The organism is Peribacillus sp. Aquil_B1 (assembly GCF_022603275.1).
GTDB lineage: Bacteria > Bacillota > Bacilli > Bacillales > DSM-1321 > Peribacillus.
Window position 1 is genome coordinate 346,028 of sequence record NZ_JAKXEE010000002.1, and the last position, 57,671, is coordinate 403,698.

The 57,671-nt window shown below is 40.0% G+C and carries 57 protein-coding genes, 3 pseudogenes and 2 riboswitches (2 of these 62 running past the window's edge); of the genes and pseudogenes, 20 read left to right on the top strand and 40 right to left on the bottom strand.

Going from position 1 to position 57,671, the window contains the following annotated elements:
* Positions 1-688: the 5' portion of an aldehyde dehydrogenase family protein gene (locus tag MPH60_RS15380; RefSeq protein WP_241590488.1), read on the bottom strand. Its footprint begins 872 nt before the window's first position; the window shows 688 of its 1,560 coding nt (coding positions 1-688); its start codon is at positions 686-688; its stop codon lies off the left edge, out of view.
* Between the two features lie 616 nt (positions 689-1,304).
* Between MPH60_RS15380 and MPH60_RS15385 the strand changes: the two genes are divergently transcribed.
* Entirely contained in the window at positions 1,305-2,498 is a 1,194-nt protein-coding gene (locus MPH60_RS15385; protein ID WP_241590489.1) for an FtsW/RodA/SpoVE family cell cycle protein, read from the top strand.
* A gap of 111 nt (positions 2,499-2,609) precedes the next feature.
* Here MPH60_RS15385 and nhaC read toward each other — a convergent pair whose 3' ends face one another.
* Together nhaC and MPH60_RS15395 are read right to left on the bottom strand one after the other, a co-directional pair.
* Positions 2,610-3,989, bottom strand: coding sequence for a Na+/H+ antiporter NhaC (nhaC, locus tag MPH60_RS15390; protein ID WP_241590490.1), 1,380 nt, complete (start codon positions 3,987-3,989; stop codon positions 2,610-2,612).
* Positions 3,990-5,546: 1,557 nt separating this feature from the next.
* Positions 5,547-7,121 (bottom strand): peptide chain release factor 3, encoded by a 1,575-nt coding sequence (locus MPH60_RS15395; protein WP_241590491.1) that lies wholly within the window; start codon positions 7,119-7,121, stop codon positions 5,547-5,549.
* Between the two features lie 888 nt (positions 7,122-8,009).
* Here MPH60_RS15395 and MPH60_RS15400 point away from each other — a divergent pair.
* On the top strand, positions 8,010-8,213 hold the full coding sequence (locus MPH60_RS15400; protein WP_061462203.1) for a cold-shock protein: 204 nt from the start codon (positions 8,010-8,012) through the stop codon (positions 8,211-8,213).
* 99 nt (positions 8,214-8,312) lie between these two features.
* Here MPH60_RS15400 and MPH60_RS15405 read toward each other — a convergent pair whose 3' ends face one another.
* Genes MPH60_RS15405 through MPH60_RS15415 form a run of 3 tightly spaced genes read right to left on the bottom strand, consistent with a single transcriptional unit; the run spans position 8,313 to position 11,534 of the window.
* Positions 8,313-10,280 (bottom strand): DUF6449 domain-containing protein, encoded by a 1,968-nt coding sequence (locus tag MPH60_RS15405; RefSeq protein WP_241590492.1) that lies wholly within the window; start codon positions 10,278-10,280, stop codon positions 8,313-8,315.
* Complete coding sequence (locus MPH60_RS15410; protein ID WP_137018926.1) at positions 10,255-11,154, bottom strand: ABC transporter ATP-binding protein; 900 nt, start codon at positions 11,152-11,154, stop codon at positions 10,255-10,257. The genes MPH60_RS15405 and MPH60_RS15410 overlap by 26 nt, the downstream gene beginning before the upstream one ends.
* Positions 11,151-11,534 (bottom strand): GntR family transcriptional regulator, encoded by a 384-nt coding sequence (locus tag MPH60_RS15415; protein ID WP_241590493.1) that lies wholly within the window; start codon positions 11,532-11,534, stop codon positions 11,151-11,153. The genes MPH60_RS15410 and MPH60_RS15415 overlap by 4 nt, the downstream gene beginning before the upstream one ends.
* A 191-nt stretch (positions 11,535-11,725) precedes the next feature.
* On the opposite strand from MPH60_RS15415, the gene MPH60_RS15420 reads away from it, so the two are divergent.
* Positions 11,726-12,142 carry an organic hydroperoxide resistance protein gene (locus tag MPH60_RS15420; RefSeq protein ID WP_272492812.1) on the top strand — a complete coding sequence of 139 codons (417 nt, stop codon included), beginning with the start codon at positions 11,726-11,728 and terminating at the stop codon, positions 12,140-12,142.
* Positions 12,143-12,195: 53 nt separating this feature from the next.
* On the opposite strand, the gene MPH60_RS15425 is transcribed toward MPH60_RS15420, so the two are convergent.
* Positions 12,196-13,512, bottom strand: coding sequence for an MFS transporter (locus MPH60_RS15425; RefSeq protein WP_241590495.1), 1,317 nt, complete (start codon positions 13,510-13,512; stop codon positions 12,196-12,198).
* Between the two features lie 207 nt (positions 13,513-13,719).
* On the opposite strand from MPH60_RS15425, the gene MPH60_RS15430 reads away from it, so the two are divergent.
* Positions 13,720-14,544, top strand: coding sequence for a glycerophosphodiester phosphodiesterase (locus MPH60_RS15430; RefSeq protein WP_241615847.1), 825 nt, complete (start codon positions 13,720-13,722; stop codon positions 14,542-14,544).
* Positions 14,545-15,263: 719 nt separating this feature from the next.
* Here the strand turns inward: MPH60_RS15430 and MPH60_RS15435 are convergent.
* The gene (locus tag MPH60_RS15435; protein WP_241590497.1) at positions 15,264-15,728 is read right to left on the bottom strand and encodes a hypothetical protein; all 465 of its coding nucleotides are present in this window, start codon (positions 15,726-15,728) and stop codon (positions 15,264-15,266) included.
* 298 nt (positions 15,729-16,026) lie between these two features.
* On the opposite strand from MPH60_RS15435, the gene MPH60_RS15440 reads away from it, so the two are divergent.
* Positions 16,027-16,314, top strand: a complete 288-nt coding sequence (locus tag MPH60_RS15440; RefSeq protein ID WP_241590498.1) for a hypothetical protein — start codon at positions 16,027-16,029, stop codon at positions 16,312-16,314.
* Positions 16,315-16,342: 28 nt separating this feature from the next.
* The gene (yidC, locus tag MPH60_RS15445) at positions 16,343-17,128 is read left to right on the top strand and encodes a membrane protein insertase YidC (protein ID WP_241590499.1); all 786 of its coding nucleotides are present in this window, start codon (positions 16,343-16,345) and stop codon (positions 17,126-17,128) included.
* A 96-nt stretch (positions 17,129-17,224) separates the two neighbouring features.
* On the opposite strand, the gene cphA is transcribed toward yidC, so the two are convergent.
* The gene (gene cphA, locus MPH60_RS15450; protein WP_241590500.1) at positions 17,225-19,846 is read right to left on the bottom strand and encodes a cyanophycin synthetase; all 2,622 of its coding nucleotides are present in this window, start codon (positions 19,844-19,846) and stop codon (positions 17,225-17,227) included.
* Positions 19,843-20,658 (bottom strand): cyanophycinase, encoded by an 816-nt coding sequence (locus MPH60_RS15455; RefSeq protein WP_241590501.1) that lies wholly within the window; start codon positions 20,656-20,658, stop codon positions 19,843-19,845. The genes cphA and MPH60_RS15455 overlap by 4 nt, the downstream gene beginning before the upstream one ends.
* Before the next feature lie 185 nt (positions 20,659-20,843).
* On the opposite strand from MPH60_RS15455, the gene MPH60_RS15460 reads away from it, so the two are divergent.
* Positions 20,844-21,266, top strand: coding sequence for a pyridoxamine 5'-phosphate oxidase family protein (locus tag MPH60_RS15460; RefSeq protein WP_241590502.1), 423 nt, complete (start codon positions 20,844-20,846; stop codon positions 21,264-21,266).
* 141 nt (positions 21,267-21,407) lie between these two features.
* Here MPH60_RS15460 and MPH60_RS15465 read toward each other — a convergent pair whose 3' ends face one another.
* The 8 genes from MPH60_RS15465 to MPH60_RS15500 form a co-directional block, all read right to left on the bottom strand.
* Positions 21,408-22,445: a M42 family metallopeptidase gene (locus tag MPH60_RS15465; protein ID WP_241590576.1), complete on the bottom strand. Its 1,038-nt coding sequence runs from the start codon at positions 22,443-22,445 to the stop codon at positions 21,408-21,410.
* A gap of 101 nt (positions 22,446-22,546) precedes the next feature.
* Positions 22,547-22,684, bottom strand: a complete 138-nt coding sequence (locus MPH60_RS15470; protein WP_241590503.1) for a hypothetical protein — start codon at positions 22,682-22,684, stop codon at positions 22,547-22,549.
* A 31-nt stretch (positions 22,685-22,715) separates the two neighbouring features.
* Positions 22,716-22,904, bottom strand: coding sequence for a hypothetical protein (locus MPH60_RS15475; RefSeq protein ID WP_241590504.1), 189 nt, complete (start codon positions 22,902-22,904; stop codon positions 22,716-22,718).
* Between the two features lie 109 nt (positions 22,905-23,013).
* Positions 23,014-24,690 (bottom strand): oligopeptide ABC transporter substrate-binding protein, encoded by a 1,677-nt coding sequence (gene opp4A, locus MPH60_RS15480; RefSeq protein WP_241615848.1) that lies wholly within the window; start codon positions 24,688-24,690, stop codon positions 23,014-23,016.
* 18 nt (positions 24,691-24,708) lie between these two features.
* Positions 24,709-25,608, bottom strand: a complete 900-nt coding sequence (locus tag MPH60_RS15485) for an ABC transporter permease (protein WP_387549368.1) — start codon at positions 25,606-25,608, stop codon at positions 24,709-24,711.
* Between the two features lie 22 nt (positions 25,609-25,630).
* Positions 25,631-26,596, bottom strand: a complete 966-nt coding sequence (opp4B, locus tag MPH60_RS15490; protein WP_214743605.1) for an oligopeptide ABC transporter permease — start codon at positions 26,594-26,596, stop codon at positions 25,631-25,633.
* Positions 26,597-26,611: 15 nt separating this feature from the next.
* Entirely contained in the window at positions 26,612-27,538 is a 927-nt protein-coding gene (locus tag MPH60_RS15495; RefSeq protein WP_101224464.1) for an ABC transporter ATP-binding protein, read from the bottom strand.
* Positions 27,516-28,541 carry an ABC transporter ATP-binding protein gene (locus MPH60_RS15500; RefSeq protein ID WP_241590507.1) on the bottom strand — a complete coding sequence of 342 codons (1,026 nt, stop codon included), beginning with the start codon at positions 28,539-28,541 and terminating at the stop codon, positions 27,516-27,518. The genes MPH60_RS15495 and MPH60_RS15500 overlap by 23 nt, the downstream gene beginning before the upstream one ends.
* Before the next feature lie 494 nt (positions 28,542-29,035).
* Between MPH60_RS15500 and MPH60_RS15505 the strand changes: the two genes are divergently transcribed.
* Positions 29,036-29,671, top strand: coding sequence for a Bax inhibitor-1/YccA family protein (locus MPH60_RS15505; protein WP_214743607.1), 636 nt, complete (start codon positions 29,036-29,038; stop codon positions 29,669-29,671).
* Between the two features lie 204 nt (positions 29,672-29,875).
* On the opposite strand, the gene MPH60_RS15510 is transcribed toward MPH60_RS15505, so the two are convergent.
* From MPH60_RS15510 to MPH60_RS15520, 3 genes are all read right to left on the bottom strand, one after another.
* Complete coding sequence (locus MPH60_RS15510; RefSeq protein WP_034314279.1) at positions 29,876-30,418, bottom strand: acyl-CoA thioesterase; 543 nt, start codon at positions 30,416-30,418, stop codon at positions 29,876-29,878.
* 131 nt (positions 30,419-30,549) lie between these two features.
* Positions 30,550-31,089 carry a M15 family metallopeptidase gene (locus MPH60_RS15515; protein ID WP_405390059.1) on the bottom strand — a complete coding sequence of 180 codons (540 nt, stop codon included), beginning with the start codon at positions 31,087-31,089 and terminating at the stop codon, positions 30,550-30,552.
* A 72-nt stretch (positions 31,090-31,161) separates the two neighbouring features.
* Positions 31,162-31,644: a DinB family protein gene (locus MPH60_RS15520; protein ID WP_241590508.1), complete on the bottom strand. Its 483-nt coding sequence runs from the start codon at positions 31,642-31,644 to the stop codon at positions 31,162-31,164.
* 206 nt (positions 31,645-31,850) lie between these two features.
* Here MPH60_RS15520 and MPH60_RS15525 point away from each other — a divergent pair, with 206 nt between their 5' ends.
* Positions 31,851-33,668 (top strand): ABC transporter ATP-binding protein, encoded by a 1,818-nt coding sequence (locus MPH60_RS15525; protein WP_241590509.1) that lies wholly within the window; start codon positions 31,851-31,853, stop codon positions 33,666-33,668.
* Between the two features lie 42 nt (positions 33,669-33,710).
* On the opposite strand, the gene MPH60_RS15530 is transcribed toward MPH60_RS15525, so the two are convergent.
* Positions 33,711-34,412 carry a GDSL-type esterase/lipase family protein gene (locus tag MPH60_RS15530; protein WP_241590510.1) on the bottom strand — a complete coding sequence of 234 codons (702 nt, stop codon included), beginning with the start codon at positions 34,410-34,412 and terminating at the stop codon, positions 33,711-33,713.
* A 217-nt stretch (positions 34,413-34,629) separates the two neighbouring features.
* On the opposite strand from MPH60_RS15530, the gene MPH60_RS15535 reads away from it, so the two are divergent.
* Positions 34,630-35,136 carry a GNAT family N-acetyltransferase gene (locus tag MPH60_RS15535; protein ID WP_241590511.1) on the top strand — a complete coding sequence of 169 codons (507 nt, stop codon included), beginning with the start codon at positions 34,630-34,632 and terminating at the stop codon, positions 35,134-35,136.
* Positions 35,137-35,204: 68 nt separating this feature from the next.
* On the opposite strand, the gene MPH60_RS15540 is transcribed toward MPH60_RS15535, so the two are convergent.
* Both MPH60_RS15540 and MPH60_RS15545 read right to left on the bottom strand, forming a co-directional pair.
* Entirely contained in the window at positions 35,205-35,399 is a 195-nt protein-coding gene (locus tag MPH60_RS15540) for an aspartyl-phosphate phosphatase Spo0E family protein (protein WP_241590512.1), read from the bottom strand.
* Positions 35,400-35,652: 253 nt separating this feature from the next.
* Entirely contained in the window at positions 35,653-35,841 is a 189-nt protein-coding gene (locus MPH60_RS15545) for a Fur-regulated basic protein FbpA (RefSeq protein WP_034314291.1), read from the bottom strand.
* A gap of 175 nt (positions 35,842-36,016) precedes the next feature.
* A riboswitch (SAM riboswitch) is annotated at positions 36,017-36,121 on the bottom strand.
* Positions 36,122-36,278: 157 nt separating this feature from the next.
* Positions 36,279-36,384: riboswitch (TPP riboswitch) on the top strand.
* Positions 36,385-36,473: 89 nt separating this feature from the next.
* Between MPH60_RS15545 and tenA the strand changes: the two genes are divergently transcribed.
* Genes tenA through thiE form a run of 5 tightly spaced genes read left to right on the top strand, consistent with a single transcriptional unit; the run spans position 36,474 to position 39,897 of the window.
* Positions 36,474-37,163 carry a thiaminase II gene (tenA, locus tag MPH60_RS15550; RefSeq protein WP_241590513.1) on the top strand — a complete coding sequence of 230 codons (690 nt, stop codon included), beginning with the start codon at positions 36,474-36,476 and terminating at the stop codon, positions 37,161-37,163.
* Between the two features lie 12 nt (positions 37,164-37,175).
* On the top strand, positions 37,176-37,697 hold the full coding sequence (gene thiW / locus MPH60_RS15555) for an energy coupling factor transporter S component ThiW (RefSeq protein WP_241590578.1): 522 nt from the start codon (positions 37,176-37,178) through the stop codon (positions 37,695-37,697).
* The gene (thiD, locus tag MPH60_RS15560; protein WP_241590514.1) at positions 37,666-38,472 is read left to right on the top strand and encodes a bifunctional hydroxymethylpyrimidine kinase/phosphomethylpyrimidine kinase; all 807 of its coding nucleotides are present in this window, start codon (positions 37,666-37,668) and stop codon (positions 38,470-38,472) included. Before thiW ends, thiD begins: the two co-directional genes overlap by 32 nt.
* Positions 38,469-39,284, top strand: coding sequence for a hydroxyethylthiazole kinase (thiM, locus tag MPH60_RS15565; protein ID WP_241590515.1), 816 nt, complete (start codon positions 38,469-38,471; stop codon positions 39,282-39,284). Before thiD ends, thiM begins: the two co-directional genes overlap by 4 nt.
* Positions 39,265-39,897: a thiamine phosphate synthase gene (gene thiE, locus MPH60_RS15570; RefSeq protein ID WP_241590516.1), complete on the top strand. Its 633-nt coding sequence runs from the start codon at positions 39,265-39,267 to the stop codon at positions 39,895-39,897. The genes thiM and thiE overlap by 20 nt, the downstream gene beginning before the upstream one ends.
* Positions 39,898-39,936: 39 nt before the next feature.
* Here the strand turns inward: thiE and MPH60_RS15575 are convergent, their stop codons facing one another.
* Positions 39,937-41,142, bottom strand: coding sequence for an MFS transporter (locus tag MPH60_RS15575; RefSeq protein ID WP_241590517.1), 1,206 nt, complete (start codon positions 41,140-41,142; stop codon positions 39,937-39,939).
* 260 nt (positions 41,143-41,402) lie between these two features.
* On the opposite strand from MPH60_RS15575, the gene MPH60_RS15580 reads away from it, so the two are divergent.
* Positions 41,403-42,890 carry an aldehyde dehydrogenase family protein gene (locus MPH60_RS15580; protein WP_241590518.1) on the top strand — a complete coding sequence of 496 codons (1,488 nt, stop codon included), beginning with the start codon at positions 41,403-41,405 and terminating at the stop codon, positions 42,888-42,890.
* A gap of 293 nt (positions 42,891-43,183) precedes the next feature.
* Positions 43,184-44,416, top strand: coding sequence for an aminopeptidase (locus MPH60_RS15585; protein WP_241590519.1), 1,233 nt, complete (start codon positions 43,184-43,186; stop codon positions 44,414-44,416).
* Between the two features lie 471 nt (positions 44,417-44,887).
* Here the strand turns inward: MPH60_RS15585 and MPH60_RS15590 are convergent, their stop codons facing one another.
* From MPH60_RS15590 to MPH60_RS15630, 9 genes and pseudogenes are all read right to left on the bottom strand, one after another.
* Positions 44,888-45,139 carry a hypothetical protein gene (locus MPH60_RS15590; protein WP_241590520.1) on the bottom strand — a complete coding sequence of 84 codons (252 nt, stop codon included), beginning with the start codon at positions 45,137-45,139 and terminating at the stop codon, positions 44,888-44,890.
* Between the two features lie 1,207 nt (positions 45,140-46,346).
* Positions 46,347-46,589: pseudogene (locus MPH60_RS15595) on the bottom strand (tyrosine-type recombinase/integrase); the annotation flags it as partial.
* A gap of 334 nt (positions 46,590-46,923) precedes the next feature.
* The gene (locus MPH60_RS15600) at positions 46,924-47,493 is read right to left on the bottom strand and encodes a hypothetical protein (protein WP_241590521.1); all 570 of its coding nucleotides are present in this window, start codon (positions 47,491-47,493) and stop codon (positions 46,924-46,926) included.
* 22 nt (positions 47,494-47,515) lie between these two features.
* A complete protein-coding gene (locus tag MPH60_RS15605) occupies positions 47,516-47,857 on the bottom strand; it encodes a hypothetical protein (protein WP_148357100.1) in 342 nt (113 codons plus the stop codon).
* The gene (locus MPH60_RS15610; protein WP_241590522.1) at positions 47,841-48,164 is read right to left on the bottom strand and encodes a DUF4176 domain-containing protein; all 324 of its coding nucleotides are present in this window, start codon (positions 48,162-48,164) and stop codon (positions 47,841-47,843) included. The genes MPH60_RS15605 and MPH60_RS15610 overlap by 17 nt, the downstream gene beginning before the upstream one ends.
* A 31-nt stretch (positions 48,165-48,195) precedes the next feature.
* Positions 48,196-49,641, bottom strand: a complete 1,446-nt coding sequence (locus MPH60_RS15615) for an LXG domain-containing protein (RefSeq protein WP_241590523.1) — start codon at positions 49,639-49,641, stop codon at positions 48,196-48,198.
* Positions 49,638-49,934 carry a DUF5344 family protein gene (locus MPH60_RS15620; protein WP_241590524.1) on the bottom strand — a complete coding sequence of 99 codons (297 nt, stop codon included), beginning with the start codon at positions 49,932-49,934 and terminating at the stop codon, positions 49,638-49,640. Before MPH60_RS15620 ends, MPH60_RS15615 begins: the two co-directional genes overlap by 4 nt.
* A 196-nt stretch (positions 49,935-50,130) precedes the next feature.
* The gene (locus MPH60_RS15625; RefSeq protein ID WP_241590525.1) at positions 50,131-50,493 is read right to left on the bottom strand and encodes a YwqH-like family protein; all 363 of its coding nucleotides are present in this window, start codon (positions 50,491-50,493) and stop codon (positions 50,131-50,133) included.
* Positions 50,494-51,007: 514 nt separating this feature from the next.
* A complete protein-coding gene (locus MPH60_RS15630) occupies positions 51,008-51,319 on the bottom strand; it encodes a hypothetical protein (protein WP_241590526.1) in 312 nt (103 codons plus the stop codon).
* Between the two features lie 171 nt (positions 51,320-51,490).
* Here MPH60_RS15630 and MPH60_RS15635 point away from each other — a divergent pair, with 171 nt between their 5' ends.
* Positions 51,491-51,658, top strand: a complete 168-nt coding sequence (locus tag MPH60_RS15635; protein ID WP_164855016.1) for a hypothetical protein — start codon at positions 51,491-51,493, stop codon at positions 51,656-51,658.
* Between the two features lie 125 nt (positions 51,659-51,783).
* Here the strand turns inward: MPH60_RS15635 and cspC are convergent, their stop codons facing one another.
* Positions 51,784-51,984, bottom strand: coding sequence for a cold shock protein CspC (cspC, locus tag MPH60_RS15640; protein WP_034314312.1), 201 nt, complete (start codon positions 51,982-51,984; stop codon positions 51,784-51,786).
* A 289-nt stretch (positions 51,985-52,273) separates the two neighbouring features.
* On the opposite strand from cspC, the gene MPH60_RS15645 reads away from it, so the two are divergent.
* The gene (locus tag MPH60_RS15645; protein WP_241590527.1) at positions 52,274-52,534 is read left to right on the top strand and encodes a hypothetical protein; all 261 of its coding nucleotides are present in this window, start codon (positions 52,274-52,276) and stop codon (positions 52,532-52,534) included.
* Between the two features lie 25 nt (positions 52,535-52,559).
* Here the strand turns inward: MPH60_RS15645 and MPH60_RS15650 are convergent.
* The 4 genes and pseudogenes from MPH60_RS15650 to MPH60_RS15665 form a co-directional block, all read right to left on the bottom strand.
* Positions 52,560-53,018 (bottom strand): annotated as a pseudogene (locus tag MPH60_RS15650) (YdcF family protein).
* A gap of 188 nt (positions 53,019-53,206) precedes the next feature.
* Positions 53,207-53,992 (bottom strand): serine hydrolase, encoded by a 786-nt coding sequence (locus MPH60_RS15655; RefSeq protein ID WP_241590528.1) that lies wholly within the window; start codon positions 53,990-53,992, stop codon positions 53,207-53,209.
* A gap of 103 nt (positions 53,993-54,095) precedes the next feature.
* A pseudogene (locus MPH60_RS15660) lies at positions 54,096-55,023 on the bottom strand (transposase); the annotation flags it as partial.
* A 264-nt stretch (positions 55,024-55,287) separates the two neighbouring features.
* On the bottom strand, positions 55,288-55,455 hold the full coding sequence (locus MPH60_RS15665) for a YezD family protein (protein WP_241590529.1): 168 nt from the start codon (positions 55,453-55,455) through the stop codon (positions 55,288-55,290).
* A gap of 517 nt (positions 55,456-55,972) precedes the next feature.
* On the opposite strand from MPH60_RS15665, the gene MPH60_RS15670 reads away from it, so the two are divergent.
* On the top strand, positions 55,973-57,361 hold the full coding sequence (locus MPH60_RS15670; RefSeq protein WP_241590530.1) for an amino acid permease: 1,389 nt from the start codon (positions 55,973-55,975) through the stop codon (positions 57,359-57,361).
* A gap of 40 nt (positions 57,362-57,401) precedes the next feature.
* Here the strand turns inward: MPH60_RS15670 and MPH60_RS15675 are convergent, their stop codons facing one another.
* Positions 57,402-57,671, bottom strand: partial view of an aldose 1-epimerase gene (locus MPH60_RS15675; RefSeq protein WP_241590531.1) — the 3' end only. Its footprint extends 705 nt past the window's final position; the window shows 270 of its 975 coding nt (coding positions 706-975); its start codon lies off the right edge, out of view; its stop codon occupies positions 57,402-57,404.

Genomic DNA, 57,671 nt, shown 5'->3' on the forward strand with positions numbered 1-57,671 from the left:
GTCTAGCTGCGACCTCACCAATCATTTTCCCGGTCCTTACAGATCCAGTAAAAAATATATAATCTGGCTTTTGCTCAGTTAATGCCGCTCCCAATTCTTTTCCTCCATGGGCAAACTGTATAGCTCCGTCCGGGAAACCAGCTTCAAGAAACAGCTTTTCGATGCACACCCCAACTAAAGGAGTTACCTCTGAGGGCTTGGCGATGACTGTATTTCCCGCTGCTAGAGCATTAAGAATGGGTACCATGGAAAGCTGCAGCGGATAATTCCATGGTGAAATGACGAGAATCGTTCCACGGGGCATAAACTGGATATAAGATTTTTTTCCAATTAACATGAGCGGAGTGGTGACCTTTTGTCCGGAAAGAGTTTTCACTGCATGTTTCTCGATATGCTTGATTGCATCAATGGTTGGCATGATATCGGCAACCAGTGCTTCAATTTTCACTTTTCCTGTATCTTTTGAAATGACTTCCGCTATTTCATCCATTTTATCAACCATCAATAAACGAAGCCGTTTTAAATAGTGCAGCCGTTCTTTGATGGGAGTATTCGACCATGCTTGGAACGCATGTCTTGATTTCTTATATATATGAGGAATCGACTTCAATGGCGTTGGGACAATTTCCGCAATCTTCTCACCTGTTGCCGGAGAAAACACTTCCAGCTTATCATGTATTTCTTCCATAATTACTCCCCTAGCTTTACCTTATTTTTATTGGTACTTCCTATCATTTGTATGCTTTTAATAAATGCCTTTCCAAATTCACTAAACGTACGAGGTTTTTCGCGTCAACCCTCTTTATATAATGCCAGAGACGCAACAGCCTGTATAATATAATCGATTGGAACCAAGTTCACAACCGGATTCCACTCTTCATAAAATCCCTGCCCGATTCTGTGCCACATAACCGGTGCTAAAATAAGTATACCTCTTAAGATGAGTTACTCTAACAAATTCGTTTACAGTATCCACTGCATCACATCAAGTTTTGCCACACATAACCTTAAATAGTAATCTTCCAGACATAACAGTACCACCAAATGGAATATATAGTAAATTTTTTTCCGTTATTAAAAGGAGTATTCACGTTTGCTATCGAAGGTAATGTATAGGAATTCGAATTCGGCTATAAGCAAAACGGAAATCCGGCCGACAAGTTTCTCGGATTTAGTGTTTAATATTGGTTTATGGAGGATAAATTCATATTATCGAATAAAAATTATTATCTATATAACCGATTTTCCGTTACTATATAAGAAGGCGATTTTTTCGCGCATACATATTTGAGGTGAGCGCACAAGTGAAAAGAATAATTAAAGCATACGACTTCCCTATTTTCATCGCTGTCGTATTACTCTGTTTGTTTGGTTTAGTCATGATTTACAGTTCGAGCATGATTACTGCTGTCGCTCGATACGGCTGGCCTATGGATTTCTTCTTTGAGAAACAAAAAACGGCCTTTCTCATTTCATTCGTGGCAATGATCGTCACGATGATTCTTCCTTATAAGATGTACAAAAACAAAATGTTCTTGATGTCTATGATGTTTGGAATGGCCGGTATCCTTTTGTTGCTATTCATCTTTGGCCATACAGCAGGAAATGCCACAAGCTGGTTCAAATTAGGGACAAAATCAATCCAACCCGCTGAATTTTCCAAGTTAGCCATGATCATTTATCTGGCAGCCATTTACGGAAAAAGGCAGGATCGAATCAATAGTATTGATAAAGCCGTCATCCCGCCGATTTTCTTTCTCGTATTCATCTGCTTTTTAATTGGAATACAGCCTGACTATGGAACGGCAGCGGTCATTTTCCTGATTTCAAGTACCATGATCATTTCATCCGGGATGTCTTTTAAGAGTATATTCAAACTCTCTTTGATTACTGCGATTTTCGTTGCCATATTTGCACTAGGAGTAATCGTGACAGGAAATTTCTCATCCGTTCTTTCTGAAAATAAGATGTCTCGTTTTACTGGGTTCGCAGACCCCTTCGGTACGGCAGGAGAAAGCGGATATCAACTCGTAAATTCATTATTCGCGATAGGATCCGGCGGCCTTACTGGAGTGGGTCTTGGTGACAGTGTACAAAAATACGGGTACCTGCCTGAATCACATACTGATTTCATCATGTCTGTCATTGCAGAAGAGCTCGGGATATTCGGAGTGGGGTTCGTTCTATTGACACTAGGTTTTATCGTTTTGAGGGGATATGTACTTTCAGCAAAATGCAAGGATCCGTTTGGAAGCCTTTTATTGATCGGCATCTCATCCATGATCGGCATTCAAGTCTGCATCAACGTTGGCGGAGTGACTGGACTTATCCCTATTACAGGAATCACCCTTCCATTCATCAGTTATGGAGGATCTTCCTTACTGCTGCTCATGCTTTCAATGGGCATATACCAAAATGTCGTTATGCGTATGAACTTGCTTGAACAGAAAGAAAAGGTCGTGTCGATCCCAAAAGATGAGATTGCGTCTTCAAAATAATCAAGCAATGCCCAGTGACATTTCTGTTCATGTCACTGGATTCCCTTCTCTGTAAGGTTATAGAAGTTCCCATAAAAAAACAGGCAGTCGAGACCCGACCGCCTGTTTTTTTCATTTATAATGGATACCGATTTTCGTAAAGCCAGAAATCAGACTAAGCAAAGGACAAAGCAGGCAAAAGAATGCAAATGGGGCATATTCAAGGGTTGATACACCCAAAACCTGTGTCAGGAATACACCGCAGACACCCCAAGGAACCAAAGGATTCACAACTGTTCCCGCATCTTCCAGTACCCTCGCAAGCGTTTTGGGCTGCAAGCCTAAATCTTCATATTTCTGCTGAAAGGCTTTCCCAGGCAGTATAACTGACAAATACTGTTCACCCACCAGGAAATTCACGCTGATTCCTGCAAATACAGTAGCGGAAATCACTTTTGCTACACTCGTCAATGAATCCTGGACCGCTTTTAAAATAGAAGGGATGACTCCCAATTCGAACAATAGTCCGCCCATGGCCAATGCCAACAACACCATCGAAACGGAGAACATCATACTTTCAATGCCGCCCCGTGATAAGATTGAGTCAAGTTGATCCATTCCGCTCTTAAGTACAAATCCGCCGTATAAAATATCTGCCAGTTTTGCAACCGTCAAATTAGGCGTTTGAATGAAAGCGATGATGGCTGCCGAAATGATTCCTGCCGACAATGTCGGTATGGCTGACACCTTTTTCAAAGCCATGATTAGAACGATGACAAACGGAATCAAACTCCATATGCTTATATTCGTTTCCATTTCCAGGGCTTTGGTCATCGCTTCGATTTCCTCAACACGAGCCACTTTGACATTCGGTGAAAGGAAGTAAAAGAGGATAAGTGATATTAAAAAACCTGGAATCGTAGTCCAAAGCATATTATTTATATGTTCAAATAATGGTGCTCCAACCGTTCCCGATGCAAGGTTGGTCGAGTCGGATAATGGAGACATTTTATCCCCAAGAAATGCACCGGAAATGATTGCACCGGCTGTAATTGCCAACGATAAATCCATCGCCGCCGCCATACCTATTAAAGCAACGCCTATTGTGGCTGATGTTGTAAGTGAACTCCCGATACAGAGCCCAATTAGCGAACACACCAGAAATGTGATCGCATAGAAATATTCACCAGAAATCCAATCAAACCCATAGTACATGATGGTAGGGATCGTCCCGCTTGCCATCCAGATGGAAATCAGCATTCCTATGAAAAAGAAAATATAAATGGCTCCCATACCAGTACCTGCACCTTTGACTATAGCCGCCTCCATAATTGAAAATGGCAGCTTCTTGATCTTCCCATAAACAAATAAGAAAAGGATTGCCGCTATTATTGGAATATGGGGGGCAAGTCCATAATGTATGATACCAGTTGCAATGATTAAGAATAGAATGGCCAAAACCCCAATTGCTTCAAGTAAGGAGAGTTTTAGCTTTGCATCTTCAAGACGCATGATGTTTTTCCCCGCTTTCAATGTTGTATATTCTCTGAGGTAAGGCTAGGACCTTTCACCCCTCACAATTACTGAAACGCTTTTAAGCACTAAAGTACTAGCTAAATATATAGGAGTTTCAGGAGATTGTCAAAGGAATATTTTAGTATACTACGATTTTATCAGTGATACTTCTCTCCACTGATACAACGCAAACCTTTACCTGGCTCCTTCCGATAGATATATGTTCAATTCATTCCATCAAAATGACGTTTATGTGATTCGATAATTATTGAGCTAATTGCAATGCCTTGGTTGTCTCATTGATCTTTACCAAATAATGAAACAGTTTTTCTCATAAGAATCGATCAGGACTATGTAGCCAGTTTTTCGGAAAAAGGGCAGAGCTTTTTCTATGACTGAAGAAATTACCTCCCATTCCCTGTATGTATGGACACCCGAAAGGTAAGCGATAGTTATAGCCCTATTAAATTATGGTTAAAAAAATTCTCCAGACAAAAAAAGCCCGTGTTTTATACACCGGCTTCATTTTTTAGACAAACTAAAATTTAAAACTAAGCTGATTGGAACGGAAGGTGCGAGGCTCCTGCGAGAAAAACGCGTCCAAGGGAGACCCCACAGACGCAATAGCGTCGAGGAGGCTCCCGGACCGCCCGCGGAAAGCGAGTGCCTGTAGTGGAAATCAATGTTCGAGTTTTTGCACACCAAAAAAAACTGTAGACAAAAGGGGTTCTTTCTAAATTTAAGACTAAGCTGATTGGAACGGAAGGTGCGAGACTCCTGCGGGGAAAACGCGTCCAAGGGAGACCCTACAGATGCAAAAGCGTCGAGGAGGCTCCCGGACCGCCCGCGGAAAGCGAGTGCCTGTAGTGGAAATCAATGTTCGAGTTTTTGCACACCAAAAAACTGTAGACAAAAAGGGTTCTTTCTAAATTTAAGACTAAGCTGATTGGAACGGAAGGTGCGAGACTCCTGCGGGGAAAACGCGTCCAAGGGAGACCCAACAGACGCAAAGCGTCGAGGAGGCTCCCGGACCGCCCGCGGAAAGCGAGTGCCTGTAGTAGATATCAATGTTCGAGTTTTTGCACACCAAAAAAAACTGTAGACAAAAGGGGTTCTTTCTAAAATTTAAGACTAAGCTGATTGGAACGGAAGGTGCGAGACTCCTGCGGGAAAAACGCGTCCAAGGGAGACCCCACAGGCGCAAAGCGTCGAGGAGGCTCCCGGACCGCCCGCGGAAAGCGAGTGCCTGTAGTGGAAATCAATGTTCGAGTTTTTGCACACCAAAAAAAACTGTAGACAAAAGGGGTTCTTTCTAAAAATTAAGACTAAAGCTGATTGGAACGGAAGGTGCGAGACTCCTGCGGGAAAAACGCGTCCAAGGGAGACCCCACAGACGCAAAGCGTCGAGGAGGCTCCCGGACCGCCCGCGGAAAGCGAGTGCCTGTAGTGGAAATCAATGTTCGAGTTTTTGCACACAAAAAAAACTGTAGACAAACTTGATTTTCATCGAGTTTGTCTACAGTCTAAAGCCCGTATATAACATGGGTTCCTCTATTATTTCAAATCCATTGGATTATATAATTCCACATCTGGATTTTTATCTTGGAACCAACGAAGTGCAAACTCATTTTCAAATAAGAATGCATATTTATCAAACCGGTCTTTAACAAGGATGCTTCTTGAGCTATGAAGATTTTCATCAAGCTTTTCATCTTCAGCCCAGCGTGTAATCTTGCTGCCCATGCGCTCCATCACGACTTCAACATTGTACTCGTTCCTCATTCGATGCTCGAATACTTCGAATTGAAGTTGCCCAACCGCACCAAGCAGATATTCTTCCATCCGAACCGTTTTGAAGAGCTGAATTGCCCCTTCTTGTACAAGTTGGTTAATTCCTTTATGGAAATGTTTCTGTTTCATGACGTTTTTCGCTGTTACCCTCATGAATAGTTCCGGTGTAAACTGAGGCAGCCTTTCATACTGAAACATGTCTTTGCTTGTTGTAATCGTATCGCCAATTTGGTAGTTACCGGTATCATATAAACCGATGATATCTCCGCTTACCGCTTCATTTACGGTGTTCCGATCATCAGCCATGAATTGAGTAGAAGAAGAAAGGTTGATTGGTTTTCCTGTCCTGCTCAGGTTGACGCTCATCCCACGTTCGAATTTCCCGGAGCAAATTCGAAGGAAAGCGATCCGGTCACGGTGTTTTGGGTTCATATTCGCTTGGATCTTGAAAATGAAACCAGAAAAATCATTACTGACAGGGTCCATTTCACCTGACGTTGTCATCCGCGCTTGTGGAGCTGGTGCAAATTGCAGATAAGCATCCAAAAACGTCTGTACACCGAACGTAGTTAAAGCACTCCCGAAAAATACGGGACTAAGTTTTCCATTCGCAATGTTTTCTTCAGAGAATTGGTTACCCGCTTCTGTCAACAGCATGATTTCTTCCAAAGTTTGCTCATATAACTGGGAATCCTTAAGTTTATGATCCACTTCGAGTTCACCTTCGTCATTCAATGGAAGGAAACGCTCTTCCCCTTCCGTTTTGAACTGTTCAATCCGATTATTGAACCTGTCGTAAATGCCCACGAAGTCTTTTCCCATCCCAATCGGCCAGTTCATTGGATATGTTTCTATACCTAAAACCTCTTCGAGTTCGGCAAGCAATTCTAGCGGCGTTTTACCTTGTCGGTCCATTTTATTGATAAAAGTGAAAATCGGGATACCCCTCATCCGGCATACTTTGAATAATTTAACCGTCTGATCCTCGATACCTTTTGCCGAGTCGATGATCATCACGGCGCTATCAACAGCCATCAGTGTACGATATGTGTCTTCACTGAAATCTTGGTGGCCTGGTGTATCGAGAATATTGACACGGAAATCATCATAATCGAATTGCATGACTGAAGATGTAACGGAAATTCCCCGTTGCTTTTCAATCTCCATCCAGTCACTTGTTGCATACTTCCCTGTTTTTCTGGCTTTAACTGTTCCGGCATCACGAATCGCGCCGCCAAACAGCAATAATTTTTCTGTCAAAGTCGTTTTCCCGGCATCCGGGTGAGAGATGATTGCGAAGGTCCGTCGGGATTGAACCTCGTCTTTTAATGTAGTCATAAAATGTTCCTTTCATTATTGGAGTCATCACTAAAAAAATTTATTGGGGGTTCATTTGTATTTTTCACATTGGAATGGCAACCTTTCTTTGTATGCAAAAATCCTGATCATACACAATATATGTAAGAAGAAATATATCATAAGGCTTAAACCTTGGCTACTCTGCATTCATTTCAATCAACCTTTCTATTTTAACACGATATGAAGGAAAGATGTAGAGGTGAATGAATCACCATTAGGGGATTTGTTCAGATGGCAAAACAAAAGACGCTTAATCAGCGCCCCTTATCTTAATCCATATGGTTACCGTTCATTTATTCATGATTTAACTTATTTACCTTGCAGGTTTAATCGCTTTTTGATTCCGCTTGTTCTTCCAGCGTTTTTTTACTTCCTTGAATATGATTGGAGCAGCAAAAATGAGGGCCCTTTTTAATAATTTCTTCATTTTTCATCAGTCCTTTCTTTCTTTTCCTATACCCGATTATTTTCGTGAAAAACTTTAATGCCAAATTGTTTTCCTAATCTCAACCATAAAGGCTTTTCCTATTGGCCCCTTCAAATTTCAATCAAGGAGACTCCGTGTAAGACAATACAGTTATGCTTCCCCGTGTAAAACCTGTCTAATATTATTTCCCCAAAATGGGAATGTATAAATTAATTCCATTTGTTTTATCCTTTATAAAGGTGGGTATATACTAAAAAACTGGAAATTGCCCCAAAAGGTTAGCGGGTTAATTTCCCCTGAAGGCTTTCACATATTATCAAGCATCTTCGTATGATAATTTTAACTTGAATGAGGGTGCTGGATAATGTGTGAAATTGATTTTCCATTACGGGAAAATCATCACCATTAATATTTTTTAACTTTTTAGGAGGATTCATCGAATGACAGTAACAGGTAAAGTGAAATGGTTCAATAGTGACAAAGGATTTGGATTTATCGAAGTACCAAACGAAGACGATGTTTTCGTACATTTTTCCGCCATTCAAGGAGAAGGTTTCAAGAGCCTTGATGAAGGTCAAGAGGTTGAATTTGAAATCGAAGAAGGAAACCGCGGACCTCAAGCTAAAAACGTCGTAAAACTCTAAAGCATAGATACACAAACATATTGATAGGCAATGGAAAAAAGGATGCCGCCCAGATTGGGCGGCATCCTTTCCTTTATATCTACAAGCGGCATATTCACGCTATCTTTCATTAAAATGATCTAAAATGAAGCCGGGAACATGTTCGCCAGAAAAACTCTTGATGTCTACATCTCTGCTTTCTTTATAATAAAAGGCAGCTGAATACTCCCCGCCCCAATCGATTTGGGCATTATCAATCGCGGTCTCGATTTCCGAAGCGGTCTTAATTTTCAAGCGGTTTGGCTGTTGTTCAATCTGCTGTGCGATTTCACTTTCTGAATACGAATGATAAACTTTCGAATCGGTCTTCGCAACCAGGATATAAGAGACATCATCAGCCATTAACCTTGCTTTTTCCGATTGTCCGGTACTTTCCATCCATTTTGAAAACTGAGTAGATGAAGAGTCCCAATTCATATAAATGGTTTTGTCATTATGCAAGAGAATGTCGATGGAGGCATAATCACCAAAAGAAGATGTCATTTGGTCGAACGATTGATTATTCAGATCCTCCGACAATGCCTTTACGGCTGCTTCCAGCTGTTGACCGTCCGTGATTGTTATTGATTTGTCCACTTGTCCGCTCGCCGTTATCTTGATTTTAGTTACGTCTTCAGCAGAAACATTCAATAACTCATGAACCATTTTTTTATATTCATTCGACTCATAAATTTTCGCCAATAGCGGCTTGTATGAGTCGTAGTTTTGCAAATGATACTCCCTTGCCAACCGGTTTCCATTCTTGAGTTCATACATCAGGAATACGGATTGTCCATCATTCAATTCACCTATGGAAACCTTTTTACCCTTATCGATAATTTCCTGATGCAATAACCGTATAGCTTCTATATTTTCCTTCTCTTTAAGATAATTGGAAGCGTTATCCGATGTGTCGCCATCTTCATTAAATAAAGGAGAATTGCCAATATAAATTTGGCTAATCATCTTTTCATCAGGAATTTTGGCCTTATACTGAAGGGGATCTATTTTTATAATGAGTGCCAGCACAACGATAGCCACTATAAATGCTGCATAACCTTTCAGGTTGACCCGTATTCGCCAAGTCTTTTGCAGGACCATTTCCCCTAAATAGTATCCAAGCAAAGAACCGACGGTATACCCGAAGAAAATCCACCCAGGTTGGCCTGTCGTTTCGCTAAAATACAGCCCTGTAAACAGCATCATGCATAATGTCAGGCCGAATTTAAATAATGGCTTAATCTTTGGATAAACAAATGCCTGCGATACATGCTCAAGCTTTCTCCTCTCATAGAGAAAAAGAGAACAAATCAAAAAAAGTAAGGTTAATATACTATAAATTAAAGTATTAATAGAGAAAAAATCTATTTTTTCCATCTCCGTTGCTGCTAATAAGGGGGAGATGCCCTTCATATTGGAGCTTAGATAATAATCTGCAGAAAATCCTGCGATCAAAAACTTCACATTGGCTGCAAACAATACAAACAGCCCCACCGGTAAAGCAAGAAAAATATAGGTCAGCAGTCCTTGAAAGGCTGATAATCCCGTCACCATTCCAATTAAAACGGCAACAGAAAAGATCAAAGCTTCCAAAATAAAGGTATTCCCCATCCAAGACCATATATCAGGCATGGTATATAGCGTTTCTATATCAATGGCCGAGTGGAATAATATCAAAATTAAACCCGTAAATAATATCGGCAAACCCAAAAAGCCAATTCCCGTCCCAATCATATGAATGTAGATACTGCGTCTAGTAATCGGTAAACTATGAATAAAGTCAGAGGCTTGTTTCATTTGTAAAAACCGAAAAAGGAAGATGGCAAGTAATACCGGAATAACGATGACCAAGACAAACTGTATCATCTGCTGACAGGAAAAAAGGTTTTCGAATTCCACATATTCATTATTCTCATTCAAGATAATCGCTAACATTTCCAAAGGCAGCGCAAATATGAGGCCGACGAGATACAGGAAACCAATCCAGCCAGTGCTTCTGAAAATATAGATAATCAATTCCCTATTAAACCAGGTTATTCTGGATGACATAACCGATATCCCCCATTTCATAAATGAATATCTCCTCTAGAGTAAGGGGGAGAATATCTAATATTTCTGGCTGAAACTGATTAAAGTGCGATTTAATCATGGATTCTTTACCTTTAACGATGCAAACGATCACGCTGCCGCGTCTTTCCTTGTTTAGAATTTGAATTCCGCGGTATAAACCGTGGGGAATTTTATGTTTAAAGGCGATTTGCACTTTGTGTACATCCGCTTTTAAGTCATTCAAATCCTTTTGGATCACAAGCTCACCTCCATGTAAAATCCCTACATGATCGGCTAAATCTTCAATTTCCCGGAGATTATGGGACGAAAGCAAAATCGTCATATCCCTTTCCGATACATCCTGAATCAACAACTGCCTCACATTTTTACGCATGACCGGATCTAACCCATCAAACGGTTCATCCAGGATGAGAACTTCCGGCATCGTCGAGAGTGCAAGCCAAAAAGCAACCTGTCTTTGCATCCCCTTCGATAGTTTATGTATTTTATTTTGGACGGGTATCGGAAATACTTCCTGTAATTGATAGAAACGTTCTTGATTCCATTCACTATAAATATGGCTATAAAAACCTGCCATTTGCATGATCGTATAGTTAGCCAGGAAATAAGGCGTATCAGGAAGGAAGAAACAACGATTTTTCACTTCACGGTTTTCAAACACATATGATCGATCAATAAGAACTTCTCCTGCATCCTGAATCAGATTGCCTGAAAGCATTTTTAATAAAGTCGTTTTCCCCGCTCCATTTGAACCTAATAACCCGAATATGGAGCCTTTTTGTATGACCAAGGTGACGTTTTTGATCGCTTCTTTTCCTTCATATAATTTACTCACCTGTTTTATTTCAATCATGAATCTCCCCCCTTTGCCAATGGACCGATTTCCTTTATCAATCTATAAATTTCATGTTTATCGATTCCGATATAAAGAGCTTCAGCAAGTACCCTTGAAAGCTCGTTTCTGATCTTTTCTTCTTTTAATGAATTTTTCAAGGATTTAGGAGGAGCCACGAAATTCCCTTTGCCTGGTAATGTATATATAAACCCGTCAGATTCAAGCTGCTTGTACGCTTTCTGGATCGTATTTGGATTGATGGTCAATTCCTGAGCCAATATTCGTATTGATGGGAGCTGATTATGTTCCTGTAAAACTTCATTGATCATTAGTTCCTTTAACTTATCCATCAATTGCTCATAGATCGGCTTTCCATTTTGAACATCCAACTCAAACATCATAAACCCTCCTTGCAAATGGGTGTATTACATCTCCTAATACAGTACATTATAAAACAATATCTTCCAATTTAAAACCAATTTAAATCCATTTTCACACATTACTCTCCATAAACTCGCTTTCATTTTGTTTAACAAGGCATACAGGAGGGAACTAATGATAGTAAGAATAAACAAAGGAGTTGTTTTCATTGAAACCATTATATACAGCTGCAGTTACCGTACATGGCGGTCGTGAGGGACATGTTAAATCAGAGGACGGGATTCTGGACTTCGATGTGAGATCACCTAAGGAATTAGGAGGTTCCGGTGAGCGCGCCACAAACCCTGAACAATTATTCGCAGCCGGTTACGCGGCTTGCTTTGACAGTGCCTTGAATCTTGTTCTGCAAAAAGAAAAGAAAAAAGTCGATACTTCCGTGACGGCAAATGTCACGATCGGTAAAGATGAGGAAGACGGCGGCTTTAAATTGGCTGTAAGATTGGATGTTTCCATTCCCGACCTAAGCAGGGAAGAAGCTGAAGACTTCACCAAAAAAGCACATATGACCTGCCCCTATTCAAAAGCTACTCGCGGGAACGTCGATGTCACCTTGATTTTGGTATAAGATTATACAAGGGAATGGATACGGCATTAAGGCCGGCTCCATTCCTTTTTTTCTTAGTTCACTTCTTCCAATCCCTTCATTTTTAAAAGAAACCCCAGACCTATTACCGCCATGATAATCAATGATCCCAATGCCATCCTGCTCGCCAATGTACCGAGGTCATGGAATACCAACGTTATCGTTCCATATAAAAGCGGACCGATTATGGAAGAAACTTTTCCTGAGAAGGCAAATAGTCCAAAAAATTGCCCCCTCTTCTCATCCGGGGTCAATTCAATGATATATGTCCGTGATGTCACCCACATCGAACCTAGCGAAATGCCGAACATACTCCCTGCAACCCAGAACCATAGAGCGGTTTGTGCAAAGACCGCTATAAATAAAGCAACCAAAAGCAGAACTCCCACATATGTCACAGCTAGCCGCGGCCCCTTCGACTGCGTGATGTATCCAAACAGAAACGATCCGGCAATACTCGATACTGTCGAAACCAAGTAAAGCAAAATGAATCCGCTTGAGGAAAATCCAACAACAGTCTTGGCATATACGGCCATCATGCCGATAGTGGTCGCAATCGCATCATTTAAAAAGAAATAAGCAATCATGAATGTAAAAACCGATCGATAGGATTGCATCTCTTTAAAAGTGGATTTAATTTCCTTATAACCGGATAAAAAAGGTTGTTTCGCTTTTTGCTGTTTTGGAGACTCTTTTAAAAAAAAGAACAATGGAAGGGAAAAAACCAAAAATAAAATGGCCGTGGGAATAAAGGCTTCATGTGAACTCCCTTTACTTATGAATGGATAGATTGACAGGCCCACTAACGTTCCAAGGTAGCCTACCGCCACACCAAACCCTGATATAAGCGGCAATTGCTGTTTCGTGCCTAAATCACTCATCATCGTATCATAGAAAACAAGACTCGAATGATAGAAAAACTTTGCTATCACAAATAAAAGAATGACGATTGCTAAGGAAATTGGAATGCCTAGCAGCTTCCCATCGAACTTCGCCCCTCCAAATACCCCCATTAAAAATGTACATACAACAGAAATGAGTGTGAAAATCATAATGTATTTTTTCATTTTTCCCGTTCGATCGATCATGACTCCGAACAGCGGGGAAAACAAAACCAGAAACAAACTGGCAATCGCATTTGCGTAGGAGATGAAGGTACTGGCAATCTGATCAAGTACGGCATTTTCCCCAATCTGTTCCTGAAGGAAGAATGGAAAGAAAATCGTATTGATATTAGAAGAAAAAATCGTATTGGCAAAATCGTAAAAAGCCCAAGAGAGAATGGGCAGGGAAAAATATAAACCAAAATTCCCCCTCCATTTTTTAGACTTCGGTTTCACCTGCAATTCCATCTGCTTTCCCCCCTTATTGATACTTAAATTATATGTATTCCATACCTTTCCAATAAATCCTTTAAGTCGGGATTATAACATTGTGTAAAACATGATTTTTCCCTGGCAAACATGTAAAATTGTGAAAGGAGGCTATCCTGAGAACTTCTTTATATTCTTTTTAAAAATATTTAAGAATTTTAATTAATGTGCCTAATAGGAGTGTGAATGATGATTGAATACTTTCTTATTATCTTGGTAACCATACTTGTCCTGTTCGCCATCTATGCTAATCGAACAAAGGGTGTTTTCCCTGAGGACTTCAAAATGCAGCATTCCCCTCTTAAAATTGGACATCGCGGTGCATCTGGATATTGCCCCGAGAATACAATGGCATCTTATAATAAAGCGATTGAATTGGGAGCTGATTTCCTGGAAGTGGATATCCATCTCAGTAAAGATGATGTACTTGTGGTTCATCATGACCCAACTCTGGATCGAACCACGAACGGCAAAGGGAACATCCGTGATTACACGGCTGCCGAATTAAAGGAACTGGATGCAGGAAGCTGGTATCATTCCCGTTATAAAAACGAAAGGATTCCTTTACTAAGTGAGGTATTGGAGAATTTCGGGTCTAAAGTCGGAATCTTAATCGAATTAAAACATCCATCTGCTTATCCCGGCATTGAACAGAAACTTGCAGAGGAATTAGGAAAATTCCAGGAATATTCAACAAGTGAAAATAAGATAATGGTTCATTCGTTCGATATGGAATCCATGAAAAGGTTTCATCAATTAATGCCGGGCATACAAGTGGGCGTTTTGATAAAACGGCGAATTACTGACCAAAAATTAAAGGAGATTTCCGAGTTTGCATCATTTTTGAATCCAAAGCAAACGATTTTGAGTACGAAGCTGCAAATGCGAATCCAAAAGCACGGGATGAAAGTATATACATGGACCGTCAACAATAAAAAACAAATCCGCATGTTCAAAAAGATGCAGTTAGATGGGATCATTTCTGATTTTCCTGATTATTTTTTTGATTAATCTTTGAAGGAATTTGCCTTCTTTAATAACGTTACACTTGATTTCAGAAATCCGCTCCCTTTCCGCCGACTGACTGCCAAGCCGCATCAAAGCTAGCGGCTGTGGGGGTCTCGGTTAGCCAGCTATTCAGCAGGAGTCTCGTAAATTTCCTCAATCTAATAAGGGTTACAGTTAAAAAACATTAAGGATAATCTAGTCTCGTTTTATAATCATGGTTCGGGGTGACCATTCCGAACCTCCTCCTTAAAAAACTTCCACGTTGCTTTCAGCCAGAGTTCTTTTTTGGGGCCGTTCTCCGTTTTATTCGACCCACACTGCTCTTTATTCGACCGCTCTCCGTTTTATTCGACCCACATCGCACTTTATTCGAACGTTCACCACTTTTTTCGACCGCTCACGCATCCTATTCGACCCACACCACACTTTATTCGACCGTTCACGCATTCTATTCGACCCACACCACACTTTATTCCACCGTTCACGCATTCTATTCGACCCACACCGCTCTTTATTCGACCGCTCACGCATTTTATTCGACCGTTCTCCGTTTTATTCGACCGTTCACGCATTCTATTCGACCCACACCGCTCTTTATTCGACCGTTCACGCATTCTATTCGACCCACACCGCTCTTTATTTGACCCACACTCAATTAGTTCAACTACACCGTAATTTTTCGCCCCTTTTGTCCATAACTGAACAATTCGCTAATGCGAATTTTAATAACAATGAAAGAATTGTATCTCATGCGCGTCCGTTCCATAATAGGCCCATCGCTGTTGACTTCGTCGCCATCGATAACCTGCCACGGCATTGTAGCCAACATATGTGGGGTAAAACCAAAATGAGCGGCCATTTTTAAGCCAAACATACGTATGTTTGTATAAACACCCTTTCATTGAACCAGTGTCCATTGCCTTAGACATTCCATCGTGAAGTTGTGGAGTGAATATTGGCGGAGCTATATGAGGCGGGCCTCCTCCGTGCGGCGGCCGTGGCGGCGGCTGCTTCCCGTAGGACGGGCCAGGAGGGCCAGGAGGAGTCCTTACATCCATTATCTGATTTTCAAATGGATATGGAGCTGCCAAGAAATCATTATCCTTGTTTCGGAGATGTGCATTCTGATATATATTTTCGGTACCGTTATGGTGGTTCTGTTGATTGAATGAATTGTATGGTTTCATACTTTTTCACCTCATAATTGAACTTCCTTTATCCGTATGTAGACGAACGACCATATGTGCATCTTCATTCCGAATTACTTGTCTCGACTCTGGGGTTCTACAGAATCTTTAATCGGAAATTTATGCACCAGAAAATATTCCCTGTTTATTTTTTGAAAAAATCCCTATATTTTTTGGCTTTCTTGTACTAGAATTTGATATAGTGTTCTTAATGATTTAAACTTATTCCAGTCCCTAAATCGTTTTTGGGGACCAACCGAACTAAATTTTCTTATCTTAGAAAAAACGAGGGATTCCTATGTGGGAATTATTATTAGAATTCGATTATCAGACCGTTCGCCATGCGGTATGGGCAGGTTACTTACTTACCTTTGTCTTTCCACTGGCTGCGTTTTACTTCTTAAATAAAAAGCAATCACTCTTGAACGACAAATATCAAGCTTCCGTTCATTCAGATAAAAGTAAATCCCCTGTTCAGAAAGGCAGCACTTTTGACTGGCGCGGTGCACAGCGCTTTTTCACATTTATCCGGCAAAAGGATTCACCAGATGATTCCGATGAGCCAAGCCTCCTTCTCGTTGTTTAAACATTAACAATTCGAGGAGGAAATTATATTGAAGAAGAAAAACATGTTACTAATTGCCGTCCTATTTCTGGCAACGACCCTTTTGACGGGTTGTTCAGCAGCAACGAGCGGTCCATTTCATACCGCTTTGGTTAACCCGATGACAAAAATGCTAGAATTCAATGCTGATTTATTTCATGGCAACTATGGTTTAAGCATCATCATGATGACATTTTTGATTCGCCTTGTCTTGCTTCCACTGACTGCCAAGCAATATAAAACACAGCTTAGCATGAAAACGAAGATGAATGGGCTGAAACCGGAAATGACTGCAATCCAGCAGAAAATCAAAGAGACGAAAGATCCAGCTAAACAAAAGGCCCTTCAACAGGAAATGATGCAGCTTTACCAAAAGCATGGAGTCAATCCTTTAAACATGGGCTGTTTGCCGCTCTTAATTCAAATGCCGATTCTAATGGGCTTTTATTATGCGATCCAGGGCTCCCATGAAATTGCGACCCATAGTTTCCTTTGGTACAGCCTTGGTCAGCCGAATATTGCCATGGCGATTATTGCTGGTGTCATTTATTACTTCCAATCGGTCATTTCCATGAGACAAATGCCGGAGGAACAGCAGAAACAAATGAAGATGATGAGCCTGCTCTCACCAGCAATGATTTTATTCATTTCTTTCTCTGCTCCTGCTGCTTTGCCGTTATATTGGTCAATCGGAGGTATATTCATGATTGTTCAGTCCATCGTGCTTCAGCGAATATATAAAAAAGACCATGCCGTTGTTCCGGCTGCAAATGAAACGGTTATGAAAAAAAGCTAATCCACTTGGATTAGCTTTTTTTTCATACAGTGAAATTTTCGCGAGTAATTGCTAGCCTTGATGGAAAGTGGATTTTCAGTGCGACATCCACTTCCTTTATTTCTTCGGCAATGGATTTGTTGAAACCTTTTCGAAAAACTTCTCTACATATTCGAAATCCGTGTAAAAGAACAATAATAGGTCACCCGGTTGTGATGCTTCCCAGGCCTTTACGAATGCGTCCAATTCATTAGGTTCGATTATGGTCCGATCTTTTTGTAACCCCGCTTCTAACGCCGCTTCCTGAAGCAGCCTGGCTACTTCTAACGGCTCCCTGCCCCGCAAATCATCGTCTTCTTTAATGATGAACAGATCAGAATTCATGGCCGCCGCCTTGGAGAGCCTGATAAGCTCTTCATCAATACGGTCACCCGGTCCTGCCAAAACCGTGATAAGACGATTTTTGTTATAAGCACTGACCGTTTCGAATATGGCCTTCAATCCTGCTTCATTATGGGCATAGTCGATGATGATCGTGCGCTCTTTCAACTTCTTTAAATTAAAACGGCCTTTGGACAAATTCGTATCCGGCATAAATGTGGCAGCCTTCCTTCGTAGTTCTTCCATGGAAATGCCTTGAGTTTCGGCTGCGGCTAACGCCTGAAGTAAATTGGCGATATTATGTCGTGCCATGCCGGAAATCGTGATTGGAATCTTGGTGCAATCCATAAATTGATGGATGACATTATCAGATGAATGACAGATTACACCTTGTTCATTGACGTACCAAACTTTACATCCCCCATTTATCGCAGCCTTCACGTGAGGCTGGGTGGCATCAGTAGAGGTGTAAATGACCTCTCCATCTGTATGGGCGTTCATGGCGGCTACATTCGGATCATCTGCATTCAGCACACAATAGCCTGTTTTCATTACGACTTCGGCCACAAGCCTCTTTAATTTAATGAGATCATCCAAAGTATCGATTCCATCACGGCCGAGGTGATCCTCACTTACATTGGTAATGATCCCCACATCACATTTACGAAAAGCAAGACCTTCACGAAGAATCCCTCCCCGGGCCGTTTCCAATACGGCTACATCAACTTCAGGATGGGCCAATACCATTCTTGCACTGACCGGACCACTGCAGTCACCTTGATCCAAAACCTCATCGCCGATATATACTCCATCAGAATTCGTCATACCCACTTTTGTATTTTCATTAGAAAGAAAATAATGAACCAATCGGGTCGTTGTCGTCTTTCCATTTGTTCCGGTCACTGCGATGATCGGTATAGCTGCCTCTTCCCGAGTCGGAAATAAATAATCGACAATGGCCTTGCCTACATTCCTTTTTTTCCCTTCGCTCGGATAATGATGCATTCGAATTCCCGGAGCAGCATTCACTTCAATAATCGCAGTCCGTGAATGTTCGATTGGTTTTGATATATCCTCACAGATAAAATCGATTCCAGCTATATCCAAACCGATCGCTTTCGCGGCAGCAACCGCCATATTCTTAATGGTTGGATGAACCTGATCCGTTACATCGATTGCCTTTCCACCCGTTGAAAGATTTGCATTGCCGACAACTTGAACCAATTCCCCTTGATCCGGAATGGTATCGAGCGTCCGATTCGATTTTTCCAAGTAACAGGTCACGGTATGTGTAAGTGGGATTTTTGACATCGGCTTCTCATGTCCTTCTCCCCGCAAATCATTACAATTTTCCTTTTCTATCAATTTACGTATCGATTCCTTACCGTTGCCAATAACATAGGGAGGAAGCCTCAAACTAGCGGCTATAAGTTCACCGTTGACTATCAGTAACCGATAATCATGTCCTTCAATATGCCGTTCGACTATGTACTTCTCCACATGCGACTCCAAACAATTGATTACATTGAATAGTTCATCCTTATTTTTGATATGGGTGATGACACCCTGCCCCTGCCTCCCATTATACGGTTTAATGACCAGCGGAAAACCCAGCCTGTCCGCCGAGGCAAAGATATCTTCGATGGAATGGGCAACTTCCCCTTCAGGTACAGGGAGGCCACACCCTCTTAAAATCGATTTGGTCAATGATTTGTCACATGAATTCTCAACGGCAATATTGGAAGTCTGGCTGGAAATTGTCGCCTGGACATACTTCTGCCTTGTACCGGTTCCTAAACGCAATAAGCTTTCATCACCCATCCGCTCGACAGGGATACCTTTTGCTTGTGCTGCCTTAAAAATGGCTTCAGTACTTGGCCCCAGTTTATTCTTATAATATAGCTGCTCTATTTGTTTTACATAAGATTGTACATTTATAAGCTTTTTACCATTCAGGATGGCTTCCGCTATATCTTTTGCTGCTAAAAAAGCTTGAAGACCTGAGTGAGGCTCTTGATAGTCAAAGGTCACATAATAAAAACCCTTCTTTTCCATCATTATCGTTTTTCCACGAATGGCTTCGATTCCGGCCAAGTTTTGAAGCTCAATCGTCATATGCTCCAATATATGTCCCATCCATGTTCCTTTTCTCAGCCTCTCGGCAAAACCGCCTCGATACCCTTTTGAACATGTATGGCTTCCCAGATTCGGGAGCAACTTTAACAATTTTTCATTGAATCCAGGTATTGAATCAGATGGTTTCTGTTCCAGTTCCCCTATATCCAATTCAATGCAAATCGTCGGTGTATAAGCAAAATAATTAGGTCCTTTTAAATAACGGACTCGATTGATTATCATTGTTGGATCCCCTTTTTCATCAACAATTTCCTTTTAAGCAGGTCAAAACGGTATCCCCTGGTTAGTGCATGAAGGTTAAATCCTGAAAGCGTCAACTCTTCACTGCCATTATCAGAAGATGTGATATTGATATAATCACTGGTGCTGCCATCAAGAACCAATACTTGATGTTGGCCAACTACTTCAAAATGACCGTCTTTAACTAAAATTGCTGTATTTTCATCAATGCCAATACCCATAATTTCCTTGTTCCCTGCTATCGCACTTAACAGGCGGTCAAAGCGGCCACGCTGAGAAAAATGTTGATCGATTATCAAACCGTCAAGGAAGCCGAAACCTAGCCCAATCTCAACCTTTAACTTATTGTCATTCAGCATCGTGTCAGCAGCAATGATCATATGCTTACCTAAAATGGAAGCGCCAGCACTTGTCCCTGCTATCACCGTTCCTTTATGCCAGGCTTTAGAAAGGGCATCGTGGAATTTGGTTTTTCCAATCAGCTCAAACAATCGGCTTTGGTTTCCCCCTGAAATGAAGATGGCGGAAAAAGATTTCAGCTGTTCACAAATTGCCGGGTCATCTGCATCCTGCCTTGAATCCAGCTTGATCACTTCCACCCTGTCCACGCCTAAATCCCTGAAAATCTTGATATACTCTGTACTCACTTCCTCAGGAATTTCACTCGCTGTAGGCAATATTCCTATTCCGCCATTCCTATTACGGGTTGCAAGCTCGACAAATTTATTTAATACTTCACCTTCAAGGCACTTATCCTCTGCCCCGCCAATGATAAGTAATTCACCACAATTCATTCATCATACTCACCTTTACAAATGGATTAACATCATGAAATTGCTCAAAATAGAACACATAATGACTAGTATGGCAACTTCTATCAATCTTCATTCATAAAAATGGCAAACTGCAGAATTTTGTTTAACTTAATGAAAAGAGAGGAAAAGTAATAGAGTAAAAAAAATAAAAGGAGTGTGCAAAAATGAGCCAAAACCAAATAAAAGAAAAAGTATTGAACATCATCCGTGATCATAAAATAGGAGTTTTATCTTCAGTTGAAAACAACAAACCACATTCACGTTATATGACATTTTTTAACGATGAGTTAACTTTATACACACCAACGAGTGGAAAGACGGAAAAAATTGATGAAATTGAAAAGAATCCTAATGTTCATATCCTGATCGGCTATGATAATAAAGGATTGGGCGATTCTTACCTGGAAATCTCAGGTACCTCGAAAATAAACGATTCTCAGGAGCTGAAGGATAAATTATGGAATGAATCCTTTGAAGATTGGTTTGAAGGTCCGAAAGATCCGAATTATTTAATCCTGCAAATTAAGCCGGAAAGCATCCGGTTGATGAACAACAACGGTGAACCTCCACAAGAATTATCATTATAAATCTTTATTTTTTGTACTTACGCCAATTCACGAGTAAATGACCGAAATTCACGTGTATTACCACTAAAACACAGTACTATAATAAAAATATCGCTAAAAAACAGTTAAAAGCCCGCATATGAATGCGGGCTTTTTTCACGATTATACTAGCTCTGATTGAATATAGTGCAAAATCAGATTGGCTGTATGCTTTAAAGAAGAAACATGTGTCCGCTCGAAGGCATGTGAAGCATCGATACCCGGTCCGATCAGACCATGTACGACATCATAGCCTGCCCGGATTGCAGCGGAAGCGTCCGATCCATAATATGGATAAATATCGACGCGGTAGTCGACGGCATTTGCTTGGGCAAGTGAAACTAAATGCTGACGCAGTTTATAATGATATGGACCTGAGGAGTCTTTTGCGCAAATGGAAACGCTGAATTCATCCGTCGTTTGTCCATCACCGATCGCGCCCATATCGACAGCTAGATATTCGACTGTTTTCTCAGGGATATTGGAATTTCCGCCATAACCGATTTCTTCGTTGTTGGAAATCAAGAAATGGGTCGTATATGCCAGTTTTATCTTTCCTGCGGATATGAGGTCAATGATATGAAGGAGGATGCCAACGCTAGCTTTATCATCCAAATGCCTTGATTTCAAAAAGCCTGTATCCGTCACTTCCACTCTCGGTTCAAAGGAGACAAAATCTCCAACAGAAATGCCAATGGCCTCGGTTTCCGCTTTATTTTTTACGACAGCATCTATCCGGACCTCTATTGTCTCATCATCACGCTTGGCATCGCCTGCATTTTTATATACGTGGACAGAGGTCTGATTGATTAAAATGGTCCCGGTGATAATAGCTCCGTCAGCTGTATGGATTTTACAATACTCCCCTTCCACTGAGTTCCAGCGGAAACCGCCGATCATCGTCAATTTGAGGCGGCCATTCGCTTTTATTTCCTTTACCATGGCTCCCAGAGTATCGACATGGGCAGTCAGCAAGCGATGTTTGTCATCATCTACGCCTTTTAATGTAGCAACCAATGCCCCTTTATTCGTGATGTTGTAAGGAACCTTCCTCTGCTCCATGAAATTGGCGGCATATTTAATGGCTTGCTCAGTATAGCCGGAGGGGCTGGGTATGGACACCAATTCTTTTATGTAAGATACGATTTCTTTTTCTTCGATTACACTCACGCATATCTCTCCTTTCCTCTTTGTTCATTATATCTTTTCATGGCAACTTTTAACATATTAAAAGACCGCCAAAAGGCGGTCCTTTAATCGATTTAACTCATAAAAGCCAGGACAGGCAACATGGCCATAACTAATGTTGAAATTCCATATAACGCTAAATTCTCCATATTCACTTTCCTTTTCCACTTATCGCGCCATACTTTGTATCTGTCCATATCTTCGTTCCTCATAAAAAAACCTCCTTCATGATGAAAGTTCAACTTACTTCAACTGTCTTTGTTTGTTGGACATTTCCTTCATATATTCTAAGAAGGCAATTCTCTTTTCGTCTGGATAGGCTACAATGTCTGCGATGATTTCCTCTTCGAGAGGTTTCAGTAAACGGCCAACCGATTCAGTAAACAATATTTCTAACTCTCTCTTTGTATCATTAGGATTTCTCACTTCCATCCATATCACCCTTCCAATTACTTACTATTATCTATATAACCTTTATCCTCTACATTGAAACTCAAAAAAATCGACCGCCTATAAAGGCAGCCGATTGTGATCAATTAAATTATTTCGTTACACCGACATTATGCCACTGATATTGGCGGCCTGCGAGATAATCATAACCTGTAACGCGTTCATTCACTCCAGCCAATTGATAACGGAATAACGTCGGAATGACCGGGACCTCTTCATGGATCAATTCCTGCCACTCATTATACGTATCGATTCGATATTGATCATCGAAGGCTTCCTCTGAAATCCCTTTAGCAAGAAGCTCATCATTTTTTTCATTCACCCAGCGGGTATAGTTAAATTCTGCAGATCTGGACCATATTCCTGATGGATCAGGATCGGAAGCGACACCCCATGCAGCGGAATATACATCAACTTCGTCATTATCCTTTTTCAGCAGGTCATAGAATGAATTGAACTCATGCAGCCTTCCATCCTGCAATTCGACGTCCAAACCTACTTGTTCCCATTGCTGGATATAATACTTTGCTAGTGGCTCAGAAACATCAGAACCGCTCATGGAAGCAAAATTGATCTTGAACTCTTTTCCGTCTGCATCTTCACGAATGCCATCGTTATTCGTATCTACAAACCCTGCTTCATCCAAAAGTTTTTTAGCTTTTTCAGGATTATATTCATATGCTTTTAAATCTTTATTGTTATATTTAAAGTTCGGTGTAATGACAGAGTTGGCAGGGAAGCGAAGGCCCTTGAACATCTTTTCGCCAACTTCTTCATTATTGATGGCATATGCCATTGCCTGACGAAGGCGTTTATCACCGAATTTCGGGTTCTCATCCATAACGTTTTCTTCTTTTTCCTTATCATAATGACCGAAGTTGAAACCAATATAGGAATAAGCCAATTCCACTTTCCCCAATAATTCGATGTTATCCAATTCCTTGGCCTGATCATATTGCTCAGCCAGGACCTCCGCTACATCGAGATCACCATTTTCAAGTGACTTGACGACAACGGCCGGATTTACGACTTTTAATGTGACACTGTCCAATTTAGGTTCACCGCGGTAATAATCTTTATTCGCTTCGAATTCGACCGCTTCCCCTTGAACGATTTTCTTCACTTTGAATGGTCCAAAACCAATCGGATTTTTACGGATTTTATCCGAAGATTCCAAATCTGCAATCGGAACATCTTTTAAGTATTCTTTATGAAGCGGGTATGTCCATAATCCAGTCGTGACGGAAGGATTCGCTTTTTTGAACGTGAAAGTGATTTTCTTGCCGTCGACTTTAATGCCTGAAATCTTATCCGCTTTCCCTTCATGATACTCCTCCATACCCTCGATTAAAGCCATTTGTTCATCATAGCGTACACCTTTGTAATCTTTGCTTCCCATGACAAGGTATGCATATTCTAAATCATCGCCTGTCACCGGCTTTCCATCATGCCAATTCACATTATCCTTAATCGTCAGCGTAACCGTTTTATGATCATCCGAAATCTCATAGGAAGCGGCACCTTCATTCGTGAAAACATAGTTTTCGTCTGTATCCAATAAATCTTCATCAAAGAATGTGATAACTTGGTTATCAGGCTCTCCTTGATTCGTCGTCTTTGTCGGGAATTTAGAGGTATCGACCTGTTCGACATCTTTCCCTTTTTTCTCTTTCGTTGATGATTTCTCCGTATCATCCGAACATGCAGCAAGCAGTAGAGACGAAATGGCCAATGCACTTAATACCTTACTGTAGCTTTTGATTTTCATATCATACACTCCCCTTTTTTATCCTCTTCTTTGTCTTGCATCGGCTGCGCGTTTTAACGCTTGACCAACGAAATTTATACTCAGCATCAACACTAAAATCATGAGTGATGCGGGTACCCATATCCACCACTTGTTTTCCAGAACATCTGGATTTCGAGCATAACTGATGAGCGTCCCTAAACTCGGTGTGCTCTCCGGGAGACCGAATCCTAAGAAAGTCAAACTGGATTCTAGGCCAATATTGCCAGCAAGGTTCAAAATGAAGTTAACGATGATCAGTGAACTGACATTGGGCAGAAGCTGAAACAGGATGATTTTCCAATGTGGCGTCCCGAGTGTCTGTGAGGCGTGGATATAATCCAGCTCACGCTCTGACAAAGCCTTTGAACGAATCAGCCGGGCCTTGCCTGTCCATAAAAACATCGTCATGATTAAAATGAAAACATATACATTGAAGATCGGTACAATCACGACTACCACGATGATGAACATCAATTGCGGCAGGGCAATCACGAAGTCGATAATACGCATGATCACATTATCGGTTGCCCCGCCGAAGTAGCCAGCCAGAAGCCCTAATGATAAACCGATGATAGCGGTGAATAATGTTATGAATAAACTGATCGTGAATGAATTTCTCGTACCCACTATCAATTGTGCAAATACATCCCGGCCGCCATAATCGGTTCCAAGCCAATAGTCTGAAGATGGTTCCATATAAATGGAGAGAAAATCGACCTTGGCTATTTCCTTGGCGTCCATGAAGAGCGACGCACCGTAAACAAATATCAATATGGCTGCTAATATAATCAATGAGCCCATGGCAAGCTTATCCTTTTTGATTTCCTGCCAGATGATTTTGATTCCTGAAGGGCTCACATCTTTCACTTGTATGTTCTTTCCGGTTTCTACTTTCATTTCCATAAGACTCACCCCGCTCCTATTCTATCCGTATGCGCGGATCGACCGCACTAAGTATGATGTCCGAAAGAAGAGTGCCAAGCAGAGTGGCAAATCCCGTCATCATGACGATGGCCGTGACAACACTGAAATCCCTCAGACTGACTGAACTAAGGAAAAGCTGCCCAAGTCCCGGATAACTGAAAATGGTCTCGATTATGACCGCACCGCCGATCAATCCAGTAATTTCATAGCCTAGGAATGCCGCTATCGGTAAAAAGGAATTTCTCAGGATATGCCGTGAATATACTTTTGATTCAGGCACTCCCTTCGAACGCGCTGTCCTAACGAAATCCTTGATTTTATTATCGATGATTTCGTTTCGCAAATATTGGATCGTACTTGTTGTTGCAATTAAAGCTGTACTTAATGCTGGTAAAATCAAATGATTGATCTTGCTTACAACATAGGCGAATGTTCCTTCATCCACCTTTGAATCGACACTGCCGCCAGACGGGAACCAATCCAGGGCAAATCCGAAAACGAATAACATGATTAAAGCAAAAATGAAAATCGGCGTGCCAAATCCTACATAGCTATAACCCGTAACGGTTTTATCCACCCAGGTATCGTTATACCTTCCGCTAAGTATGCCTAATGGAATCGCAAGCATATATGTAAAGATAAGCGTGACCAACGCCAGGAACACCGTGTTCCAAAGCCTGTCTTCGATAACATCCATGACGGGCGTCTTATGTGTATAGGAAATACCGAAATCCCCCTGTACTGCATTGGATGCCCACCTTAAATATTGTTGGTACCAAGGGTCATTCAAACCCAGTTCTTCCCTGATCCTATCAAGCTCGGCCGGGTTGGCCCTAGGATTGATTTCCTGACCTGACAGTGCATCTCCCGGCATTGCTTTTGCCATCATGAAAACGATGATGCTCAATAAAAAGAGCTGCGGGATCATAACTAATAAACGCCTTAGGATAAACTTCCACATATTCCTTACACCTCCTTATTGTAATGCGACTCTATGTGTCGATGAGATTGGCTTCAAATCGTAGGCACGTCCATCCTCATCGAAATATTTTGAGTAGGTAGACTCATATTCCGAGGTGAGTTTTTTTCTAAGCTGCACTTTATCTTCGCGGACTTCCGGCTCTAAATCCGGAATGGCGGCAATCAGGCGCTTCGTGTATATATGTTGCGGATTTTCATAGATTTCCTCGCTTTTGCCTTCCTCTACCAATCTACCGCGATACATAACGCCCATCCGATCACACATATGCCGGATTACACCTAAGTCATGACCCACAAATAAATAAGTCAAATTGAACTCCTGTTGGAGATCTTGAAGGAAATTCAATACCTGTGCCTGAACGGAAACATCCAGTGCTGACACCGGTTCATCCGCAATGATCAGTTTAGGTTTCAATGTCAAAGACCTGGCAATCCCAATCCGCTGGCGCTGCCCTCCTGAAAATTCATGAGGATACTTGTGAATCGATTCCGGACTGAGTCCGACTTTGTCCAAGAAGTCCTGGACGATTTTCTTTTCCTCTGAAGGTGATAACCGTTCAAAGTTCCTCAGCGGTTCGGCAATGATGTCCAGTACCCTCTTCTTGGGATTCAATGATGAATACGGGTCTTGGAAAATCATTTGGATATCTTTTCTAAATGGTTTAATTTCTTTTCTACTTAAAGATGCTAAATCCCTGCCTTCAAACAGGATTTGTCCGGATGTGACATCATTCAGCTTGACCACTGCCTTGCCTGTCGTGGACTTGCCGCTTCCGGATTCCCCGACCAAACCATATGTTTCCCCTTGCTGCAACTCAAAGGAAACACCGTCCACGGCCTTTACGTGATCAACCACCCTTCTGAAAAAACCGCCCCTTATTGGAAAATGCACTTTCAGATTATCTAATTTGAGTAATGTCATGGGCCGATGCATCTCCTTCAGCTTGAAAATAAAATTCTTTATAGCACGTACAGCGCACAAAATGATCGTTGCCCACTTCGTGAAGCCGGGGTGTCTCTTCATGCGCATGCTTAGGTATCCAAGGAATCCTATCTTGGAAGCGACATCCTATCCGATCCATTTTCGCGATCGATGGAACGATTCCCTCGATAACGTGCAAACGTTTTTTCTCGTTTGCAGCCGAAGGGATCGAATTTAATAACGACCTTGTATATGGATGTAGCGGATTGTTGAATATCTCTTTAACACTTCCCGTTTCCACTACCTGACCTGCATACATGACAACGATCCTGTCAGCGACCTCTGCAACGACGCTCAGATCATGTGTAATTAAGATGATCCCCATTTTTGTCCTGCTTTGGATATCCTTCAGCAGATCAAGTATTTGTGCTTGAATCGTAACATCCAGTGCCGTCGTGGGTTCATCGGCAATGACCAGTGCAGGGTTGCAAGCAATGGCAATCGATATCATTGCCCTTTGCCGCATTCCGCCCGAGAGCTCATGCGGATATTGCTTGTACGTCCGTTCAGGATATGGAATTCCCACTTGTGTCAAAAGTTCGATCGTCCTGTTCTTTTTTTCAGCACCGGAGAGTTCAGTATGGTAATCAAGATTCTCCTCGATCTGTTTTCCTATGGTCATGAGCGGGTTCAAAGCCGTTAATGGTTCCTGGAATATCATACCTAATTCCTTACCACGGACTTTATTCATTTGCACATCATTCAACTTTAGGAGATTTTGTCCTTTATAATTGATATTTCCTTCGGATTTCGTTCTCTGCTTATTATGTAATTGCATGATAGATAAGGCCAAGGCACTCTTTCCACAACCTGATTCTCCAACAACTGCTACAATTTCATTTTCATTCACCGTAAACGAAACATCATCCACCGCTGCATGATATTTGCTACCGATGCGAAATGAGGTAGTTAGGTTCTCTATTTGTAAAATAGCTTTCTTCATCCTTGCTCCCCCTAAACTATTTTATCGGGAAAATAATTAATCTTCTGATAATTAGTTAAGATTTTAATCAATTTTTTACAATTATACAATAGTTTTTTTAGAAAATAATCACATTTTTTTCATATTTTATAACTTTAGGAATAATTTTCTGCAATAAAAAATCGTTTCCTTTATAACGGTTATACAGTAAAGTTTTGAAGTCCGATTAAATGTAAAGAAGCAATAATTTAAATTTTATTATTCCAAGATAACTATTTTACAGTTCATAACTATTTATTGACCTTGTCCTTTTACGTACAGCAGAATGGTTCTGATTGAATTTTTTTGATATTTCAGAAAAGTTAGTACATTTGTAAGAATATCATAAAACAGGTAATTATTTCATATATATTTCAATACTTTTAAAAAAAACACTTTATTTTCATTAAATGCAATGAAACCTTTTTAAAACAGATTCGTAGAAAACGTTAGAAAATAAATGATGAGGTGATTGAATGTATTCACAAACTGTACAAACATATATGCCGTCCGTCATGCGGACGTTCGCTTTATCACTTGCCGTTTCCGTTTTAGGGATGGCTCTCGGCACTCTTGTACCGCCATCGTTGTTTCTTCCCTTGGCGATACTTGAGATCGCCATGTTGATTGGAGCATTCATATTGCGGAGGAAAAAAGCCATCGGCTACACTTTTTTGTATAGTTTCACGTTGATTTCTGGAATTACGACCTACCCGATCATCGCACACTACCTAGCTGCTGCAGGGGCAAATGTGGTGATCCTGGCAGGAGTTACGACTACAGTCGTATTTGGAGGACTGGCGGTTTATGCTACAACCACCAAAAGGGACCTTTCTTTCTTGGGAGGAATGTTATTTGCAGCCTTGCTAGCTTTAGTGGTCATTAGCATTTTCAACATTTTCTCTCCATTAAGCTCTACAGCCATGCTGGTCTTTTCCTTTATCGGGATTTTAGTTTTCAGTGGTTATATTTTATATGATTTCAATCGAATGAAGCATTACGGGGTAACAGCTGAAGAAGTACCGCTCATGGCCTTGAATCTATATCTTGATTTCATTAACCTATTCATTAACATCTTGCGTTTTTTTGGTATTTTGGCAAGCGATGACTAAAGTGCTACTACTATCAAACCTAACAAGATAACATAAGAAAGACGCTTGGACTTACCCAAGCGTCTTTTCACATTTCTTTCCCATACGGATAAGCAGTAAGATGTGAGTACTGATTTTCCCCAAACCCCTGGCGATGAATAAAAGACCAAATCACAATGAATTTGGTCTCAATCATTAATTAAAACAGCAGAAGGGGTGCATATCTTATTTATATAATCCTGGATTTGATTGATCGGTCCATGGCAGTTTCACTCCGAAAGTGCTAGCAATGAACTGTGTATCTTCCCTTCGTTTTTTCCTTATTTGGGCCCGTTGTTTTGCTGATTCATTTAAATTCATTTCCATCTCTGTTTCAGGAACCAAACGCGGAACCGGAATTGGTTTACCTTCTTCATTAATGGCAACAAATGTCAAGAATGAAATAACACATAAATTCCGGGCTCCTGTAACTAAATCCTCTGCAATCACCTTTACGATGATTTCCATTGATGTTCTGCCTGTATACGTCACGAAGCTTTCAAGGCAAACTGCATTTCCTTCGTGAATAGGATGCAGGAAATCGACAGAATCAGTTGATGCAGTAACGACGTTGCTTCGCGCATGACGCATGGCTGATATAGCCGCTACATCATCAATGTATGCCATTAATTTGCCTCCGAACATCGTACCAATATTATTTGTATCCGGCGGGAGGACAAGGCTTGTTTTTATGACCAAAGAGTCCCGGCAATTTTTTGTTTCTTCCATGGTGACTGCACTCCTTTATGTCTGATTTCTCACTAGTCCACTTTATCGAATTCTTACCTGTAAAGCAATTCACATGCTTATTTTCCTGCTTTTAGTCAAAATTATGCGGTTTATGACGAAGCCAAACACTTTCATTGCCCTTTTGGCTGCTTGCCTTGCTGCAGCTCACGCATGCTCAAGCCAAATGTCATTTGTAAATGCGGATAATCCTTGAATCCTGACCAATCCCCTCCCCAATCAAAACCTAACCCTTTAGCGATAGTTACGACTTCCATCCAATCCGACTTTCCATTATCGTTTCCGTCATAACTCATGTCCCAAATGGCCTCCCCTTGTTTGTTAAGGAGGGCAAAATCTATCGCCAAACCGAAATTATGCAGCGACTCGCCACCTCTTGCATTCGTTACGATGTTGCCCGAGTCTGATCTGCCCTTTTCATAGAGTTCATTTTGCTCGGCTAAAGACCGGAACCCCGCCGTAATGATAACCGGGATGCCTTTGTCATTAGCCAGTTGAATGAGCTCTTCTTTTTTTTCGGCGACGATCGGGTTCAGCTCGTCAGTCAGTTCGATTTCATCTAGATCAGGAGGAAGCATATACTTGAACAAGAGCCCCAGTAACAATCCAAAAAAGCCCAACACTAAACATGTCCTTACCCAAGTGGCTTTCACTGAATAATCCTTCCTTTACGAATAACTGTCTGAAAGTGAAAAACTCAACCAAAGACGGATGAGTTTCTTCTATTATAACTTTGCTTTCAATTCTTCAATTTGCAATAAATGCCGTTTTTCATGTAGTCCCACAAACGGGATCCATTGCTTCAAGCTTAAATCTTTAAATAAAGGATGTGGTAAAGACTTTTGTTCGAGATCAATTTCCTCTGCATGGTCAACGACCTGTATAAAAGCTTTTCGGGAATTGGACAACTTTTCCTTAACCTCACTCAAAGTTTGGTATGATTCTGACGGAGTGACAAATGGCGGGGCCTGGACCTTCACTTCACGATTTAAGGTAAGCTCGATCGGTTTATCCGCAGCAGGAACGCCATCGTCGCTTTTCAATTTATCGGATATGCTCTTTGTTATGGCCCTCTCCATTAAATATAAATGATCCAATACCTGGATGATGCTCCATCGTCCTGTTTCAGGGTGGGCGTTCAGCTGTTCATCCGATAGTCCATTGACCGCATTTAAAAGCTCTTCTCTGATTTTTTCATTTTCATCCATTTTTAGCATCTCCTCTAATAAGCATCGCTAATCTCCTTTAATTATTCCATGTCCTATAGGAAAGTGTAAAATAATAATGCTTTTTGACAGAAACGAACCGATTAAAAGTTGTCTATTTTTTGAAAAGCTCTATGATAGTCATTAAGGTAAATTTCAAATGACTTTCTCAAAAAGCATCATGGATAGTCTAAATAGGAGTGATCGCTATGAGTGGAGGACATATTCCATTCAGCCACAAAGGCCGCAGTGCCATGCATGCAACACCCTCAAAAGGAAGCATCTGGTTGATGCTCAAACAAATGTTCAATCGGGTACCATCCAAATGGAAGTTTTGTGCTTTGATAGTATGTATCATGCTCCTCATTTCATTGCTTGAGTTCTCCATTCCCCAGTTGACGCAGATTACGATTGATAAAGTCATTCCCGAAAAAAGGTATGATTTGTTACTCTGGATTGGCACAGGAATTCTTTGTGCTAGCATCTTATTGGCTTTACTGAACTACTTTAACAGCTATATCGTTTCCAATGTCGGTCAAAAGGCTATTATGGATATACGGAATAGCATGTATGACCACATTCAAACACTGGATATGAAATTTTTTGACAAAAATCGTACTGGTGACTTAATGTCCCGGTTGACCAATGATGTCAACTTACTGCAGCAGCTCATCTCTTCGAGCATGCTCCAAGTCTTGACAGACACGGTGACTTTCATTGCGGTGGCGGTATATATGCTTTTCATTAACTGGAAGCTGACCATTGTCCTTCTTTTTACATTCCCTTTCATGTTCTATATCACAAGGGTGTTCGGGAAACGCATCAGGATGTCATTTAGGTCTGTGCAAAGTTCCGCAGGAGATGTCAGCAATCAGTTACAGGATTCCATTTCAGGAATGCGGCTCATTCAATCTTTTACAAATGAAGAATTCGAATCAAGGCGGTTTGCCGAGCGTAATCAGGAAAATATGGCTGCAAACGTTAAGTCCGTTCGGCTACGTTCCATGTTCGGTCCGATTATTGATTTATTGAATAATATCGGTCTTGTAGCAGTTATTGTGTTCGGTGCTTGGCAAGTGATGGAAGGTGAATTCACAATAGGATTAATCGTGGCCTTCCTCGCCTATTTGAGGTTGCTGCAGAGTCCCGTTCGCAATTTTAGCCGTGTCATCAGCATTGTCCAGCAATCAGCCGCCGCCTTTGAGCGGATAACTGAAGTATTGGAAACACAACCTGAAATATGTGACAAGGGAAATGCCATTGAACTCCCTTCCATAAAAAAGCAAATTGAATTTCAGTGTGTTGATTTTTCTTATGATGAGAGTGTTCCTGTGCTCAGCAATTTAAACCTGACCATGAAAGCTGGTCAAGTAACCGCACTGGTCGGCTCCTCTGGTGCAGGAAAATCGACCATCACGAGCCTTTTGATTCGATTTTATGATCCGCAAGTTGGAACAATTAAAATGGATGGCCATGATATCAAAAATGTATCACTGAAATCATTAAGGGGACAAATGGGTGTTGTCTCCCAGGATATCATTTTATTCAACGGTTCCATCCGTGATAACATTGTGTATGGCAAACTTGATGCTACAGATGAGGAAATCATCGAATCCGCCAAAGCGGCAAATGCGCATGACTTTATCAGTGCCTTTCCTGATGGGTATGATTCTCAAATTGGAGAGCGCGGAGTCAAGCTTTCAGGCGGACAAAAACAACGCATTGCCATTGCCAGGGCACTTTTGAAAAACCCGCAAATCATCATTCTCGATGAAGCAACGGCTGCCTTGGATACAGAATCCGAACATTTGATACAGGAAGCTTTGTCACGTTTATTGATAAACCGGACTTCAATCGTCATTGCACATCGTTTATCGACCATTCATGATGCCGATCAAATAATCGTTCTGGAAAAAGGGCAGGTTCATGAAAAAGGAACACATGAACAGTTATTGCAAAACAACGGCAGATACAAGCAGCTCCATGACTTGCAGTTCCCTCAACTAAAAGCCATTTTAAATTCCTAGCAAGCAAAAATGCACAGAATGCCTTTCTGTGCATTTTTGCTTTCATTTGAAATCATAACTTTCCAAAACCCGATTCGCAATGAGCTGGTACCCTTTTTCATTCGGATGTAACTTATCACTGAAATACTCTGTTTTCTTTTTACCTTCAAAAAGATCATTCGTAGGAATGAATAACATCCTATTGTCTTTATCCGCTATTCCCTTTATTGACTGGTTATAATCGCGAATGTGCTTTTCAAGTTTATGATTTCCTTTATTTGGATTATATAGTCCTACTATCAGAATATCCGCTTTATCGTTTGCCTTTATCAGTGTTGACGTAATCTTTTGCAGATGGCTGATATACTCCCGTTTACCCTCATTGATTTTTCGATCACTGATTTTCTCCAAGTCCCCGCCGTTACTATTGATCAAGTCATTCGTTCCGATATAAACGATGAAAGTATCGGCTTCATCAAGTTTCGTTTTAATGCGGTAATCATCAAGCTGTTTCATCACCCCATCCGTTTCCTGGCCTTTTATACCGTAATTCCAAAAACTCACCTTTTGTTCAGATTCTGGGTTATTCAATTCATCCTCCAGGCCTTCTATATATCCTTCCCCGTCCTTATCCCCTTTTCCATAGGTTAACGAATCTCCAAAAGCCATCACCCTTTGCACATCTTCCGACTCCGAGGCCTGAAATTCATATGCAGCAAAACATATAACCAGTACTATAATCAAAAAAACTGCCAACTTTTTCATTTGGTTCTCCTCTGTCTTTTTACTAGTAGTATTTAATCCTTTACATACCCCAAAAATCTGCAGACGTAACATAAAAAAGAATTGTCAGATAAAGAGTAAAGAGTGTATGATAATAAAAACTTTCAATGGATTGGGTGTCATTCACCGTCCCTTAAACAAAAAACGGGATTACCCTTCATTCTGGAGATTGAATAAATGATAGTTAGGAGTTTAAATCATGGAAGAGCACATAGAGTTTAGAGAGGCAGAACTATCTGATCTACCCAAAATTGTTGAAATATATAATTCGACAATTGCTTCAAGAATGGTCACGGCGGATACGGAGCCTGTATCCGTCCAATCGAGGGTTAAATGGTTTGAGGAACATCATTCAGAAAGTAGACCGCTATATATCATTGCTATAGAAGGGAAAACTGCTGGCTGGATGAGCTTTCAATCCTTCTATGGCCGACCGGCGTATAACTCCACTGCCGAAATCAGCATTTATATGGATGATTATTTCCGGGGAAAAGGAATCGGACAAATTTCGATTCAAAAGGCAATTGAATTGAGTCCAAAATTAGGTATTAAGACTTTATTGGGTTTCATTTTCGCCCACAATATACCGAGCCTTAAGCTTTTTTCCAAATTCGGGTTTGAAGAATGGGCGCATTTACCTCAAGTTGCCGAGCTGGATGGCATTGAGCGCGATTTGGTCATTCTTGGTAAACGTGTCGATATTTAAGATAATTCTTTAGAGCTATTGCCTTGAGCAGTAGCTTTTTCAAATTAATACAGTTCAAATTGGCTAATTTAAAAATACCTATATGCTTTTTGGAGAGAAAAATATTCTGACTCTCTTTTACTTGCTAACGCATTTAAAAGCGAATCCAATTCTTGACTGGCTTGAACAGTTAGCAGACTTGTTAAGCCGTAACTTGCTGCCAATTTGATCATTTCCTGTCTCTTTTCTTCTACTTTTTCTATCGTTACCTTACGGCAAGGCATTATATGTCACCTCCCATTTATTCAATTTTTTTACACTTTCATCATAATGAAACTACTAGTTAAAATCAACTATTTTTCAGAAATAAAATGTGTTATTTTATAGGTTAAATGTGACAAAACACCTACTTCATTCTTTAATTATGTATATTTTATGTCATTTCCTATTAAACGCAAAAAAGCACCCACTGGTGTCGACTGTGAATGCTTACATCATATCCCTTATCCTAGAACCCAAAATATAGTCCATCGCTTACTATGTCATCCATTCAGAAGGTGACTCGTTATTAGGTCTATTTATAACAATCTTATATTCATCTTCAAGCACTTTTAATGGGGCATCATAAAGGTGCCTTTCATCAGAAGTTTTGTATACTCCATTGGCCAATAGCTCTTCAATGAGCTTTGCCTTCCTCTGTTCAATCCTCTTAAATAGTTCTGCCATGTAAATGGCTCCTTTCCTAGTCATCCTAGAGCCTGCTTCTAGTTAGCTAACTTTATCAACATATTTGATTTTCACCAAATTATATATACCTTTTCTATTATGTCACTAAACGTTATTTCCCAAAAATAAAAGCCCCTTCTAATTCAAGAAGAGGCTGACAGTGTCCGTACGGCTCTTCTTATCTTCCAAGCATATGCTTGTTGGATTTAGCACAGTTCCCAAAACGGTTCCGCTGCCGAGGTTTCTTAGGGCCAAGTCCCTCCACCTCTCTGGATAAGAATTCGATATATAATTGTTGTAGAAATGATTCTATCCTAATAATCATCAAAAGTCAATTACCTGGTTCTCCCTTTTTTCCTTGACATTGTTTATCCCTCTTTTAAATACGGGTTGCAATTTCTTGTCTTTCTGATATGATGTCAGTAATTACATACAATTCACACCACTAGGGGAGTCTTTTTTTTAGACTGAGATGGAATTAATTCCGGACCCTTTGAACCTGAACCGGCTCATACCGGCGGAGGGAAGTGGATGATATCGTCCATTTACAGACTATATCCATCTACCCCGTTCCGTATTCAGGAACGGGGTTTTTCATTATCAAGGAGAACCATTCTAAAGGAGGATGAACAATGGAGAAGATTAAAACAGAAACATTCAGTGATAGACTTCACGCACGGGCAAAAGAGATTTGGAAAAGGAACCATTCACATCCCTTTGTTCAGGCAATTGGAAACGGCACGCTTCCTGAAAAGAAATTTGCCTATTACCTGAAGCAGGACTATATCTATCTCATGGATTATTCCAAGCTCTTTGCTTTAGGTGTCATCAAAGCTCATAACATCGAAACCATGGCAAAGTTTGCGAGTATTTTAAATGAAACCCTTCAAGTGGAAATGGATATCCATCGGCATTATGCTTCCGAATTCGGAATCAGTTCCAAAGAATTGGAAGATACAGAACCTACTCCCACCACTCTAGCCTATACAGGTTACATGCTAAATGCAGCACAGCATGGGACTTTGGCAGACTTGATCGCCTGTCTCCTGCCCTGCGCTTGGGATTATTATGAAATCGGTTTGCTATTAAAAGAACAAAATGGAGCAGCATTGGAAAACAATCGCTACGCAGATTGGATAAGGTCCTATTCATCGCCTGAATTCGGGGAAGCACACAAGTGGCTGATCGCATTGTTGGAAGAATTGACGGAGGGCATGCCAGAAAAGGAACTTCTTAGATTAGAAAAGCACTTTTTGGTTACTTCCCGATATGAATATTTATTCTGGGATATGGTTCAAAATGAGCAGGATTGGCCGCTGTAGGTCGCAGGCATGATGAATCCTATCAAGAAACTGACGTTGACTGCCATGATCACGGCTATAACGACGCTGACCAGTTCATTTATTTTCATCCCTGCAGGATTTGCAAAGATCTTTCCTATTCAGCATCTGGCAAATGTCCTCACGGCCGTTCTATTGGGGCCTGCTTATGCTGTGACACAAGCTTTCTTAGTTTCCATCATTAGAAACATGTCTGGTACCGGTTCAATATTCGCCTTTCCCGGCAGCATGATCGGTGCACTTTTGGCTGCCATCCTTTATCGAAAAACACAAAGCTTAAAATTCGCTTGTTTAGGTGAAGTGATCGGGACCGGCATTCTCGGTTCCCTGGCCTGTTATCCACTTGCCATCCTCCTATTGGGAGAAAAAGCTGCTCTTTTTGGTTTTTTACCGGCTTTTATGCTCAGTTCATTCGCAGGTTCGATTTTAGCTTTCATATTACTTAAAATACTTCTAAAAAATAATTATATGAAGGGGTTTTTTTATGAAAACAGCATTAACCATCGCCGGCTCTGATTCTGGGGGCGGTGCTGGAATACAAGCGGATTTAAAAACATTTTCTGCACATGGGGTCTTTGGAATGTCTGCCATCACAGCCGTAACCGCACAAAATACAATGGAAGTCCGTTCTGTACAGCCAATAGAAACAGCTATCATATCGGACCAAATTGCAGCTATATTTGAAGATATTCCTGTCGATGCAGTAAAAATAGGCATGCTCGGATCAAAAGAAATCGTGGAAACAGTCGCAGCGTCCCTTAAAACCTACATGCCTGCCATCGTTATCCTTGACCCTGTCATGATTTCCAAAAGCGGCCACCATTTGCTCGACGAAAAGGCTGTCTCCGCCTTAAAAATGGATTTGCTTCCGCTTGCAACACTTGTAACACCAAATGTACCGGAAGCGGAAGTACTTACTGGCTTGTCGATTCGGACGAAACAAGATTTCTATAGAGCATGCAATTCAATACAAGAAATGGGTCCCAAAGCCGTTTTACTTAAAGGCGGCCATGCAGCGGGAAATCCAAATGATCTTTTTTATGATGGGACTGACTTCCACTGGATCAAGGGAGAGCGCATTCATACAAAAAACACTCATGGTACGGGCTGTACCTTATCATCCGCCATTACATCAAACCTGGCAAATGGACTGCCATTGCAAGAGTCGATCGAACAGGCCAAGACTTATATTTCTGAAGCGATACGCAATAGTTTTTCAATCGGTAAAGGTCATGGACCTGTCCATCATTTTCATTCATATTCAAAAAAAGAACGGAGTGACTTAATATGAAGGTTTCCGCAGCCGATTTATTCGTGAAGGTAAGAGAAAGAAAACCACTCGTTCATCAAATCACCAACTTTGTTACGGTCAACGACTGCGCAAATGCCACCCTTGCCATCGGTGGTTCACCAGTGATGACATCGAGCCCAAGAGAAGTGGCGGATATGGTCAAATTGGCGGATGCATTGGTCCTGAATTTCGGTACGATCGATGATAAAGCCTTGGAAGCAATGGAGATTGCCGGTTCGACTGCAAATGACCTGGATATCCCGGTCATTTTGGACCCGGTGGGAGTTGGTGCCACCGCCTATCGTACAGAGCAAGTGAAAGAGCTTCTAAGGAAGGTCACTTTCCAAATCATTCGTGGAAATGCAAGTGAGATTCTTTCATTGATGGGTGGGGATACCGTTACTCGCGGGGTGGATTCGGAGGAGCTTGCGGTCAGCAATGCAGAGCTGGCCGCTCAAGCGGCAAAAAAATTTAATTGCATCGTCGTGGTCAGCGGAGCGAAGGATGCGGTCAGCGATGGAACACATACGTCCATCATCGATAACGGGAACCTGCTTTTAACTAATGTTACAGGTACCGGCTGCATGTCCACAGCTCTTATCGGCACTTTTTCCGGAGTCACCGATGATTTCTATTCTGCGGCGATTGCCGGTATCTCAACCATGAGCATTTCAGGGGAACTAGCTGCCAAAAACCTTCAAAAGGATGAAGGAACAGGAACGTTTCATGTGCGATTAATCGATGCAATATCAAGAATGGATAAGGAAATCTGGATGCATGAGGTGAAAATAAATGAAGAAGTCCCAAATTGATTTAAGCCTGTATTTAGTTACAGAAGAGTCCCTGGCAATAGAAGAATTGACCAAAATCATTGCAGAATCGGTTTCAGGAGGAGTCTCGATCGTACAGCTTAGAGAGAAAAACAATTCCTCCCTCTCCTTTTATAATAAAGCTTCTGCATTAAAACAGTTATTGAACGAGCTGTCCATTCCCCTTATCATCAATGACCGGGTTGATATAGCCCTTGCTGTTGCAGCGGATGGAATTCATATTGGGCAAGATGACCTTCCACTGCCTGTCGTCAAAAAAATGGTTCCCGAAGATATGATTGTCGGTGTATCTGTCTCCACTCTTGAAGAGGCTCTAGAAGCCGAACGAAATGGAGCAGATTATATCGGAGTCGGTTCCGTTTTCCCTACAAAGACCAAACAAGATGCAACCTTAATGGCCATTGGGGATCTGGAAGAGATTTGCCGCAGCGTATCCATTCCCGCCGTAGCCATCGGGGGTATCACGGCCGATAACATTTCCGAGCTTTCTGCTAGCGGGCTGTCTGGTACCGCAGTCGTATCGGCCATCATGAATGCAGAAAGTCCAAAGAATGCCTCCGAATCCCTTTTAAAAATCATAAAAAACTTTAAATAACAAAAGGATGGGGACTGAATACAGTCCCCATCCTTTTGTTTATGTCAAAACGGTATTCTTTGTTTCCTTCCCAAAAGCTACGGCAACTGCCCCCACTAAAATAGCAATTGTAAAAATGGTGAAAATCGATGAAATCGGGGTGCCGGCAGCAACTAAATAGCCTACAAGCAACGGTCCCAGGACACCGCCGATCCTGCCGATTCCTGCGGCTAAACCAGCACCTGTACCACGAACTGCTGTTGGATACTGCTCAGGAGTATACGCATAAAGTGCACCCCATGCCCCTAGGTTGAAGAAAGATAGGAACATTCCGGAAACTATCAGCAGTGCCAGCCCCTCTGCCGATCCAAAGAAAAAGGCACTGACGGCCGTTCCAATTAAGTATGTGATCAAAACGAATTTACGGCCCAACTTCTCTATCAGCCATGCAGCTGAAAAATAGCCCGGAAGCTGTGCAAGCGTCATGATCAATACATATTCAAAGCTTTGAATCATGCTGAACCCTTTTAGGACCATCACACTTGGAAGCCATAAAAACATCCCATAATAAGAAAAGACGACGCAAAACCATAAAACCCACAACACAAGAGTCTGACGGGAGTATTCCTTTTTCCAGACACTTTTCATATTGCTTAATACAGATGGTCTCTGCTTTTTTTCAAGTTCCGTATACTTCGGTGAATCCGGCAGTTTCAAGCGCAGATACAGCGCATATAAAGCGGGTACAGCGCTCAATAACAAAGCAACCCGCCAACCATAAGCCGGTATGATGAAATAGGATATGAGTGCTGCCAAAATCCAGCCAACCGCCCAAAAGCTTTCAAGAAGGACGACGACCCTTCCCCTTTTACTCGCTTCAACACTTTCAGAGACCAATGTCGAGGCAACCGGAAGTTCTCCTCCAAGTCCCATTCCAATCAAAAATCGCAAGATCAAGAACAAGCTGAGTGTACTGACTGCTGCAGACAGGCCACTTGCGATTGAAAACAATAATAGTGTAATGATAAAAACATTCTTCCGTCCGACCCTGTCGGCCATCGCACCAAAGAATACAGCTCCAACAGCCATTCCTATGGAGTTTATGCTCCCAATCCAGCCAACCTGCTCACTGGTTAAGTTCCAGTCCTGTCTTAAAGCAACTATAATGAAAGAAAGCATACCGACATCAAGTGCATCGAACATCCATCCAAGACCCGCAACACCAAGTAACTTACGCTGCGATATCATTTTCGCATCATTTCCCATATATTCCTCCTGAAGAACTTTAGACCTTCTTGTTATTTTATCCTTATTCATTTTAACTATTAACTTTCATTTTCGCTATAGTAAATACACATGTCATGACAAAAAATATTTTATTGATGAAGAAATCTTGGATATTCTGTCGAATGTTATAGATTGAATATTCCCTTTTTTTCATTTATCATAAAAATTGGCAATCATAGCGTTAACAATAAGTCATCATGTTTAGCCCAAGATAATCATTTTATTCAGGAGGGTAATTAATGACAAATCTAACGTTAGAAGTAAGTGGAAAGCTGCAAAAATTTTTAACAGGACCAAAAAAGCTCTATATTAATGGTCAGTTTGTAGAAAGTGCTTCAAAAAAAACCTTCTCCACTCCCAATCCTGCCACAGGACAAAAGCTTGCCGATGTTTATGAAGCGGATAAAGAAGATATCGACTTAGCCGTCAAAGCTGCACGCAAAGCATTCGATGAAGGTCCTTGGTCAAGAATGAGCGCAGCTGCACGCAGTAGACTTATGTATAAACTAGCCGATTTAATGGAAGAAAATAAAACTGAACTTGCTCAATTGGAAACGTTGGATAATGGGAAACCAATCAGTGAAACGACCAATGCCGACATTCCTTTAGCAATAGAACATATGAGATATTTTGCTGGCTGGTCCACCAAGATTGTTGGACAGACCATCCCGGTAAGCGGAAATTACTTTAACTACACAAAACACGAGGCTGTTGGTGTTGTTGGCCAAATCATCCCATGGAACTTTCCGCTTCTTATGGCGATGTGGAAACTGGGAGCGGCACTTGCTACAGGTTGTACGGTCATATTAAAGCCTGCTGAGCAAACACCGCTTTCCGCTCTTTACCTGGCTGAATTATTAGCTGAAGCCGGTTTCCCTGATGGGGTCGTCAATATCGTTCCCGGTTTTGGTGAAACTGCCGGACAAGCACTTGTCGATCATCCGCAAGTAAATAAAATTGCATTTACCGGTTCGACCGAAGTTGGAAAATTGATCATGCGCTCCGCTTCATACTCCTTGAAACGGGTCACATTGGAACTTGGAGGGAAATCGCCAAACATCATCCTGCCTGATGCTGATTTCTCAAAAGCCATCCCTGGAGCTTTGAATGGGGTCATGTTTAACCAAGGTCAGGTATGCTGTGCCGGTTCAAGGGTTTATATTCAAAAGAAACATTATGATAATGTGGTTGCCGATATGGCCAGCCATGCAAAAAACATCAAACAAGGGATAGGTCTGGATCCAAGTACACAAATTGGACCGCTTGTTTCCGAGGAGCAGCAAAATCGGGTAATGGGTTATATTGAAAAAGGGAAAAACGAGGGTGCGGAAGTACTTGTCGGCGGAAATAAACCGGGTGAACAAGGCTACTTTGTTTCTCCTACTATATTCGCTGGTGTTGAAGAGGATATGACGATTGCCAAAGAAGAGATTTTCGGACCGGTCATAGCGGCAATGCCATTCGATGATTTAGATGATGTCATTAACCGTGCAAATGCCAGTGAATATGGATTGGCTGCCGGCTTATGGACAAGCGATATAGCCAATGCCCATTATGTTGCAGGAAAACTTCGTGCCGGTACAGTATGGGTGAATTGTTATAACGCGTTCGACGCAGCTTCCCCTTTCGGCGGCTACAAACAATCCGGAATCGGACGTGAAATGGGATCTTATGCACTGGACAACTATTCTGAAGTGAAAAGCGTTTGGATTAATTTGGGCAAGTGATTTTTTGACTATAAGAAAGAGGGTCTCAAAGAGGCCCTCTTTCTTTCAGTCCATTGATTCACTATACAGAATCATGAATTATTCAACTATTCCAACCTTTTCAATAGTCTTTCCTACTTTAGTTTTGGTAAAATGCAAGATAGACAAAATAGCTGCTGGAGCCTGAGCGAACTTATGTTGCAAATGAACTCCTTCGTATACTATTAATTTTCACATCCGTGTAAAAAGTTTCTTTTTTATATCACAATAAGTACAATTATAAATGTAGAAAATGGAAAAGGAGTTTTAAAATGATGAGTGATTTTCAAACGAATTTAGAAAAATATGCAGAACTTGCCGTAAAAGTCGGCGTTAACATCCAGCAAGACCAAACCTTGGTCGTAAACACAACATTAGAGGGCGCTGAACTTGTGCGTCTCATTGTAAAAAAGGCATATGAGAACGGTGCGCGCAATGTCATCGTTAATTGGAATGACGATATCGTTTCACGTACCAAATATGAACTGGCTCCGGACGAGGTGTTCCACGAGTATCCAAAATGGCGTGCAGAAGAAACGATCGAACTTGCAGAAAACGGTGCTGCCTATCTATCCGTCATCTCCTCCAGCCCGGACTTATTAAAAGGTGTAAAGCCTGAAAGGATTGCCAATTTCCAAAAAGCATCCGGAACTGCACTGAAGAAGTGGCGTCAGTATATGCAATCCGATAAAGTGAGTTGGTCCATAGTTGCCGTCCCTTCAAAGGCTTGGGCTGATAAAGTATTCCCTGAGGAAGCAGAAGGTAAACGAGTTGACCTCCTATGGGAAGCCATTTTCAAAGCAGTTCGTGTTGATGTGAAGGACCCTGTAGAGGCCTGGAAAAAACACGATGATACCCTGCATGAAAAGGTGGATTATTTAAATGATAAGCATTACCAAAAATTGCATTACACGGCTCCTGGAACCGACTTGACAATTGAGTTACCCGACAAACATCTTTGGGTCGGAGCAGGAAGCGTTAACGTACAGGGTCATGAATTCATGGCTAACATGCCAACCGAAGAAGTGTTTACAGTTCCATTGAAAACAGGCGTTAACGGTACGGTTTCCAGTACGAAACCACTTAGTTACGGCGGAAACATCATCAATAATTTTTCCGTGACCTTTAAGGAAGGACGGATCATTGAAGTAAAAGCTGAAGAAGGGGAAGAAATCCTAAAGCAATTGGTTGAAACGGATGAAGGTTCACACTATCTTGGTGAAGTCGCACTTGTTCCATTCAACTCACCGATTTCCCAATCGAATGTTTTATTCTTCAATACATTATTCGATGAAAATGCATCAAACCATCTCGCTATCGGCAGCTCCTATGCTTTCTGTATTGAAGGCGGAAAAAACATGAGTCCAGAAGAGCTTGCAGAAAATGGTCTGAATGAAAGCCTTACACATGTGGATTTCATGATTGGATCGGAGAAAATGAACATCGACGGCATCAAACAGGACGGCACTTCAGAACCTGTCTTCCGTAATGGGGACTGGGCGTTTTAATTAAAGTGTTGATATAGAAGGGTTGAAGGTCTAAAACCTTGAGTGTACCCAGAAATGGTCACTATTCATCAGCCACGTGTTTCTGCATACTTGGAAGCACGTGGCTATTTATATAACGTAATTTTGAACAGTTGTATAACCAACCCGCTTTGAAAATAAAAATATTCTACACTACCAAGTCTAGGGTTAATAGTTTTGATATGTACTGCCGCTACAAATCAACAAGTCTTGAATAAATTGATCAAATGGTAATTTAATCGGATCAACACTCGCTAGAAATTCATTAAGATAATGTTTCGCTTCCTACGTAATGCGGTTGGTTGATTTCCCCTCCAAATGCTCGCTTTCCGCGGAGCGGCCGGTGCTCCCGCAGGAGTCCGCACTTCCGCTCCAATCAACCTTACATAGTGCCTTGTGTATTTATAAAAAAGACAAAGTATTTATAAAAAATACTTTGCCCCCATTAATATCCTAGAATAAGCGGATGAACACGGCAACTCCGGTTCGCCCGAAGTCAAGGTTCAATACTTGTACAAATCTATTTCCAAGTAAACAACGTACAGCAGCTCTGTAGGAATCACCAGTCTCTAATTTGTCATCACAAGGAGCAGCACTTCCAATTGTTTCAGCTTGTACAATTGTACGCTGAGCTAAAGGTATTAACGTAGCTCTTTCCCAAAGAATCGTAACTACATCAATAGATCTAGAACCAGAACCAGACATATAATTCACCTCTTTTCATTGTTAATATATTTAATGCAATTTCAGACAGCATGGTTCATTCTTTTGTCACGCTACACACAAAAAAGGCAAATTGATTATCTAATTATTCAAGAAAAATTCTAGCAACTTATTCAAAAGGAAACGAGCGCCAATAGGGAAATCCAGGAACACTTTGAAATCCACCAAGTCGTCGAAGCCACTGCCCGGATTGTTGAGCAATACATCTGAAACCGAGCTGCGAATGAAACTTGGCAGTACATCTATCAAAGGAATCTTAACCGATTTCAGAGATAGCTTCCATTCAAGGAAATTAACAGGAAGTATCTATTGATGATAGAAACTGATACAATTCATTTTGATAAAGGTTTTCGCCAATTGAATTTCATAGCCCTGATGATTTAATGGAGATTGTGGAGCGGATTAGTAAGAAGGTTTAGGTTATTTGGGGTTGGGAATGAGAATGTGACGTTATCAAGACGTTTTCGACTAACTTAGTGACCACTTTTGAAACCCAAAAACATGCGTTATTAAAGGAGTTGTGACCAGTTAGTGACCAAAGGTGTGACCGCTCCTGTAACGAAATAAATAATACTAAAAAATCGGTCTGAAAGTTCGTGATTTAGGGTTTCCATTCATTTTAATACAAAAAGAAGTTCCAAAAATAAATGGAACTTCTTTTTTATATGAATGTTAAGGTCGTTTGAATAAGCCAATATTTTGATAGTAATCAGTTCGTATAACCTATTAAATAGCTTCCGTTTTTTTGTAGCCAGTTTGCCATATAATCTGGAAGTAATTATCAAGTGTAGCGAAAGCTTGATCCATTTTCTTTATACAATTGCTCTACCCCTTTCTGCTCTCCAATCCGCTCACCCTATGGAGGATTCTCACCAGATTATTTCTTTTCCAATTGCTTCTAATTATACAATGGCTTTGGATAAAGGAATACAAATAAGCCTCTCTCTAAGATTGGAAGTGGCTTATTCTAAGGGAACTTTATTAACTGTTTAGGCTTATTATAACTGCACTATCTCTGGTAACACAGTGGTCACATGTGATCACAAAAAAGTAGTTTTTCTTATCTTTTCCATTTTTATCCTTTTGATCTTCGGAACCTGTCTTCCGTAATGGGGATTGGGCGTTTTAATTAAAGTGTTGTTATAGAGGGGTTTTGAAGGTCTAAAACCTTGAATGGTCACAAAAATGGTCACATTTCTTTAATTTTAAACAAATTATCAAGTTCATCAGCCACGTGTTTCTGCATACTAGGAAGCACGTGGCTATACTTGTCTAGCGTAATCTGAATGGATGTATGTCCAACTCGCTCTGAAATGACCTTTACATTCACATTTTGTTTGATTAACATCGTAACATGTTTATGCCTTAAATCATGAAAACGAATTGTAGGTAACCCTAGCTTTATTGCTAAGTTTTCAACATCATCATTTAACCTAAAAACTCTGATCCTGAATTTTGTTAGGGAGATTGTACCGCCGAGTATTTCCTCTTTTTCATTATTTTTACCTTGCCTAATAGAATTTACTCAATATTAAAAGACCTTGTCAGCATTCTCTATGACAAGGTCTTTAAGAACCACATTTACTTATTATAGGTTCAATCTTATGTATTTAAATAGCAAAACAATCTCTATTTGAATTCTTTAATGAAATAGAGATTCAACAATCGACAAGTCTTGGCTTACTAATTCTATCTTTTAAAAAAGACTAGGGTTTAATGTTTCTAGGTAAATAATCATTTTTTACACAGCTTGAATCAAATTAAAGTTACTTAGCCGATTCTTGTTCATAATCGATATTGTACTCTTTGGCAAGATTCTTCATCTCTACATGGTACTCAGTTATCACTTTTTTATATTCTTGCCCTTTGGCATTTGATTGATTTATTAGTTCCGTATCCTTTTTTTCCAAGCCCTCTTTTTCAAGCACTAAAGCATCATAATATATACCTGTAGCTTCTTCAATTTTAGCTTTTAAAGGTTTTAATTCTTCAACTTCTACAACTAGTGTTTTTGCTTTATTTACTGCTTTTTGGTAGGTCGGTATAACCTTGTTTGCAAGTACCTCATATAATTCTTCATCATTATGATAATTATCACCCGATACAGTTGATAATACTTGATTTGCTTCTGTTTCATAACTTACTATTTCTTGTATATCCTTGTTTATAAAATTAACAATTTCTTGTTGTTTATCCTCAAATGATTGCTTGTTTCCATTTGATGTGGCTTCAGTTTTAGTCTTTTCTTTTTCGGATGGATTTTCCAATGAAGAGTTTTCACTACAACCTACAAGTAACAAAGAAATTGTAAATATGATTAATATGAATTTTTTCAAAAGTACCTGTCCTCTCTTAGTTCTAAGATTTTATTAAAGCTGGATCGTTTTTTATAAATGCGTCCCGACGTTTTAAGTATCCCTTCTTTTGGATCAATTTTATGATGCTCATCATTAAAAGTCCAACGAAGATTCCCGAAAGTGCATACCATTTCACAATAAAAAGCAAAACTATATATACAAAAAAGGCTATAAAAAATAAAGAATACACTAAGAACATCATTGCGTTAAAAACTTGCAATTGGTATATTCTATTAATTTCCTTTTTTGAGGTTGTTTCGTTCTTTTTTAATTGCGCTAAATACTGAAACTCTAATTTTACTATTTGGTATGGTTCTATGAACCAATTAATGATTTTTTTCATCTGAATGTTTCCTTAAATCTAGTGACTTTAGCTTTTCTTTCATTAGCTTTTCACCCTCAGATTCGAATCCCTTAAAAATCACTTGTTTTATTTGTCCATGATTAAAAAAAACGTTACTTTCATCAGAAATGTGGCCTTGAGGATAGGGGCAAGCTACATACTCCCATACACTATCTTTTTCAGCTTGTTGTTGCATTCTTCCATAAACCATTAATGGTTGTGGAAATATATCAAGCAAAACTATTGTCCCTATTGGTAACAATTCATTTCCTTTATCAATAATTAAAGAATTAACCTCTTTTGTCATTAATAAATAACTCCTTTCAAACTAATTATTTTTATTCTTTTTCAAAACTTAATCCAAGCTTAATTCCTATCAATAATCGAAGGTCAAGTACAATTTCTTTCCCAATCTTAGCCTCGCCACCTGCTCCGAATGCTGAAGCACCAGCTGTTCCCTTTATTGTATAGTCTGTAAAAGGAAGTGGAAAGATTCCTGAAACTTCACCTTCAGCTACTGCCGCTTTTGCCCCAAACCCGATAGAACTATTATCTATTCCAGCGTAAGCATTCGCTTTAAGAATTTCCCCTTTAGCTTCTACCCCGGTACTGCCTACGTAATCAATTTCCTTATCAAGCTGCGATTTCACTTTTGCATTATAAACGGCTCCACCAGCTTTTACAACAGGAAGAATACTTTTACCGCCTACACTGGCTTGAGCCTCCGCCATTCCAATATCTTGGTTAAAACTGCTATCAATTATGCTTGTGTCATGTTCTACGCTAACATGGATTCCCGTTAATGAGCTGCTTCCACCAATTTGATCACTACCGTTTTTCACACCTTCAAACCCAGACCAATCATTCTCTGTTTTACCTACCGAAGCTTCAAATGTAAAATTACCATTATTGGTCTTTTCTCCAACCATATAATTAGATTCCATTTTATTAGAATTATTTATCTTCTTATTAAGCTCAGTAGTCCCCTTATTTGGATAAAAGTTAAGGCCTAACCAACTATACTGGTATTGTCCATATGGATCTAAAATAAATATAGATTGTAAAGACTCATTATAAGGGGTGTTAGTATTTTCAAAAGATTGTAAGGGTGAAGTTTTTATACTTGAAATTAATAATGAATGAGACGAACTTGCTAAAAGTTGTAGAGGACTAAAATTCTCCAAACTTCCATGACTACTGCCTATTTTAGAATCTATTTCATTTACATAGTTGGCTAATAGTTGTAGATCACTCATTACTTCACTTAAAGATGAACTATTTTGTTGATCGAACTCTTCTAATTGATTAACTGTCTGAAGAACAGAACTTTTTGCTTTTAAGACTTGATTATTAAATTCTGTATCATCTAAAGAGTTTAATTCAACAATATCAGATACACTTGATATTACTCTATTAGCGTCCAATGTAACATCACTAGTAAAATTTTGAGATTGAATAATACTAGTAATTAGTTCACCTTGAAGAAATTCTTGATGAATAAACCCTTCTTCATTTGGTTCAAACGATTTTGTTGCTTCTTTGCATGCCAATAGTTTAGCTTTGTAGGATGTAAATACTTGTTTTAATTTTAACGTAAATGGCAGATGGCATGATTTATAGAAAAACTTAATAGATTCTGCGCCCTTTCCTTTAAAAGAATCATCAAGCTTTACCAACTCTTGTATGGACTTTTCGATGACCTCTATACCTTCAATTTTCTTTTCAATTGAATTAACAGTTTGATTAAGGGAAACAAGTAAACTTGAAACATCTAATACTTTCATTTTCTTACCTCTGCAATAGCATTAACCGACATAATGGTTTTCAAGAATTCATCGCTTTCTTTCATATACTCCACAGATTTTTGGACCATTAATTCATTATTAGTTAAAAGATTTTTATAGTCTTCCATTATTTTCTCTAATAGTGTGTTAATTCCATCGATTTCTTGTAATATGTCCAATCGGCTATTTTGCACTAAATTCTTAGGCAAATGCGGCTCAAAAGAATCAGACGCTGACTCCATCATCTTTAATACATTTTCGATATTGTTATATTCAATTTTTATTTCTGCCATTTTCACCACTACTTTACTATTGTTTTTAAAAAAGGAATTTACAGTTTTAACAGTAAATGTTTGCTACTCTTTAATTTATTCCTTATAGATTCAATCTCGAATATTAGCAAGGGTTATTGAACAATTGTAATGACATTCTAATGGAGTTTATATTCTCATCTAATTTAGTTAAAAAAATAAATTTTATTATCAAAATTTAGTTATATTTCTTTAGAGCTTTTTCCTCTGCTAATTGTAACTCTAATAAGGCAATAGATTGTTTAATTGAAGTAATTTCGCTTTCTAAATGTAGCATTTTACTACCTATTGTAGAAAAAATATTGATCAACTGAGACTCTATATCTTGGTAATAATGAAACATTCCTTCATTTCGTATGTATTCAAATTTTGTTGCAAGTGAACCTTGCCAAGTAAATGCCGAAAATTCAGGACTTTTAAGTGACATTCTATAACTCGAAAATTCCTGTTTGATACCTTGAAGTTGGGTATGGGATTTGTTTAGCCTTTGAAGTTGCTCTTCCTTCACCTTTAACAGCCCATAATAATAAAATAAAGACAAGATCTATCACCTCTTTATTATTTTCTTTTTACTTAAGTGTACTGTCTTTCTAACCCTTTAAAATTGACTAACCTATTATATTTATATAATACTCTAAATGTACTGATCAACTTAAAATATATATTGGAGGAAAGTCTACTGTTAAAAGAAAACATTTTAAGAAAACTATTGTAAAAATTCCCAATTCTTTTAACTATACCATAGATAAAAAATTGAAGAAAGATTAAACTTTTTTTTACCCCACTGAATTATATAAAATCTCTATCAATTTGTAGTTCCCTGAAATTTTCCTTATTAAAATTCTTATCTTGATATGGATGCCAATCTGGTATTCTTGTCTTATCTGTAGTATACCTTTATAGTTGTCATAGCTTCTGACCCTCCGCATTTAAAAATTACAAAGCGTTAAGAGTATATTAAACCTCATTTTAATGAAGCATAAAAATACGCCTAAAAAAATTGTTAGTTCTAATCAATCTCTCTATGTAAAAACCTGCCCAATTGCTCCTTTTATTCAGACGATTTCACACATATTTTCCCTTTTCTTAATCACCAACAGGCTTGAGCTTTTGTCCAGCAAACTGAATGACATGTCATCCCCCCCTTTATGAAGATTCCTCTTGTTTCGGACAGCCTCACCCATAAAGAGAATATGACTCATTCGCTTCGCCAATCCCTCAAAAGTCGCTAAAAACTCTTCCGGGTCATACAAAAAAGCCTTCGCTTTTCTACAGTAATTGATAAATGAAATATACTTCCGAAAACTGACTCCCCATAATCCAAACTGTGACATCCATTCCTTGTTCAAGCAAAAAAAAAAACGCAATCCGCCCTTCTCCTTCTGCAATCGCTAAAACATCACACTTTAACTTCCTCTTTATATCATTCAAAATAATGAAAGCCTGATGATTTTACACACCTCATATATCATTGGAATATCTTGAACACATCTTTCATTGCCAAATATGTTATACTATTATTAAAGAGGGTGGCTAAATTGAAAAGCAATAAGTATAATACTGGTGAAACAGTAACTATTCAGGATACTAATGAATCAGTAACCATTAATAAATGGGCATATGTAAAAAACATGAAGAGATATTCTTATACTGTTAAAGAACATCCGACTACTTTTTTCTTTGAAGAAGAATTAAAAAAAGCTTAATGACAAGTCACTAAAAACCTACTCAGTCAGAGTGGGATTTTTTTTTGCTTTCATTTTTTAGCACAATAAAAAACAGACTCCCATCGAGGAAGTCTGTTCATATAGGTTACGATTTAATTTTAAAATTAAGCTTTTTGAACGTTAGCAGCTTGAGCTCCACGTGCACCTTGCTCAACTTCGAAAGTTACTTTTTGACCTTCGTCTAAAGATTTGAAGCCTTCGCTTTGGATAGCTGAGAAATGTACGAATACATCGTCTCCGTTTTCGCGTTCGATAAATCCAAAACCTTTTTCTGCATTAAACCATTTAACTGTACCTTGTTCCATTGTTGTTGCCTCCTAGTGCATAACACACATTGTATTACTATTTTTAATCATTTGGAAAATAACGAGTATCCTCTTCCACAACCAAAAACAATTCTTTATTAGATTAACATGAATTGATGCAGATAGCAAATTATCCAGTGATATTTTAAGTTGGCTTCACATTCTTTTTGCCTTCTTATTTTCTTTATTTATCCAATTTAATGATTCACATAGTAATTAATGGGTATATCAGAGTAATAAGAAACCGTACGATTTTCACTTAAAGAATTATCAACAAGGAGGTCACTTAATGAAATATTACAAAGTTTCTAATAGCGGTTTTGACAGTAAGGTTATTGTAGCCTATAGCGGGTATGAGGCACTCGGATATTATTTAATGGAAATCGATGATCAACTTGGTTTTGTTGATGATATAGATGTGGAAGAAGTGGATGCTGATGAACGGGTCGAGATTTCTTATACTGGGTATCCCGTTTATAAAACACTTAAGGAGATTTATCAAGAGAAAGATTTTTGGGAAGTTCCTAATGTTGTCGTTGAAGTCGAATGAAAGCACCCCACATCTTTAAAATCATTCAAATTGACCTCCCAACCAACTCGGTCAAATAGTATTTGGTAATGGCCAGATATTCACGGGTGTATGATTTCAATAGTGACACTTTTGGTGTCTTTGCCGGCATTCCTTTCATGTCCAAGCCTTCTATTTTTGCTATTTCGACTGCCCGGTAGATATGAAAACAATATTTTCGTGGGTTGTTGTAGATTTGTCTTCCATCATGATGCGTGCTTCTTCAATTCCTTGGGCGATTAGCCCCTGTTGCATTGCTTTTGCTTCCGATATGTCTTCTCCCGGTCCTTTGCCGCCAGATACAATGGCCACTGTATGATTATTAGCCGATAAATATTCTGCAGCTTTATCAATCCTGTATTGTAAGGATAATGATGGCACCGAGCCTTTGACCCTTGCTCCAAGAATGATGAGATAATCGGCATATTTCCGGAATTTGCTGGTGAATGGTTTCTTGAATTTTCATGTGCAAAAAACCAAAATACCCCAGTACTGCAATGACACTAATTACACAAAATTTCTTTAAAGTTTTTCCCCGTTTCTTTTTCCTTTCTTATATAACATGCTTTCCCACTGACTCCCTCATAACTAAGATCGAAGAGCGGGAAATCATGAAGGACTTCCCGCTCTTCCAAAAATCTTGAATTCAACAGTTTATTCTGCAACCATATCATCATATATCAGTTTTCCAATTTTACTGATTACTTGACGGCTTTCTTCCTCTGATTTCATATCTTCGGTAAGAACTGCAGCATAAACAGTTTGTGTTTCTGACCGAATGATTGCGCAATCATGGGCAACACCCCGAATTCCGCCCGTTTTGCTTGCGACCTTGACCCCTCTGCCCATCAGTGATGGAAGTTTATCCCTTAATTGCTGGTTGTCAAATACACGCAAAATTCTTTCCTGGCTTTCTTTCGTTAAAAAGTTGCCTGTATGTATGGCTTTTAAGCAGGTAATCGTATCTTCCGCCGATATGGTATTGTCGCGCCCTTCTTTTAGTGCCTTAAAATCCTGCATTTTTCGTTCAAGGACAGTATTTTTCAAACCAAGTTCCTTGATGCATTGATTGATTTCCTCAAAGCCCAGCAGGTTCATCATCATATTCGTGGATGTATTGTCGGAAACGGTTATCATCAATGTCAATAAATCCTCTACGGTTAAAAATACCTTGTTCGATAAGACATGCAGGACCCCTGATCCCCCTGTCACTTCATTAGGCGGGATTGTCACTGGTTGGTTCAAATAGATTTTCTTTTGTTCACTTTGACGATAGCCTTCAATGATCATTGGTATTTTGATCAAACTCGCTGATTGAAAGGATTCATGCTCGTGATATCCAATCGTGTCCCCAAGTCCATTCTCAATTTTATATGCGATTCTCCCATTAAATGTTTCAACTAATGCCAAGATATCATGTTCTATAGTCTGTAAGGTCATCTATCCCCTGTTCCTCCCTTATATATCTTTAATCACAATATAAAAATCCCTTATACCCTAACTTATTCTACCATGTTAAAAGCAGTACAATCTTCTTATACATTCAAATTGAATAAATTTTTGTGTAAAAAAAGAGCCTTCCTATTGAAGGGTAGCCAGTTTGTAGGTTAGGACCTTGCCATGTCCACGTGGCCATCTTCCTTAAATTAATGACAGCGAAAGTAAGCATCGCTTGCATCGACAATTTTTTAAGTCCCCTTAAAGTAATCCAACGCATACCATGCTTTTCTTTTGCATCTACGAATACACGCTCAATCGTTTCTTTGCGTTTCACATATATAGGTATTACATCTTGATGATGACGCAGATGATCTGCTTCTCCCACATATGCTTGCCAGATATGCCGTGTCACTACTTTTTGATGGTCTTTGCTTTCTGTACACCGTGATAAATATGAGCATGTTGCACAAATTTGTTTTGGCGATTTATACTCGCGATAGCCCTCTTTATTTGTTGTTGAGTAGTTTAAAGTTTCTCCAAAGGGCAAAGATAACAATCAAAGAGTCATCTTAAACATATTCATGGTTGCAAAAGAATCCTTCTTTTTTTCGAGGACGTGCATAGGGTAAAGCCGGTGTGATTTCTTTGTTAAATAGGTAGCTTGTAATCGCTGGTGTTTTGTAAGCTGCATCAGCGGCAACTGCTTCTGGTTTTCCACCTTTCTCAATCACTTGCTCAACAAGTGGCCCCGAAATATGACTGTCATGTGTATTACCAGGTGTTACAATCGTTCCCAATACAAAACCGTTGCGGTCTGCGGTCGCGTGGAATGAATAGGCAAACTGTTTTGTTGGTTCATCTTTCACATAGTAGCCTCTCTCAGGATCCGTTGTACTTTCTATAATTGCTCTGGTTTCTTCCTTATCACATTTATCTGGTGAAAAAGGCTTCTTTCCATGGTTTTCACGACCTTGATTGATTTCATCTTGAAGACGTCCTTGATATGCTCGTGTGCGAATAAGCACAAATTTGAAAAGAAAATCGTACGCAAAGAAAAATTTTAAACATAGTTGATTGGAACGGAAGGTACGAGACTCCTGCGGGAAAAGCGCGTCTAGGGGAGACCCCGCAGGCGAAAGCCGAGGAGGCTCCCCGACAGCCCGCGGAAAGCGAGTGCCTAGAGTGGAAATCAACGTCCAAATTGTACAAGCCATAAAAATAGAAAAACTCGATTTTCATCGAGTTTGGTACAGTCTGAGAGCCTTCCTATCGAAAGCTCCCTTAATAACAGATATTCATCTGGCATTAACTGTCCGGCTCTTCGCTAATGGAAATCGTTTCTTCTCGGTTGTATCCACCTGTGTGATTTTACCGTCATGTACGGTTATTAAAACTGATCCATATTGCAGATCTTCCAAGCTTGAAATGATATGCCTGATTTTCAATTCTTCTTTCTTTTCCATAATATCTCTCCCCTTCACTACTGGTAATAAAGCTTCGTTTCATGCCTAATGTTAAAAGTGATCACATGAAAAGCGCAGGTGCTTCCCACTTTCAATGTTTTCTTGAGAACTTGGTTTACCTATCATATCCTCATCACTTTACTATCCTAATAAGAATAACCAGTTAATAGGAACTCCATATTCCCCCCCTCACTATAAATAAAAGGCACCCGCCATCTAATTAGATTAGATGTAAGGGTGCCTTTAGTTGACTAATCGGCAATATTCGGGATGCTTATGTTATAGAAAAATACGATCCAAGCAACAAACCATATTATTCTTACCAATTAACTTGGTATTTACTAATATAATCCATTTTTCTCCTATTGTCAATCATGCGTTTAAATTTTCTGATTAGTCTGCGTTTTACATTTTACTTATTTACCACTTTACCAAACTAAACTATTTGAGATATACTATTTTAGTATAAGTTGTCGGTATAAACACACACTTTGTATTTAAGAAAGGTTCGATATAAATGGTAAATAAAAAATGGGGTTTATTGATTTTGACCACTTTCGTAATTGGAAATATGGTCGGCGGCGGAATTTTCATGCTCCCTGCTCAATTAGCACAGGTATCCAGTCCATTAGGGGCCACATTGGCATGGATTGTTACTGGACTGGGAGTTTTTCTAATAGCCTTGGTGTTTGGTAACCTGGCAATCCGGAAACCGGATTTGAAGGCTGGACCGCAAAGTTATGCTCAATCATTATTTAAGTCTCCTGCTAAAGGAAGGGTTTCAGGGTATAGCATGGCTTGGGGCTATTGGGCTGCGAATTGGGCTGCGACAGCTTCTGTCATCATCTCATTTGCTGGTTACCTATCAACGTTTTTCCCGGTGATGCATAGTACGAAAGTGATTTATACAGCGGGTTCGTTTCAACTTGAACTAGGTAAAGCATTAACGTTTGCGGTATGTTCCATTGCCCTTTGGGGGATTCAGGCAATCTTGGTAAGAAGTTTTAACAGTGCCGGGAAAATGAATCTTTTTGCTACAGTTACCAAAGTGCTTGGATTCTTATTCTTCATCATTATCACGATATTCATCTTCGATACTTCCAATCTAGGAAACGGAGCTGAATTTTATGATAAGGCTGGTTCAGCCATCTCTTTAGGTGATCAAGTGAATGCTGCTGCGATTTCAACATTATGGGCCTTCATCGGTATTGAAGCTGCCGTCATGCTTTCAAACCGTGCCAAGTCACAAAATGATGTAAAGAAAGCGACGATTCTTGGTTTACTTATCGCTGTTGCCATTTATATCGGCATTACTTTATTGACGATGGGTGCCATATCACAAGACGATTTGAAAATATCACAAAAACCGCTTGTTGACGCACTACAAGCAGTTGTTGGTTCAAGCGGCACGTATTTAATGGCTGCACTTGCCGTCATTTCCTTATTGGGATCGACAATCGGATGGATTGTCGTTGCATCTGAGGTTCCATATCAGGCAGCGAAATCGGATCTGTTTCCGGCCTATTTTGCGAAAGCGAACAAAAATGGCACACCCGTCCGTTCTATGACAATAACAAATATCATGACACAAATATTCTTATTCTCCACTATTTCGGGTACGATTTTGGAGGCTTATAAATTTTCGATGATCGTCGCTACACTCGCTTACTTGATCCCGTATCTTGCATCCGTTCTGTATCAATTGAAACTGGTCATGACTGGGGAAACCTATGACATCATGAAAGGTTCAAGGGTACGTGATGGAATCATCACCATCCTGGCGTTAATCTACTCGATCTGGGTCATCAAGACAGGTACAGCCGATATGAATACATTCATACTTGGCATTGCCTTATATGTATTCGGAATCGTCCTATACCCACTCTGGATGAGAAAAAAGGCATAACCTTAAACACCTTGGCATCAATAAGTGCCAAGGTGTTTTTTTATATATCCTTTATTGACAATAAAGTTCTCAGCTGAACCGTTTCACCTGATCCTAACTCCCTCAATCCAGTCAATTTTGCTGACAAATCCAAATTAGGAGCATTCGTTACCCATGTATATGGTTCAGGACAGACGTACCCCTCCTGGTTGAATAATACCCAAAACTTAAACTGTTGATCAGCATGATAGATGACCTGTATGCCAGCCTTTTGGTCAGTGAGAATGCACTCGTTTTCGAGGGCTCTTTCCTCATCATAGCCAAATAGGTC

What these genes read in the sequence shown, in the direction of transcription:
- MPH60_RS15500 (WP_241590507.1), bottom strand. Translation starts at nt 28,541, where the DNA reads ATGAAGAAAGCTATTTTACAAATAGAGAACCTAACTACCTCATTTCGC.
- MPH60_RS15475 (WP_241590504.1), bottom strand. Translation starts at nt 22,904, where the DNA reads ATGGAAGTGAGAAATCCTAATGATACAAAGAGAGAGTTAGAAATATTG.
- MPH60_RS15415 (WP_241590493.1), bottom strand. Translation starts at nt 11,534, where the DNA reads ATGTTTGAGTTGGATGTTCAAAATGGAAAGCCGATCTATGAGCAATTG.
- MPH60_RS15610 (WP_241590522.1), bottom strand. Translation starts at nt 48,164, where the DNA reads ATGACAAAAGAGGTTAATTCTTTAATTATTGATAAAGGAAATGAATTG.
- MPH60_RS15530 (WP_241590510.1), bottom strand. Translation starts at nt 34,412, where the DNA reads ATGAAAAAGTTGGCAGTTTTTTTGATTATAGTACTGGTTATATGTTTT.
- opp4A (WP_241615848.1), bottom strand. Translation starts at nt 24,690, where the DNA reads ATGAAAATCAAAAGCTACAGTAAGGTATTAAGTGCATTGGCCATTTCG.
- MPH60_RS15580 (WP_241590518.1), top strand. Translation starts at nt 41,403, where the DNA reads ATGACAAATCTAACGTTAGAAGTAAGTGGAAAGCTGCAAAAATTTTTA.
- nhaC (WP_241590490.1), bottom strand. Translation starts at nt 3,989, where the DNA reads ATGCGTCTTGAAGATGCAAAGCTAAAACTCTCCTTACTTGAAGCAATT.
- MPH60_RS15520 (WP_241590508.1), bottom strand. Translation starts at nt 31,644, where the DNA reads ATGGATGAAAATGAAAAAATCAGAGAAGAGCTTTTAAATGCGGTCAAT.
- cphA (WP_241590500.1), bottom strand. Translation starts at nt 19,846, where the DNA reads ATGATAATCAATCGAGTCCGTTATTTAAAAGGACCTAATTATTTTGCT.
- MPH60_RS15535 (WP_241590511.1), top strand. Translation starts at nt 34,630, where the DNA reads ATGGAAGAGCACATAGAGTTTAGAGAGGCAGAACTATCTGATCTACCC.
- MPH60_RS15485 (WP_387549368.1), bottom strand. Translation starts at nt 25,608, where the DNA reads ATGAAAGTAGAAACCGGAAAGAACATACAAGTGAAAGATGTGAGCCCT.
- thiM (WP_241590515.1), top strand. Translation starts at nt 38,469, where the DNA reads ATGAAGGTTTCCGCAGCCGATTTATTCGTGAAGGTAAGAGAAAGAAAA.
- MPH60_RS15395 (WP_241590491.1), bottom strand. Translation starts at nt 7,121, where the DNA reads ATGACTACATTAAAAGACGAGGTTCAATCCCGACGGACCTTCGCAATC.
- MPH60_RS15605 (WP_148357100.1), bottom strand. Translation starts at nt 47,857, where the DNA reads ATGAAAAAAATCATTAATTGGTTCATAGAACCATACCAAATAGTAAAA.
- MPH60_RS15670 (WP_241590530.1), top strand. Translation starts at nt 55,973, where the DNA reads ATGGTAAATAAAAAATGGGGTTTATTGATTTTGACCACTTTCGTAATT.
- MPH60_RS15510 (WP_034314279.1), bottom strand. Translation starts at nt 30,418, where the DNA reads ATGGAAGAAACAAAAAATTGCCGGGACTCTTTGGTCATAAAAACAAGC.
- MPH60_RS15575 (WP_241590517.1), bottom strand. Translation starts at nt 41,142, where the DNA reads ATGGGAAATGATGCGAAAATGATATCGCAGCGTAAGTTACTTGGTGTT.
- MPH60_RS15430 (WP_241615847.1), top strand. Translation starts at nt 13,720, where the DNA reads ATGATGATTGAATACTTTCTTATTATCTTGGTAACCATACTTGTCCTG.
- MPH60_RS15585 (WP_241590519.1), top strand. Translation starts at nt 43,184, where the DNA reads ATGAGTGATTTTCAAACGAATTTAGAAAAATATGCAGAACTTGCCGTA.
- thiW (WP_241590578.1), top strand. Translation starts at nt 37,176, where the DNA reads ATGAATCCTATCAAGAAACTGACGTTGACTGCCATGATCACGGCTATA.
- MPH60_RS15545 (WP_034314291.1), bottom strand. Translation starts at nt 35,841, where the DNA reads ATGGCAGAACTATTTAAGAGGATTGAACAGAGGAAGGCAAAGCTCATT.
- thiE (WP_241590516.1), top strand. Translation starts at nt 39,265, where the DNA reads ATGAAGAAGTCCCAAATTGATTTAAGCCTGTATTTAGTTACAGAAGAG.
- MPH60_RS15620 (WP_241590524.1), bottom strand. Translation starts at nt 49,934, where the DNA reads ATGGCAGAAATAAAAATTGAATATAACAATATCGAAAATGTATTAAAG.
- MPH60_RS15400 (WP_061462203.1), top strand. Translation starts at nt 8,010, where the DNA reads ATGACAGTAACAGGTAAAGTGAAATGGTTCAATAGTGACAAAGGATTT.
- MPH60_RS15505 (WP_214743607.1), top strand. Translation starts at nt 29,036, where the DNA reads ATGTATTCACAAACTGTACAAACATATATGCCGTCCGTCATGCGGACG.
- MPH60_RS15455 (WP_241590501.1), bottom strand. Translation starts at nt 20,658, where the DNA reads ATGAATTGTGGTGAATTACTTATCATTGGCGGGGCAGAGGATAAGTGC.
- MPH60_RS15495 (WP_101224464.1), bottom strand. Translation starts at nt 27,538, where the DNA reads ATGACATTACTCAAATTAGATAATCTGAAAGTGCATTTTCCAATAAGG.
- tenA (WP_241590513.1), top strand. Translation starts at nt 36,474, where the DNA reads ATGGAGAAGATTAAAACAGAAACATTCAGTGATAGACTTCACGCACGG.
- MPH60_RS15645 (WP_241590527.1), top strand. Translation starts at nt 52,274, where the DNA reads ATGAAATATTACAAAGTTTCTAATAGCGGTTTTGACAGTAAGGTTATT.
- MPH60_RS15470 (WP_241590503.1), bottom strand. Translation starts at nt 22,684, where the DNA reads ATGAGGAACGAAGATATGGACAGATACAAAGTATGGCGCGATAAGTGG.
- MPH60_RS15405 (WP_241590492.1), bottom strand. Translation starts at nt 10,280, where the DNA reads ATGTCATCCAGAATAACCTGGTTTAATAGGGAATTGATTATCTATATT.
- MPH60_RS15435 (WP_241590497.1), bottom strand. Translation starts at nt 15,728, where the DNA reads ATGAAACCATACAATTCATTCAATCAACAGAACCACCATAACGGTACC.
- MPH60_RS15525 (WP_241590509.1), top strand. Translation starts at nt 31,851, where the DNA reads ATGAGTGGAGGACATATTCCATTCAGCCACAAAGGCCGCAGTGCCATG.
- opp4B (WP_214743605.1), bottom strand. Translation starts at nt 26,596, where the DNA reads ATGTGGAAGTTTATCCTAAGGCGTTTATTAGTTATGATCCCGCAGCTC.
- thiD (WP_241590514.1), top strand. Translation starts at nt 37,666, where the DNA reads ATGAAAACAGCATTAACCATCGCCGGCTCTGATTCTGGGGGCGGTGCT.
- MPH60_RS15540 (WP_241590512.1), bottom strand. Translation starts at nt 35,399, where the DNA reads ATGCCTTGCCGTAAGGTAACGATAGAAAAAGTAGAAGAAAAGAGACAG.
- MPH60_RS15425 (WP_241590495.1), bottom strand. Translation starts at nt 13,512, where the DNA reads ATGGAATTGCAGGTGAAACCGAAGTCTAAAAAATGGAGGGGGAATTTT.
- MPH60_RS15655 (WP_241590528.1), bottom strand. Translation starts at nt 53,992, where the DNA reads ATGACCTTACAGACTATAGAACATGATATCTTGGCATTAGTTGAAACA.
- MPH60_RS15440 (WP_241590498.1), top strand. Translation starts at nt 16,027, where the DNA reads ATGTGGGAATTATTATTAGAATTCGATTATCAGACCGTTCGCCATGCG.
- MPH60_RS15590 (WP_241590520.1), bottom strand. Translation starts at nt 45,139, where the DNA reads ATGTCTGGTTCTGGTTCTAGATCTATTGATGTAGTTACGATTCTTTGG.
- cspC (WP_034314312.1), bottom strand. Translation starts at nt 51,984, where the DNA reads ATGGAACAAGGTACAGTTAAATGGTTTAATGCAGAAAAAGGTTTTGGA.
- MPH60_RS15615 (WP_241590523.1), bottom strand. Translation starts at nt 49,641, where the DNA reads ATGAAAGTATTAGATGTTTCAAGTTTACTTGTTTCCCTTAATCAAACT.
- MPH60_RS15665 (WP_241590529.1), bottom strand. Translation starts at nt 55,455, where the DNA reads ATGGAAAAGAAAGAAGAATTGAAAATCAGGCATATCATTTCAAGCTTG.
- MPH60_RS15410 (WP_137018926.1), bottom strand. Translation starts at nt 11,154, where the DNA reads ATGATTGAAATAAAACAGGTGAGTAAATTATATGAAGGAAAAGAAGCG.
- MPH60_RS15460 (WP_241590502.1), top strand. Translation starts at nt 20,844, where the DNA reads ATGAGCCAAAACCAAATAAAAGAAAAAGTATTGAACATCATCCGTGAT.